Annotated in this window: 51 protein-coding genes (1 of these 51 running past the window's edge); 24 read left to right on the top strand and 27 right to left on the bottom strand. The window is 60.1% G+C overall.

The features are described 5' to 3' along the window. On the bottom strand, window positions 1-967 hold the 5' portion of the coding sequence (gene deoA / locus MUY21_RS15340; RefSeq protein WP_248411168.1) for a thymidine phosphorylase. The gene continues 341 nt to the left of window position 1, outside the view; the window shows 967 of its 1,308 coding nt (coding positions 1-967); it begins with the start codon at window positions 965-967; its stop codon lies beyond the left edge, outside the window. 92 nt (window positions 968-1,059) lie between these two features. On the opposite strand from deoA, the gene MUY21_RS15335 reads away from it, so the two are divergent. After that, window positions 1,060-1,566, top strand: coding sequence for a DUF1643 domain-containing protein (locus MUY21_RS15335; protein ID WP_248411209.1), 507 nt, complete (start codon window positions 1,060-1,062; stop codon window positions 1,564-1,566). A gap of 25 nt (window positions 1,567-1,591) precedes the next feature. Here the strand turns inward: MUY21_RS15335 and MUY21_RS15330 are convergent, their stop codons facing one another. Next, the gene (locus tag MUY21_RS15330) at window positions 1,592-2,896 is read right to left on the bottom strand and encodes a hypothetical protein (protein WP_248411167.1); all 1,305 of its coding nucleotides are present in this window, start codon (window positions 2,894-2,896) and stop codon (window positions 1,592-1,594) included. 164 nt (window positions 2,897-3,060) lie between these two features. On the opposite strand from MUY21_RS15330, the gene MUY21_RS15325 reads away from it, so the two are divergent. The 4 genes from MUY21_RS15325 to pnp all read left to right on the top strand — a co-directional run bounded on the left by MUY21_RS15325 (window position 3,061) and on the right by pnp (window position 7,020). After that, on the top strand, window positions 3,061-3,375 hold the full coding sequence (locus MUY21_RS15325) for a DUF5665 domain-containing protein (RefSeq protein WP_229836930.1): 315 nt from the start codon (window positions 3,061-3,063) through the stop codon (window positions 3,373-3,375). Window positions 3,376-3,532: 157 nt separating this feature from the next. Continuing rightward, a complete protein-coding gene (gene rpsO, locus MUY21_RS15320) occupies window positions 3,533-3,802 on the top strand; it encodes a 30S ribosomal protein S15 (RefSeq protein WP_191287470.1) in 270 nt (89 codons plus the stop codon). Between the two features lie 148 nt (window positions 3,803-3,950). After that, window positions 3,951-4,703 (top strand): sterol desaturase family protein, encoded by a 753-nt coding sequence (locus tag MUY21_RS15315; protein WP_248411166.1) that lies wholly within the window; start codon window positions 3,951-3,953, stop codon window positions 4,701-4,703. A 169-nt stretch (window positions 4,704-4,872) separates the two neighbouring features. After that, window positions 4,873-7,020 (top strand): polyribonucleotide nucleotidyltransferase, encoded by a 2,148-nt coding sequence (gene pnp, locus MUY21_RS15310; protein ID WP_248411165.1) that lies wholly within the window; start codon window positions 4,873-4,875, stop codon window positions 7,018-7,020. 118 nt (window positions 7,021-7,138) lie between these two features. Here pnp and MUY21_RS15305 read toward each other — a convergent pair whose 3' ends face one another. The 5 genes from MUY21_RS15305 to MUY21_RS15285 form a co-directional block, all read right to left on the bottom strand. After that, complete coding sequence (locus MUY21_RS15305) at window positions 7,139-7,678, bottom strand: VPLPA-CTERM sorting domain-containing protein (protein ID WP_248411164.1); 540 nt, start codon at window positions 7,676-7,678, stop codon at window positions 7,139-7,141. A gap of 238 nt (window positions 7,679-7,916) precedes the next feature. Next, window positions 7,917-9,179 (bottom strand): ABC transporter permease, encoded by a 1,263-nt coding sequence (locus MUY21_RS15300; RefSeq protein WP_248411163.1) that lies wholly within the window; start codon window positions 9,177-9,179, stop codon window positions 7,917-7,919. Then, complete coding sequence (locus MUY21_RS15295) at window positions 9,176-10,096, bottom strand: ABC transporter permease (protein WP_248411162.1); 921 nt, start codon at window positions 10,094-10,096, stop codon at window positions 9,176-9,178. The genes MUY21_RS15300 and MUY21_RS15295 overlap by 4 nt, the downstream gene beginning before the upstream one ends. Before the next feature lie 9 nt (window positions 10,097-10,105). Continuing rightward, window positions 10,106-11,218, bottom strand: a complete 1,113-nt coding sequence (locus MUY21_RS15290; protein WP_248411161.1) for an ABC transporter ATP-binding protein — start codon at window positions 11,216-11,218, stop codon at window positions 10,106-10,108. Window positions 11,219-11,341: 123 nt separating this feature from the next. Then, window positions 11,342-12,475 carry an extracellular solute-binding protein gene (locus MUY21_RS15285; RefSeq protein ID WP_248411160.1) on the bottom strand — a complete coding sequence of 378 codons (1,134 nt, stop codon included), beginning with the start codon at window positions 12,473-12,475 and terminating at the stop codon, window positions 11,342-11,344. A 457-nt stretch (window positions 12,476-12,932) separates the two neighbouring features. Between MUY21_RS15285 and MUY21_RS15280 the strand changes: the two genes are divergently transcribed. Next, window positions 12,933-14,462 carry an alkaline phosphatase family protein gene (locus MUY21_RS15280; RefSeq protein WP_248411159.1) on the top strand — a complete coding sequence of 510 codons (1,530 nt, stop codon included), beginning with the start codon at window positions 12,933-12,935 and terminating at the stop codon, window positions 14,460-14,462. On the opposite strand, the gene MUY21_RS15275 is transcribed toward MUY21_RS15280, so the two are convergent. The 6 genes from MUY21_RS15275 to MUY21_RS15250 form a co-directional block, all read right to left on the bottom strand. Next, a complete protein-coding gene (locus MUY21_RS15275; protein WP_248411158.1) occupies window positions 14,447-15,118 on the bottom strand; it encodes a haloacid dehalogenase type II in 672 nt (223 codons plus the stop codon). The genes MUY21_RS15280 and MUY21_RS15275 overlap by 16 nt on opposite strands. A 129-nt stretch (window positions 15,119-15,247) precedes the next feature. Further along, complete coding sequence (locus MUY21_RS15270; RefSeq protein WP_248411157.1) at window positions 15,248-15,553, bottom strand: DUF4387 family protein; 306 nt, start codon at window positions 15,551-15,553, stop codon at window positions 15,248-15,250. Next, window positions 15,550-16,899 (bottom strand): acyclic terpene utilization AtuA family protein, encoded by a 1,350-nt coding sequence (locus MUY21_RS15265; protein ID WP_248411156.1) that lies wholly within the window; start codon window positions 16,897-16,899, stop codon window positions 15,550-15,552. The genes MUY21_RS15270 and MUY21_RS15265 overlap by 4 nt, the downstream gene beginning before the upstream one ends. Further along, on the bottom strand, window positions 16,899-18,404 hold the full coding sequence (locus MUY21_RS15260; protein ID WP_248411155.1) for a tripartite tricarboxylate transporter permease: 1,506 nt from the start codon (window positions 18,402-18,404) through the stop codon (window positions 16,899-16,901). The genes MUY21_RS15265 and MUY21_RS15260 overlap by 1 nt, the downstream gene beginning before the upstream one ends. A 10-nt stretch (window positions 18,405-18,414) precedes the next feature. After that, on the bottom strand, window positions 18,415-18,855 hold the full coding sequence (locus tag MUY21_RS15255) for a tripartite tricarboxylate transporter TctB family protein (protein WP_248411154.1): 441 nt from the start codon (window positions 18,853-18,855) through the stop codon (window positions 18,415-18,417). After that, a complete protein-coding gene (locus tag MUY21_RS15250; RefSeq protein ID WP_248411153.1) occupies window positions 18,855-19,823 on the bottom strand; it encodes a tripartite tricarboxylate transporter substrate-binding protein in 969 nt (322 codons plus the stop codon). Before MUY21_RS15250 ends, MUY21_RS15255 begins: the two co-directional genes overlap by 1 nt. Before the next feature lie 101 nt (window positions 19,824-19,924). Here MUY21_RS15250 and MUY21_RS15245 point away from each other — a divergent pair, with 101 nt between their 5' ends. The 3 genes from MUY21_RS15245 to MUY21_RS15235 are packed head-to-tail and all read left to right on the top strand — an operon-like array spanning window position 19,925 to window position 22,979. Continuing rightward, the gene (locus MUY21_RS15245; RefSeq protein ID WP_248411152.1) at window positions 19,925-20,590 is read left to right on the top strand and encodes a response regulator transcription factor; all 666 of its coding nucleotides are present in this window, start codon (window positions 19,925-19,927) and stop codon (window positions 20,588-20,590) included. Then, window positions 20,587-21,960, top strand: coding sequence for a sensor histidine kinase (locus tag MUY21_RS15240; RefSeq protein ID WP_248411151.1), 1,374 nt, complete (start codon window positions 20,587-20,589; stop codon window positions 21,958-21,960). The genes MUY21_RS15245 and MUY21_RS15240 overlap by 4 nt, the downstream gene beginning before the upstream one ends. Then, on the top strand, window positions 21,930-22,979 hold the full coding sequence (locus MUY21_RS15235) for an extracellular solute-binding protein (protein WP_248411150.1): 1,050 nt from the start codon (window positions 21,930-21,932) through the stop codon (window positions 22,977-22,979). Before MUY21_RS15240 ends, MUY21_RS15235 begins: the two co-directional genes overlap by 31 nt. Window positions 22,980-23,026: 47 nt before the next feature. On the opposite strand, the gene ilvD is transcribed toward MUY21_RS15235, so the two are convergent. Continuing rightward, window positions 23,027-24,862: a dihydroxy-acid dehydratase gene (gene ilvD / locus MUY21_RS15230; RefSeq protein WP_248411149.1), complete on the bottom strand. Its 1,836-nt coding sequence runs from the start codon at window positions 24,860-24,862 to the stop codon at window positions 23,027-23,029. Window positions 24,863-25,017: 155 nt separating this feature from the next. On the opposite strand from ilvD, the gene MUY21_RS15225 reads away from it, so the two are divergent. The 10 genes from MUY21_RS15225 (at window position 25,018) to MUY21_RS15180 (ending at window position 36,852) form a co-directional block, all read left to right on the top strand. Then, complete coding sequence (locus MUY21_RS15225) at window positions 25,018-26,037, top strand: NAD-dependent epimerase/dehydratase family protein (RefSeq protein WP_248411148.1); 1,020 nt, start codon at window positions 25,018-25,020, stop codon at window positions 26,035-26,037. Window positions 26,038-26,180: 143 nt separating this feature from the next. Further along, window positions 26,181-27,461 carry a Vi polysaccharide biosynthesis UDP-N-acetylglucosamine C-6 dehydrogenase TviB gene (gene tviB / locus MUY21_RS15220; protein ID WP_248411147.1) on the top strand — a complete coding sequence of 427 codons (1,281 nt, stop codon included), beginning with the start codon at window positions 26,181-26,183 and terminating at the stop codon, window positions 27,459-27,461. Next, window positions 27,461-29,260, top strand: coding sequence for an ABC transporter ATP-binding protein (locus tag MUY21_RS15215; protein WP_248411146.1), 1,800 nt, complete (start codon window positions 27,461-27,463; stop codon window positions 29,258-29,260). The genes tviB and MUY21_RS15215 overlap by 1 nt, the downstream gene beginning before the upstream one ends. Beyond that, a complete protein-coding gene (locus tag MUY21_RS15210; RefSeq protein WP_248411145.1) occupies window positions 29,257-30,402 on the top strand; it encodes a glycosyltransferase in 1,146 nt (381 codons plus the stop codon). The genes MUY21_RS15215 and MUY21_RS15210 overlap by 4 nt, the downstream gene beginning before the upstream one ends. Continuing rightward, a complete protein-coding gene (locus tag MUY21_RS15205) occupies window positions 30,399-31,640 on the top strand; it encodes a glycosyltransferase (protein ID WP_248411144.1) in 1,242 nt (413 codons plus the stop codon). Before MUY21_RS15210 ends, MUY21_RS15205 begins: the two co-directional genes overlap by 4 nt. Then, entirely contained in the window at window positions 31,637-32,302 is a 666-nt protein-coding gene (locus tag MUY21_RS15200) for an HAD family hydrolase (RefSeq protein WP_248411143.1), read from the top strand. Before MUY21_RS15205 ends, MUY21_RS15200 begins: the two co-directional genes overlap by 4 nt. After that, window positions 32,280-33,098 carry a hypothetical protein gene (locus MUY21_RS15195; protein ID WP_248411142.1) on the top strand — a complete coding sequence of 273 codons (819 nt, stop codon included), beginning with the start codon at window positions 32,280-32,282 and terminating at the stop codon, window positions 33,096-33,098. Before MUY21_RS15200 ends, MUY21_RS15195 begins: the two co-directional genes overlap by 23 nt. Next, the gene (locus MUY21_RS15190) at window positions 33,095-34,177 is read left to right on the top strand and encodes an EpsG family protein (RefSeq protein WP_248411141.1); all 1,083 of its coding nucleotides are present in this window, start codon (window positions 33,095-33,097) and stop codon (window positions 34,175-34,177) included. Before MUY21_RS15195 ends, MUY21_RS15190 begins: the two co-directional genes overlap by 4 nt. After that, complete coding sequence (locus MUY21_RS15185) at window positions 34,174-35,316, top strand: glycosyltransferase family 4 protein (RefSeq protein WP_248411140.1); 1,143 nt, start codon at window positions 34,174-34,176, stop codon at window positions 35,314-35,316. The genes MUY21_RS15190 and MUY21_RS15185 overlap by 4 nt, the downstream gene beginning before the upstream one ends. A gap of 168 nt (window positions 35,317-35,484) precedes the next feature. Next, window positions 35,485-36,852, top strand: a complete 1,368-nt coding sequence (locus MUY21_RS15180) for a polysaccharide biosynthesis/export family protein (protein ID WP_248411139.1) — start codon at window positions 35,485-35,487, stop codon at window positions 36,850-36,852. Between the two features lie 17 nt (window positions 36,853-36,869). Here the strand turns inward: MUY21_RS15180 and MUY21_RS15175 are convergent, their stop codons facing one another. The 11 genes from MUY21_RS15175 to MUY21_RS15125 form a co-directional block, all read right to left on the bottom strand. Continuing rightward, a complete protein-coding gene (locus MUY21_RS15175) occupies window positions 36,870-38,801 on the bottom strand; it encodes a Wzz/FepE/Etk N-terminal domain-containing protein (protein WP_248411138.1) in 1,932 nt (643 codons plus the stop codon). A 42-nt stretch (window positions 38,802-38,843) separates the two neighbouring features. Beyond that, window positions 38,844-39,515: a sugar transferase gene (locus tag MUY21_RS15170; protein ID WP_248411137.1), complete on the bottom strand. Its 672-nt coding sequence runs from the start codon at window positions 39,513-39,515 to the stop codon at window positions 38,844-38,846. A 124-nt stretch (window positions 39,516-39,639) separates the two neighbouring features. Then, the gene (locus MUY21_RS15165; protein WP_248411136.1) at window positions 39,640-40,032 is read right to left on the bottom strand and encodes a hypothetical protein; all 393 of its coding nucleotides are present in this window, start codon (window positions 40,030-40,032) and stop codon (window positions 39,640-39,642) included. Continuing rightward, window positions 40,029-40,844, bottom strand: a complete 816-nt coding sequence (locus tag MUY21_RS15160; RefSeq protein ID WP_248411135.1) for a hypothetical protein — start codon at window positions 40,842-40,844, stop codon at window positions 40,029-40,031. The genes MUY21_RS15165 and MUY21_RS15160 overlap by 4 nt, the downstream gene beginning before the upstream one ends. Further along, window positions 40,844-41,110 (bottom strand): hypothetical protein, encoded by a 267-nt coding sequence (locus MUY21_RS15155; RefSeq protein ID WP_248411134.1) that lies wholly within the window; start codon window positions 41,108-41,110, stop codon window positions 40,844-40,846. Before MUY21_RS15155 ends, MUY21_RS15160 begins: the two co-directional genes overlap by 1 nt. 146 nt (window positions 41,111-41,256) lie before the next feature. Beyond that, a complete protein-coding gene (locus MUY21_RS15150; RefSeq protein ID WP_248411133.1) occupies window positions 41,257-42,207 on the bottom strand; it encodes a LysR family transcriptional regulator in 951 nt (316 codons plus the stop codon). Window positions 42,208-42,223: 16 nt separating this feature from the next. Beyond that, window positions 42,224-43,270 carry an oligopeptide/dipeptide ABC transporter ATP-binding protein gene (locus MUY21_RS15145; protein ID WP_248411132.1) on the bottom strand — a complete coding sequence of 349 codons (1,047 nt, stop codon included), beginning with the start codon at window positions 43,268-43,270 and terminating at the stop codon, window positions 42,224-42,226. Next, window positions 43,267-44,262 (bottom strand): ABC transporter ATP-binding protein, encoded by a 996-nt coding sequence (locus tag MUY21_RS15140; RefSeq protein WP_248411131.1) that lies wholly within the window; start codon window positions 44,260-44,262, stop codon window positions 43,267-43,269. Before MUY21_RS15140 ends, MUY21_RS15145 begins: the two co-directional genes overlap by 4 nt. Window positions 44,263-44,266: 4 nt before the next feature. Next, window positions 44,267-45,217 (bottom strand): ABC transporter permease, encoded by a 951-nt coding sequence (locus MUY21_RS15135; RefSeq protein ID WP_248411130.1) that lies wholly within the window; start codon window positions 45,215-45,217, stop codon window positions 44,267-44,269. After that, window positions 45,214-46,194, bottom strand: coding sequence for an ABC transporter permease (locus MUY21_RS15130; RefSeq protein WP_191287509.1), 981 nt, complete (start codon window positions 46,192-46,194; stop codon window positions 45,214-45,216). The genes MUY21_RS15135 and MUY21_RS15130 overlap by 4 nt, the downstream gene beginning before the upstream one ends. A gap of 130 nt (window positions 46,195-46,324) precedes the next feature. Further along, window positions 46,325-47,881, bottom strand: coding sequence for an ABC transporter substrate-binding protein (locus MUY21_RS15125; protein ID WP_248411129.1), 1,557 nt, complete (start codon window positions 47,879-47,881; stop codon window positions 46,325-46,327). A gap of 194 nt (window positions 47,882-48,075) precedes the next feature. On the opposite strand from MUY21_RS15125, the gene MUY21_RS15120 reads away from it, so the two are divergent. From MUY21_RS15120 to MUY21_RS15105, 4 genes are read left to right on the top strand one after another with little or no spacing between them, the layout of a single operon-like run. Beyond that, window positions 48,076-48,465 (top strand): hypothetical protein, encoded by a 390-nt coding sequence (locus MUY21_RS15120; RefSeq protein WP_248411128.1) that lies wholly within the window; start codon window positions 48,076-48,078, stop codon window positions 48,463-48,465. Then, the gene (locus tag MUY21_RS15115; protein WP_248411127.1) at window positions 48,462-49,067 is read left to right on the top strand and encodes a TetR/AcrR family transcriptional regulator; all 606 of its coding nucleotides are present in this window, start codon (window positions 48,462-48,464) and stop codon (window positions 49,065-49,067) included. The genes MUY21_RS15120 and MUY21_RS15115 overlap by 4 nt, the downstream gene beginning before the upstream one ends. Continuing rightward, the gene (locus MUY21_RS15110; RefSeq protein ID WP_248411126.1) at window positions 49,064-50,422 is read left to right on the top strand and encodes a hypothetical protein; all 1,359 of its coding nucleotides are present in this window, start codon (window positions 49,064-49,066) and stop codon (window positions 50,420-50,422) included. Before MUY21_RS15115 ends, MUY21_RS15110 begins: the two co-directional genes overlap by 4 nt. Continuing rightward, window positions 50,419-53,508: an efflux RND transporter permease subunit gene (locus MUY21_RS15105; protein WP_248411125.1), complete on the top strand. Its 3,090-nt coding sequence runs from the start codon at window positions 50,419-50,421 to the stop codon at window positions 53,506-53,508. Before MUY21_RS15110 ends, MUY21_RS15105 begins: the two co-directional genes overlap by 4 nt. Before the next feature lie 176 nt (window positions 53,509-53,684). Here MUY21_RS15105 and MUY21_RS15100 read toward each other — a convergent pair whose 3' ends face one another. Then, a complete protein-coding gene (locus tag MUY21_RS15100; RefSeq protein WP_248411124.1) occupies window positions 53,685-54,314 on the bottom strand; it encodes a sulfotransferase family 2 domain-containing protein in 630 nt (209 codons plus the stop codon). Window positions 54,315-54,322: 8 nt separating this feature from the next. Continuing rightward, window positions 54,323-56,473, bottom strand: coding sequence for a bifunctional glycosyltransferase/CDP-glycerol:glycerophosphate glycerophosphotransferase (locus tag MUY21_RS15095; protein ID WP_248411123.1), 2,151 nt, complete (start codon window positions 56,471-56,473; stop codon window positions 54,323-54,325). Window positions 56,474-57,115: 642 nt separating this feature from the next. Between MUY21_RS15095 and MUY21_RS15090 the strand changes: the two genes are divergently transcribed. Then, on the top strand, window positions 57,116-57,671 hold a 556-nt coding region (locus MUY21_RS15090), incomplete at its 3' end, for a hypothetical protein (RefSeq protein ID WP_248411122.1).

Here is a 57,671-nt window from a genome sequence, read left to right as displayed (position 1 = left end):
AATCCGCGGGGCCACCAAGGGCTGCGACCATCTTGCCAAACCTCTCGGCGGCGCGGCCATCTTCAAGCGCGCTCAGCGCCAAGTCGCGCGCGCGGTTTCGGTCATTCTCGATCCCCGCCGTGACAAGCATTTCGCCGCACAGGGCGATGACCACCTCGGTCAACCGCCCCTCGCGACGGGTACCGGTCAGAAATTCGACGGCATTCGTGACCTCGACCGCGTTTCCGGCTGCATCTGCCAAGGGTTGGTTCATATCGGTCAGCAGCGCATGGCACGGCAATCCGGCGGTCTGTGCGACACCGGTGATCGACAGCGCCAGTTCACGCGCCTTGTCGAAATCCGCCATGAACGCACCATTGCCGAACTTCACGTCCATCACCAGCGACCCAAGCCCGGCGGCCAGCTTCTTCGACAGGATCGAGGCGGTGATGAGCGGGATGCTCTCCACCGTCGCGGTCACATCGCGGATGCCGTAAAACCGCTTGTCGGCAGGCGCCAGATGCGTGGTCTGCCCGATGATGGCGCAGCCAATCTCCGCAACCACATTCGAGAACAGGTCGTTGTCCGGCGTCGCCACATAGCCCGGAATCGCTTCCATCTTGTCAAGCGTGCCGCCCGTATGCCCAAGCCCCCGGCCCGAGATCATCGGCACATAAGCCCCGCAGGCCGCCACGATCGGCGCCAGCATCAGGCTGACATTGTCGCCGACGCCCCCGGTTGAATGCTTGTCCACCACCGGGCCAGGCAAATGCGCCCAGTCAAACACATCCCCGCTGTCGCGCATTGCCATGGTCAGGGCCGCAGCTTCGTTCCTGTCCATGCCGTTCAGCAGCACGGCCATGGCAAAAGCCGCGATCTGGGCGTCACTTGCGCCGCCATCCGAAATGCCCTGCACCATTTCGGCAATCTCGTCCGTGTGCAAAGTCTGCCCGTCTCGTTTCTTGCGGATAATTTCGGCGATCAGCATGGGGTGCCCTTTCCTTATGGGACCAGTCTGTGATCAAACACGCGTTGGTGCAAGGGCTTGCCAATGGCGCCAACACCCTTCAAAACGCCGCCATGATTACGCGCGCGTTCCAGAAGGGCGATGCCCATTCCATTGCCGTCTATTCGGATTGCGAGAAATATCGCTATCAACTGACCCGCACCTGGGATCCGGCTGGGCGCAAGGCGTTGTTCATCATGCTCAACCCCTCAACCGCGACCGAGGTGCAGAACGACCCGACCGTCGAACGCTGCGAACGACGTGCGCGCACGCTTGGGTTTGGGGCGTTTCGTGTCACCAATATCTTTGCCTGGCGCGACACCGACCCGCGCAACATGCGTGCCGCCGCCGATCCGGTCGGAACAGCCAATGACGCGGCCATTGCCGACAGTTGCCCCTGGGCCGATCAGATCATTTGCGGGTGGGGCACCCATGGCGCACATTTGGACCGCGGTGCACAGGTTGAAACGCTGTTGCGCAAGACAGGCCGGCCCGTCTTTCATCTGGGCTTGACCAAGGATGGGCACCCAAAGCACCCGCTATACATCGCATATGCACAGCAGCCGCAGCCCTGGTTCTGAACCGGCGCGCGACAGGCTGCCACAATCACCCCAGCACGTTTGGAACAACCTCGACATAGACGTCGTGAACGCTGGCACCCGGCGCACCCCGCAAGACGGCGACGATCTCTCCGTTCACAGTCACGACGCCATCCTCGCCCGTGTCGGATGGTTGAACATCATATTCCAACGATTTCGGATCCTGTTCCGGGTCCAGTGACACCCGCAGGAAATCCTGACCGGGGACGAAATCCATCACCTCGGCAAAGTCATCCCCTGCCGCCGCGTCGGAGTAGATCCAGAACACGTCTTCACCATCGCCCCCGGTGGCAATATCGCTGCGGTCCATGATCAGCACGTCATCGCCCAATCCGCCGTCCAACCGATCCTGATCACCGTCGATGTGCCAGTCGAAATCATGGCGCTCGGCCCCGCCACGTTCCATCGCGTGGCCAAGGTGGTTGATCACGTCATTCCCCTCTCCGCCCGACAGCACATCGGCGCCGTGACCTCCGAAAATCGCATCATCACCCGCCCCGCCGATCAGAACATCATCGTCGGACTGGTCCGTATCCAAAGCGGCTTCATGCGCGCCCCCGAACAACTGATCGTCACCATCGCCGCCAAGCAACAGGTCGTCGCCCGATCCGCCATCCAGAAAACTGTCAAGACTGCGTGTCGCGTCCAGCGTGTCATCGCCACTGCCGCCGAACCCGGCCAACACGCCTTCGCCGGCAGAGATCAGATCGTCACCATCGCCGCCGAACAGGTAGGCCGCGCCGTCACCTGATGTCAGCGTGTCATCGCCATCACCGCCGTCGACCACGGCAACGGCATCCTGCCCTTCGTCGCGCAGAACAGGGGTGCCATGGAACTCGTCGATCACCCCTGTGCCTGTGCCATCGACACCATCGTCTGGCAGTTCCATCTGGTCAGCACCCTTCGTGAGCGACATGTCGTCCATATCCCCCAGAAAGTGCCCCATATCCTCGCGCCCATAGTGCTGGTCGGTTTCCGTTCCCAACAGCTGATCCAGCAGCGTGGCCTGAAGATGAGGGGAATCGCCATCGCCCAACCCGTCATTCGGGGCAAGGACTGTATCAGCCGAACCGATATCGGAACCGGGGATTACCTGATCGCCGGTGACGGGCAGCAGTACATCCTGCTCGTCCATAACACCGTCGGATTGTCCGTCACTGACCGCAATGAAATCCCCGGTGCCGGCAACAGCGTCGGGTTCGGTGCCAGCACCGGCCTGTTCTTCGTCTTCTTCGTCAGACGGACCCTCGGCGAAGCTCTCTGCCATGAAAGCGACGGGCAGCAGGCCCAGAAACAACAACGAAAACAACATTTAACGACTCGCTTCCCATAACAGCCCGAACAGGCGGGCTTCGCGGCACAACACCTTTCGACACGGAGCAGGTTGACACAGACAACCGCTTGCGATTGTAGGCAACTGGACGCAAACTCCTAGGAAATAGTAGTTACAAACTTAAATTAACGACTGGTTAACAAATGGTTAACACACCTGACGACCCGCGCACCGAGGCCAGAAAGAAGCTGGCAGAGCGCGAAAAAGCCTTGTCCTTCGAGGTGCGCGCCCTGCGCGCCGAGGTCGAGCGGATGAACAATCACCGATTTATCAAACTGCACGATTCCCTTTGGAAACTTGGCCTGTTTCAGCTTTATCGCGGCCTGGCCTTCGGCCTGGGATCAGTTCTTGGGGCATCCTTGCTGGTGTCGATTCTGGTGTATCTGCTGGCGTCCATCGACTTCATCCCTGTTTTGGGCGACTGGGCGCAGCAGATCATCGACGAGATGCAGCAATAGCCCATCCCACACTTGAAACGTTTTTTCCTTTGCGTTTTGCGGGGAATCTTCCTATACGCCTCCATCTGCTCGCCTCGTGTGGGCAGATCTCTCCACGGGCCTTGCTGGACGACATCCCGGCCTGCGCCATCAACCCTAACCTATGAAGGAGACCCCGATGTCGATTACGCCTGATGAAAAAGCCCGCCTGATCAAAGAGTTCGGCACCAAGGACGGCGACACCGGTTCGCCCGAAGTGCAGGTTGCAATCCTGTCCTCGCGCATCGCGACCCTGACCGAACACTTCAAAACCCACAAGAAAGACAACCACGGCCGCCGTGGTCTTCTGAAAATGGTTGCTCAGCGCCGGAAACTTCTGGACTACACCCGCGCGAAAGACGAGGCCCGTTATCAGGACCTGATCAATCGCCTGGGCCTGCGCCGCTAAGCCGCGCACCAGAAAATCGGACGAAGGGGCTGCTTTGCGGCCCCTTTTTTCTTTCTTGCGCGCATCGGCAACCGGTCACTTTACGTCAGGTCTTGCTTGATCCGACCCCCGCCGCCCCGTCAAGATCAGCGGATCAACGGAGGGTGAGATGAAAGCTACGCTGGCGATTCTGATCAACATGGGCAGTCTGCACCGGCTGTTTCCCTTCTGGCTTGTCGGCGTTTTTGCGCTGGTGTTCTGGTTCACGCCATGGCTGCTGCTGGCCGTTGCCTATGGCATCGTGGCACAGTTCTTTGTCGAATACGCGATGCACCGCTTTCTGCTGCACCGCGAACCGCCCACCGATCAAGGTGTCTTCAATGAACTTTATCGCAGCCATATCGGGCATCACGAATTTCCCGGCGACCCGGAGTTCTTTACCGGTGGCGACCACTGGTATCCGGTGCGGTTCGGTCTGATCTCGTTCGCGGTACACAGCCTGATCCTGTGGCCGTTTCTGGGGCTGGGGCCTGCGGTGCTGACAGCCTATGTCGCCCTGTTCGTCGGATCGGTCAGCGCGTTTGCGTTCTATGAATACTGCCACACGCTGGCGCATGTGAACGTGCCGAAAGGCTGGTTCGGACAGCGCGTCACCCGCAGCCACCTGGCGCATCACTTCCAGGATCACCAGGCCACCTATCATGTCAGTTTCGGCATGGGTTGGATCGACCGTCTGTTCGGGACAAAACACGATCCCGACACCGCCCGCGCCCGGTATGACCGCGACACGATCCTGTCGATGGGCATGGACCCCGAGGACCTGCGTCTGGTGACGGCACGCAAGGCGTTTGGCATCACCAAACTCCCACGGGGCAAGCTGACCCGGCGAGACGCCACCGAAAGCCCGAAGCCGTCGGCCTGAGCACAAACAATCCTGTTTCCAAACACCTGTTTTTCCGTTATGGACCGCCCATCTGAGACGTGACGCTTCGACCCCGGCGCATGACAAGGTAGAGGGGTCGGTGGCAATGGGGCCACCATGACAACGGAAGACCCGGAGGGCCGGGAGCGCTTCCAGCTAGGAAAACATGATGTTTGACGTAACTAAAAAATCGATGGAGTGGGGCGAAGAAACCCTCACTCTGGAAACGGGCAAGGTTGCCCGTCAGGCCGACGGATCGGTCATCGCCACGCTGGGCGAAACATCCGTGATGGCCAACGTAACCTTCGCGAAGGAACAGAAGCCCGGTCAGGACTTCTTCCCGCTGACGGTTCACTATAATGAAAAATACTATGCCGCTGGTAAAATCCCCGGTGGCTTCTTCAAGCGCGAAGCGCGTCCGACGGAAAAAGAGACGCTGACATCGCGTCTGATCGACCGTCCGATCCGCCCGCTGTTCGTGCCCGGCTTCAAAAACGAAGTTCTGGTGATCTGCACTGTACTGAGCCACGACCTTGTCAACGACCCCGACATCGTCGCGATGATCGCGGCGTCCGCTGCGCTGACCATTTCGGGCGCACCTTTCATGGGTCCGATTGCTGCCGCACGCGTGGGTTATGAGGATGGCGAATACATCCTGAACCCGACTTGCGACGACATGCACCAGCTGCGCAACAACCCCGACCAACGTCTGGACCTTGTTGTCGCCGGCACCAAAGACGCCGTGATGATGGTGGAATCGGAAGCTTACGAGCTGACCGAAGCCGAGATGCTGGGCGCCGTGAACTTCGCACACGAGCAAATTCAGCCGGTGATCGACCTGATCATCGACCTGGCCGAAGAAGCCGCGAAAGAGCCGTTCGACTTCCAGCCTGCCGATTACTCGGATCTCTACGAGGCCGTGAAAGCGGCTGGCGAGGATAAGATCCGCGCTGCCTATGGCCACACCGACAAGCAGGAACGCGTCGCAGCACTTTCTGCCGCCAAGGACGAGATCATCGCATCGCTATCCGAAGAACAGCAGGAAGACGAAAATCTCGGCTCCGCGCTGAAAAAGCTGGAAAGCGCCATCGTGCGTGGCGACGTGGTGAAAACCGGCAAACGCATCGACGGTCGCGCGCTGGACACCGTCCGCCCGATCGTATCGGAAGTGGGCGTCCTGCCCCGGACCCACGGTTCGGCCCTGTTCACCCGTGGCGAAACGCAAGGTCTGGTCGTGACCACCTTGGGCACCGGCGACGACGAGCAGATGATCGACGCGCTGACCGGCACCTACAAATCGAACTTCATGCTGCACTATAACTTCCCGCCCTATTCGGTCGGCGAAGTGGGCCGTTTTGGTTTCACGGGTCGTCGTGAAATCGGTCACGGGAAACTGGCTTGGCGTGCGCTGCAGGCGGTTCTGCCGACGCCGACAGACTTCCCCTACACCATCCGCGTCGTGTCCGAGATCACCGAGTCGAACGGCTCGTCCTCGATGGCGTCGGTCTGTGGTGGTTCGTTAGCCATGATGGACGCCGCTGTTCCGTTGAAAGCACCGGTCGCTGGTGTGGCGATGGGTCTGATCCTGGAAGACGACGGTTCGTATGCTGTTCTGACCGACATTCTGGGTGACGAAGATCATCTGGGCGACATGGACTTCAAAGTCGCAGGCACCGAAGACGGCATCACGTCCTTGCAGATGGACATCAAGGTCGCAGGCATCACGCCCGAGATCATGGAGAAAGCCCTGGCACAAGCCAAGGAAGGCCGTCTGCACATTCTGGGTGAAATGAACAAAGCCCTGTCTTCGGGCCGTGAAGAGTTCTCGGCACACGCGCCGCGCATCGAGACCATGAACATCCCCACCGACAAGATCCGTGAAGTGATCGGCTCGGGCGGTAAGGTGATCCGCGAGATCGTGGAAACCTCGGGTGCCAAGGTCGACATCAACGATGACGGCGTGATCAAGATCGCATCGCCCAACGGCGACGCCATCCAGAAGGCCTATGACATGATCCATTCGATCGTGGCAGAGCCGGAAGAAGGCGAGATTTACACCGGCAAGGTCGTGAAGATCGTCGATTTCGGCGCCTTCGTGAACTTCTTTGGCAAGCGCGACGGTCTGGTCCACGTGTCCCAGATCGAAAACCGCCGCCTGAACCACCCGTCGGACGTTCTGAAAGAAGGTCAGGACGTGAAGGTCAAACTTCTGGGTTTTGACGATCGCGGCAAGGTGCGCCTGTCGATGAAAGTCGTCGATCAGGAAACCGGTGAAGAAATCGTGCCGGAACAGAAGAAAAAAGACGAAGATGCGTGATTGATCGGTCCGGGCCGTCCCGGACCTTTTTCAGCACCAACAAAAAGCCCCGGTGAGACCACCGGGGCTTCTTTCTTAATACGCCAAACCATGGCGCCAAAATGTCAGATGTTGTCGGTCAGACCGTCGTCTTGCGCCGACGCATCAAGGCAAATCCGCCCAGAGCGGTCAGCAAAAGCACACCACCTGCCGGCACCGGCACGGGCGACACATCACCGGTCTGCGTCACATGACTCAGACGGCAATCGCTAGTGCAATTCGCCAGCAAGGAATTGGTCTGTGCATCCGTCCAGACCAGCTTGGTCAAATCCGCAATGTTCTGGAAGAAATAATGCGACACCGCATTTGTTCCACCCACGCCGAATTTCAAAATGAAATACCCCGGAGTGCGTGGCGCGACATCAACGAAATAGTTGCCCACATCGTCGCGCATGAAGCTGCCGCTATTATCCTTGGACTCTATTGAAAGAGAATTGACATCCACACCGGCGATTGAAGCCAGAGCAGCCAGTTCATCACCGTCGCCGGAATTGCCAAGTTGAGCCGACCCCAACAATGTATCGGGCGTATACGTCGCAGCATTCACTGCGCCCACCATACTGAAAATTGACAGTACGGAGGTAACCGCAACACCTTTTAATGTGTTAACAAGAGACATGGTCCCCCCTCCTAAATTTAAACACATTGATTGTATCACGCCACATTGCTGCCACAAATCGAAATCAGCTCCGGAAGGGCCGCGGGGCTCGCAAACACGCCATACAGCAACCCTGAGGGGTCATTCAGAACTCTGACTTCTACTTAATGATGACTTCTAACGCCCGCGCGACGCGGTCGTGTCTTTGCGCCCGGCAAGGGCGAATCGCGCCAAGACCCCCTAAGCCAGGGGCCCGCCGCTAGTCGCCACCCCCGATATTGGTAGGATCGAACACACCTCCGAAGCCCGAGTTGTCGGACGGTTCCTGATCTTCGGACGGTGCGGTTTCGTCGTCCCCCTGCAATGTGCCCGGTGCGAACACCCCGCCGAACCCGCTGTTGTTGGACGGTTTGGGCGCCGTTGTGGTGGCCCCTTCGGCGGCGTCCTTGGCTGCTTTCGCCTCAGCATCCCGCTTGCGCTGTTCACGCAGCTCCTGAATGCGCCGTTCGGTTTCAAGGCGTTTCTGTTCCTGCACGTTTGCGATGCACTGTTGGGGGCTATAGACCGTCGCCGTGCCGACCACCGCAATGGTCGCGATGGCAAACACCACCAGCGCCACCGCCGCCGCATTTCCCGTGAAGAACCCGGGCAGCTTGACGCCGCCCGTCACCTCGCCCACCGTGGCCCCTTCCCGACGCGCTTTGGCCAGCACCTCTTTTCGCTTGATATTGGCTTCGTTGAACAGGGCCGCAAACACCGTCAGCACAACGATCATAAACGCCAAGGCCGAGATCGCGGGCGTAATGCCGTAACGCACCTTTTGCGCCAGTTCGATGGTCAGGGTCGGGTATTCCCCGAAGGTGAAGGTGGTGGTGTTGTAGTTCTCGAACGACGCCAGAAACGCCAGCACCGCCGCCGACGCAATCGCAGGGCGCATGAAGGGCAGAAGGATCTTGCGAAACGCTTGGGCGTGGGTGGCGCCAAGGTCCAGCGCGGCCTCGGTCAGGGCCAGGTCATAGCGTTGCAAGCGCGCGACCAGCACCAACATGCAATAGCTGGCGATGAAGGTGGACTGACCGATGATGGTCAAAAACAACCCGTTCGACAGCACACTATCGGCACCCAGCCCCAGCATCCGGTTGATCCGGTCCCAAAACACCAGCGTCGAAATACCCAGCACCACGCCGGGGATCAGGATCGGTGCGATGATGACCGTGTAGTAGGTCGCGCGCAGCTTGGGCCAGATTTGCGTCAGCATCAGCGCGCCCGCCAGCCCCATCGACACCGACAAGATTATCGTGCCAATACCCACAAGGATCGAGTTCTTGATGCCGTTCAGGATACGTTCGTCCCGAAACAGGGCCGAGAACCATTCAAACGTCAGGCATTCCCACGGGGTCGCGCGCGGAAAGCTGGGCGAGTTGAAGGCGGTGATCGACATGATCACGAGCGGGCCAAGCAGATAGGCAAAGAAGATCGCCAGATAGACCCAGATCGAGATGCGGATGACGGGATTGTTCATTTGCCGATATCCCCCATGTTCACCTTGAACAGGCGCATCACGGCCAGAACCAGAAGGATACAAGTCACCAGAAGCACGATCGCATAGGCCGCCCCTTGCGGCCAATCCGAATTGTCATTGAATTGCTGATAAATCAGTTGCGTGAACCAAAGCGACGACGGCCCGCCCAGAATTTGCGGCGCGGCCAGCGCACCAGCAGACAGCATGAATACCATCGTGCAACCTGAACTGATCCCCGGCTTCGCATAGGGGATCACCACGCGCTTGTGAATGCGCCACCACGGGGCGCCAAGGTCGCGCGCGGCCTCGATCTGGTTATGATCCAGACTTTCGATCACGTTGTAGATCGGGAAGATCATCAGAAGGATATAGGCGTATCCAAGACCGGCATAGAGCGCGATATCGTTGCGGATGAAGTCAAACGGCGTGTCGAAAATCCCCAGCCCCACAAGCATCGTGTTCAGAACGCCGCTTTCCCCGAAGATGATGCGCAGCGCGAAGGCGCGCAGGATTTCGTTGATCCAATAGGGGATGATCAGCATCAGCGCGAGGATGCGGATGTGGTTGCCCTTGGTTTGCCCCAGATAATAGGCGATCGGATAACACAGGATCAGGTTGAAAATCGTGACACAGATTGCGGCGACAATGGTGCGAAAGAAGACCCGCAGATCGACCGCGTTATAGTCCTGACTGCCCCCTTCCGGCCCATAGATCAGGTATTTGTAGTTCTCAAGCGTATAGACATCTTTCGGCCCCCCGATCTCGGGCGGCGGCAGGTTCGGGCGGAACGAAAAGTCGAGCATCGACAGTTGCGGCAGGATGATCAGCCCGATGGTCCAGAACAAGACCAGTCCCAGCATCAACGACCCCATCAACGTGCCGTTCCGATTGAAAAACTCTTTCAGGAAACGCGGCATGACGACCCCCTATTCCGCCGCCAGTTCGCCGGCGGGAACGACAACCGCGTTGTCGACCTCATACTCCAGCGTCATGGCCTGCCCGGTATGGTCGTCAAAGGATTGACCGACATTCGGAATGGCGACCTTGATTTCCTTGCCGCCGTCGCCCTCCATGAAAATGTTGAAGGAATTGCCTTCGAACTCTTCATGCGTGACTTGTGCGGTGACGAAGTTTTCGCCCTTGGTGCCGGTCGGGGCAAGGTCCAGCGCCTCGGGCCGGATGAACATCATCGCATCATCCCCGACCTTCATCTTGCCAATATTCGCAGTCGAGATGCGAGAGCGCAGATCGCCTGACCGGTTGGTGCGGATCAGAGCCTCATTTCCGTTCACTTCAAGCACCTTGCCGCGAAAGACGTTGTTTTCGCCCACGAAGGACGCTGCGAAAGCGGTGGCCGGGTCGTTATAGATCGTCTTGCCGTCGCCGATCTGGTCAATCACACCGGCGCGCATCACGGCGATGTCGTCGGACATGGTCAGCGCCTCGCCCTGATCATGGGTGATATAGATAAAGGTGATCCCCACACGCTTTTGGATCTCGCGCAATTCGGTGCGCATATGCTGGCGCAGCTTCAGGTCCAGCGCCGACAGGGGCTCGTCCAGCAACAGCACATGCGGTTCGGCACACAGCGCGCGCGCAATGGCCACCCGCTGTCGCTGACCGCCCGACAATTCGCTGGGCAGTTTGTCACCCTGATCAGACAGCGCGATCATATCCAGCAGTTCGTCGGCGCGTTTGCGACGTTCCTTCGCCGAAGCCCCTTTGATCTCCATCGAAAAGGTGATGTTCTCCCAGACCTTCATCAGCGGGAACAACGCGAGGTTCTGAAAGATAAGGGCTGTCGGGCGTTTGTTCGGCCCGATGCCCTTCATGTTATTGCCCCCGATCAACACATTGCCTTCGCTGGGGTCCAGAAACCCGGACACGGCGCGCAGGATCGTGGTCTTGCCACAGCCCGACGGCCCCAGAAACGAAAAGAAGTCGCCCCCCTTGATGTGCACATTCGCATCGCGCACGGCGACGAAATCTCCAAAGCGGATCCACAGGTTTTCGAGATCGACGCCTACTCCGGCACTCATATGGCTTCTCCCCATGCACGGCTGGTCACACCCTTCTGGCGGGGCGCGGCTCCGTGTTTATCGTTTCAGTCTGGGTTGTTGCGGTCCCCCACCCACAGGCAGGGGACCGCAGGTCCAAGGCGATCAGGCGCTCTTGAACTTGTTGACGAACTCGGTCCGCACATCGGCATACCAGGGCGCTTCTGCAGGCCATGGGTTCAGATTGGCCAGGCTGTCACCCGGATAGGCTTCCGCGAAGTTCTTCTTGTAGGTGTCACCCGAATAGGTGTCTGCCCCAAGAACCGGCGAGTTGTACCCGTGGCTGTCAATTGCCTTGCCCGCAGGCTCTTGCCGATAGGCATAGTCGATAAAGGCATAGACCTGTTCGACATTCTCTGCCCCGATCGGCATCGACATGCCATCGACCCAGGCCATCGCCCCTTCGACCGGCGCCTGGTAATGCACCGGCTCGCCCGCAGATTTCAGCGCCAGAGGCGGGCCGTCCCATGTCTGACCCACGACGACACCTTCATTCAGAAGGCCGTTCTTCTGAGTGTCGGCATCGTTCCAGATCAGCTTGATGCGATCCTTGCGCGCCACGCACCAATCGGTGACCTGACCCCAGACCTTGCGCATCGTCTCTTCATCTTCATAGGCGGCCCAGATTGATCCCGGCTCCATCTCGCCCGACGCTTCCATGTAAAGGCCGGCCCCCAGCATCATCGAATGCGCGCGGCCCATCGTCTTGCCGGCGTTTTCTTCCGACCATACGTCACCGTAGCTTGGTGCGTCACCCGCAGGCAGCCACAGGTCGGTGCGATAGGCGATGCCTTCGGTGCCCCAGATATGCGGCAGCCAATGCGACCCGGCATCCCCGAAATTCCAAGCGTCCGTGCCGATCTTCGCCATCGCCGGGTTCACTGCGTCGACATTCACCTTCGACAGGTCAAATGGTTGCAAAAGCTCCAGTGGCCCCCATTGCAGCGACCGGTTGTTGGTCGGCGATATGATGTCGAAGCCCTGACCCTTCGTGGCCTTCATCTTGTTGATGATCTCTTCGTTGGATCCGATCCCGGTGTAGTTCACCTTAATTCCGGTTTCCGCCTCGAACCCGGCAATGAAGTCCGGTGGCAGGTAATCCGACCACATCAGGATGTTGACCTCGCCCGACGATGCCAATGCACGCTTGACATAAAGCGGCGTGGCCAGCGCGGCGGCGCCCATCGTTGTCGCCCCCTTCAGCACCGACCGGCGGCTGAATTTGGTATCCGTAGTCATGTTGTTCTCCCGTTGAAATTGTTTTTTCTTCTTTTGTGCCGACAGTGTTGGTCATTATCCCGACCTGAAATAGCGCCAGCTTACAACGCCTGATCAGTCCAGTTCGAACCAGTGACCCGCTGCACGGCTCTGGCGGCACCCGCTGCTTCACATGGCTTTGGTGGAACATCGTGCCCCCACTTTACGCCCTGACATCAGGGCGACATCCCCGATACGCGCGCAACATTCCAACAGAAAAGAATCGGTTATGTGACATACGCCCGGAGAAGACACGCAAAGTGTCCCGCGCCGGTGTGCCTGCTGTCAACATCCTGCCAATCAACTCTTTTTTGGCACATGCACCGTGACGAACCATCAACGGATCCGGAACACGTCGCAAAAAGCCCTTGCCGGAGCCTTGAATATCCCCAAACCTCACCCTGACCCCGACAGGTGCGGGCATAACAGAAAGATCCTTATGACACGGAACAGGAACGTCCTTTTCATCATCATCGACCAACTTCGCGCCGATTGCCTGCACGGCGCGCTGGCCGAACATGTCGAGCTGCCAAACCTGCGGGCGCTCATGGCTGCATCGGTGACCTTCAAGCGCCATTTTTCCGTGACCAATCCCTGCGGCCCGTCGCGCGCATCGATCCTGACGGGGCAATACGCGATGAACCACCGCTCGGTTCGCAATGGCACGCCCCTGCGCCATGACACCCCGACGCTCGCCAGTGAAATGCGCAAGGCAGGCTATCTGCCAATGCTGTTTGGATACACCGATACGTCGCATGACCCGCGCGTTCATGATCCCGGTGATCCCGCGATGCAGACCTATGAATTTCCAATGGACGGTTTTGCCGAACAGGTCGAGATGCGCCTTGAAATGTCCTATCCGTGGCGGTCGTATCTGCTGAACAAAGGCTATACTTTCGACAATTACTGGCAGCTGTATATCCCCGGGGGGGATGGCGCGCGGCTGAACGCCCCCGCGGTCTATAGGGCCGAGGACAGCGACACCGCCTTCTTGACCGACCGGTTTCTGGAGGCGATGCCGTCCTATGCGAACGAAAGCTGGTTCGCGCATCTGACCTATATCCGCCCTCATCCACCGCTGGTCGCGCCCGCGCCCTATAACGATATGTATGACCCTGCCGCGCTGCCCCGACCGACCTGCATCGGAGATCGCGAACAAGAAGCCGCGCGCCATCCCTTCTTTGGGCCTGCACTGGAAAACGCCACCGCCGCCAACATGGTCATCGGTTGCGCGAATGTGACCCCCTCGGACGACACCACCCAAACCCTGCGCGCGGTCTATCTGGGGCTGGCAACCGAGGTGGACCACCATATCGGCCGGGTGGTCAGCTTCCTGAAGGACAGCGGACAGTGGGACGACACCTTGCTGATCGTCACCGCCGATCATGGGGAAATGCTGGGCGACCACCACGCGTGGGGCAAACACTATGTCTATGACGCGGCCTATCACACGCCGCTGATCATCCACGCCCCGGGTGGCTTGGCCGGGCACGAGGTCAACCTCCCCACCGAATCCATTGACCTGACCCCGACCATCCTCGACTGGGTCGGGCAGACGGTTCCAAATTCAATGGACGGGCGATCGCTGCTGCCCTTCCTGACCGGTAACACCCCCGACGACTGGCGCAGCTATTCCTTCTCGGAACTCGACTTTGCCGAACCGGAGTCACCCACCCTTTGGCAAAAGCGGCTTGGCACGACCAACAGCAACTCCTGCCTCGGCATCCTGCGCGATGCGCGCTTTACCCTGGTCGAGTTTGCCGCCGACCTGCCTCCGCTCCTGTTTGACCATGCAAAACAGGGCGAGATGGAGAATGTCGCCGACAACCCCGCCTTCGCCGCAGAGTTGTCTCGCCTGACCCGCCTGATGCTGCGCCACCGAATGCAGAACATGGATCACACGCTGTCGCTGGACACGATCACCAATAACGGCCCCAAACGGCAATCCCGCCATCACCCCAAAACATAATCCGCCACGTCGGTCAGGGACCGCCCCCGCGCGTCCGGTATCACCCCCAACCGCTCCATCGGCTGGTCCTGGCGATTCAGCCAGATCGAGTGATATCCAAACCAGGTCGCGCCGCAGATATCCCAGCAATTGGACGACACGAACAGCATATCTTGGGCGTCGCAGCCAAACGCATCAGGCCCAAGCCGATAGACCTCGGGCGCAGTCTTGAACACCCGAACGCTGTCCGCACTCAACACATGATCAAAGAACCCGTCCAGCCCGGACGCCCGCAGCGCCGCCCCGATCATGCCCATGCTGCCATTGGTCAGAACGGCCATGGGTGCACCTGCCTCTTGCAAACGTGCCAACGCCGCCCGGTTTTCCGGAAAGGCGGTCAACACTTCATAGGCATCCATCAAAGCACGACGCGATCCTTCTGTCAGAACCACCCCCTGCGCCTCGCAGGCGTAGTCAAGCGCGTCGCCCGTCACATGCCAGAAATCCGCGAACCTGCCGCACATGCTGCGCAAACGCGTGTATTCGATCTGCTTGTCGCGCCAGGTGTTGGCAATCGCCACCCCCTTGTCGGGAAACATCGTTTCCGCCAGTGCGCCAACCGAATAGACATCCAGAAGCGTCCCATAGGCATCAAACGCAATCGCTTTGAACTTCATGCTCCCCCCCTCTCACACCGAAGACGTACCCGAATGAAATCACCCTGTGCTTCTTCTGGCCAGAAATATCCTGGGGTGAGCGGCAACGCCGCGAGGGGCAAGGCCCCTTACAGGCTCACAACGTGAGCCTTACCGATCAATCCGGACCTCACCCAACAAGACGGCGAAACTTGCGCCATGCATATCCCGATCCGCGCGCGTGCCCTGTACGGCGGGGCGCGGCAGGCTGAACTTCACCACATTCAACTCCGGCATATCAAACCGCTTTAACTGGGTGGGGTCTGTGCCGAACAGGCGGGCCACCGCGTCCGTGGCCAACCCGTTCGAGATTCGCTGATATGCTTCCTCTGTCCCGCAGAACACATCCAGCGTCAGCCAGAACGGCCCCGCGTTCTTCGACCGCACTTTGTCTGCGATGTCTTTCAAGGCCGTCATGCGCCAATCTCCTCAGTCGACAACCTGAAAGCGTCCATCGGGTCATTCAAAGCCAGCACATGGTTCAGGCAGAACTCATACACGGCGCCACGCGGCATTTCGGGGGGCGAGAACGGAAAGGCGAAGGTCGGCATTTCTTCCTGCTCGGTCAGCGGGTGGTGCAGAAGATAGGGGTTCAGCATCTTGGCAACCTCGCGCGACAGCGCCTCGGTTTCGGCGGTGACGATGCCCATTACGCCCAGTTCGCTGCCGGGCCTGGCGTTGCCGTCCAAAGGTCCGAGCGTGGCGTCGGCGCCAATAATCCGCAGCTCGATCTGGAAGTCTCCGCCCACACGCGCAGCCGCTTTGGCTGTGCACTTGGACTGAATATCATCGACCCAGGCCCGGATGTTCTCGACATAATGCGCATCGCGCACCAGCACCAGCGATACGGTCTGAAACCCCGCGCGCCGTGCGCCCTCCAGCTTGACGGTATAAGGCGCGGTCGCCACCCATTCACTGCCCATCACACGCACGCGGCGATCATCCAGCGCAGCGTAACGTGCCGCCGTCACGTCCAGATAGCCGCCGGGTTCATACAATCGGTACGGATCGCTGTTTTCATAAAGCATATGGGCCGACACGGTGCGGGGGGTCGCGCGGGCCTCCGCGCCCATCGGTGTGATGGTGAACCCGTCTGCGTCAAACTCAATCAGGATGGTGCCGGTGTTCGGGCTGGTCGTCGCCAGCGCCCCGCATTCGCCGATCTTGGCCCCATGCCACGCGCCGCCCGGATGGCAGCCCCGCGCCAGCGGCAGCGCGGATATGATGGCCGTGTCCGTGGTGCGCCCCGCGATCACGATATCGGCGCCCGTATCAAGCGCGGCCTGAATCTGTTCAGCCCCGGCCAGCGCCACGATATTGGTGCAGTCTCGAAGGATCTCGCCCGAGATTTCAGGCGCAGGGGTCAGGGGCGTGATCTGACCGGCGTCCAGCGCGCGGGCCATTGCCCCGCCATCCTGCCCGCTTTTCAACACCGCAAGCCTCAGGTGCTCACCCCGCTCTGCCGCAATCTCGCGGGTGATGTCGACCAGCCAGTCGACCGCGTCATCCGCCCCGCAGGTGCCGGCCGTCCCGATGACCAGCGGCACGTCTGCCTCGGCCCGTGCGGCCATCAGTTCGGCCCATTCCGCGCGGGTAGACCCGCGCGAGTATTTCGACGTGCCGGTGCCAAGGTAGTGAGGGCCCGAGTCGGTCGAGCCCCCATCAATCGCAATAATGTCCGGTTTTTCAGCGATCCCTCGGGCCAAGGCGTCGCGGTCATATCCCAGACCCAATGCCCCCGAGGGAATAAGCACTTTCACCATCAATCCGTGATCCTTTGCGGTTTTTTCAAGATGTTGCGCAGGAACATCGGGGCGACAAAGCCCACCACTGCAATGATCCACAAGGTGATCGAAATGCCGGACGAGAACAGGAAGGTCCAATCACCGCTCGACAACACCATGGCACGGCGCAACGCGTCCTCCATATGGCCACCCAGAAGGATGCCAAGGATGATCGGCACGGTCGGCACATCGAGCTTGCGCAGCACGTATCCAAGCACCCCGAAGCCCACCATCAGAAGCAGGTCGAAATAACTGCCCGACAGCGAATAGATGCCCACAAAGCTGATCATCGTGACACCGGGCAGAAGCACCCATGGCGGGACGGACAGCACCTTGACGAAGATCTTGACCATCGGAACGTTCATCAGAAGCAGCACAAAGTTGGCGATCAGAAGCGATGCGATCAGGCCCCAAACGACCTCGGGCCGTTCGGTGAACAGCATCGGGCCGGGGGTGATGTTGAGCGTCATCAGAAGCGCCAGAAGTACCGCCGTGGTGCCGGACCCCGGCACGCCCAGCGTCAGCATCGGCACCAACGCGCCCCCGGCGGCGGCGTTGTTGCCCGCCTCGGGTGCCGCGACCCCACGCGGTACGCCGGTGCCGAAGCCGCCCTTCTCGCCTGCGATGGATTTTTCGGACATATACGCCAGGAAGCTGCCCAGCGATGCACCCGCCCCCGGCAGAACGCCCGCGATGAAGCCAACAACCGACGACCGCAGCATCGTCCAACCGGATGCCATGATGTCCTTGACCGGGATCGTCACCTTTTCCAGCTTCACGCCGATGGACGTGTTCTTGCCGTGGCTTTCGATGAAGAAAAACACCTCGGCAATGGCGAACAGGCCGACGATGGCGACAAGGAAGTCGATGCCGTCAAACAGGTGCATGTTGCCCCCTGTCAGACGCGGCAGGCCGGAGTTGTTGTCCACCCCGATCATCGCGATGCCCAAGCCGATGCAGGACGCAATCGCCGCCTTGGCCTGGTTGTTCGAAGCCATGCCGCCCAGCGTGGCAAAGGCCAACAAATAGAGCGCGAAATACTCGGCGGGGCCGAACAGGAACGCCACCTGCGCCAGCATGGGCGCCAGCAGCATCAGACCGATGGTCGCCAGAAACGCACCAACGAAGGACGCAACACCGGACAGAACCAACGCATCGCCTGCGCGCCCCGCTTTTGCCATCGGATAGCCATCGAGCGTGGTCATCAGCGCGGGTTCGTCCCCTGGAATGTTCAGCAGGATCGAACTGATCCGCCCGCCATACATTGCGCCGTAGTAAACCGACGTCATCAAGACCAGCGCGGACGTCGCATCCAGCCCCATCGTGAACGTCAGCGGGATCAGGATCGCCACACCGTTCGACGGGCCAAGGCCCGGAAGCGCGCCGATGATTGTGCCGATGAAGCAGCCGATCACGGCCAGCATCAGCGTGTAAGGCGACAGCGCGATATCGAACCCGATCGCGAGATTTGAAAAGAGTTCCATGCGGGTATCCTTAGCCAGTCAGCGACTTGGGAAACGGGACAAGCCCCAAACCCAGCGCGAATTTGAAAATCAGGAACAAGCCGATGGACAGACCCACTCCGGCCAGCACGGCACGCCCGGCGCGCGGCTCGATCTGATAGCTCAGAATGGACGCTGTGATCGCCGTGGGGATCAGGAACCCCAGCGGTTTCAGCGCATAGGCATAGCCCACCAGCACCACAACCGCGAGCGCCAGAGAACCAAAGGTCGCCAGCACCGGCCATTCCGGGTCGGGGTCGGGCTTTACTGCCACGATCATCCCACACAAGGCCGCGACACATCCAACAAGGATCGGGAAGGTTTTCGGGCCAACCGGATCCGCCATGAAGCTGGTCTGGATCTGCATGGCGCTGGCAACATAAGCCAGCGCCACCAGGGTCACGACCGCTCCGAAGATACGGTCAGACGCCATTACTGGATCACCCCGATTTCTTTCGACAGGGCGCGGATCTCGGACACCACACCATCGACATAGGATTGGAAGTCGTTGCCAACCTTGGTGAAAGGCGCCAGGCCGTTTGCTGCCATCGCCTCTTTCCATTCGTCGCTGTCGGCCACCTGTTGCAGGCGATCAGCCCATTTTTGGAAATCATCGTCGCTGATGCCCTTGGGCACGTAAAGGCCACGCCAGTTCACAGCGACAACGTCGATGCCCTGCTCTTTCGCTGTCGGGATATCCTCGAACCCCGGCACGCGTTCTTCGGTCAGAACCGCGATGGCGCGCACGTCGCCGGATTTCAGGAAGCCCACGATTTCGGACATGTCGCCCGACATCGCCTGGGTGAAGCCGCCAACGGTCTGGGTGATCGCATCCGCGCCGCCGTCAACACCGATGTATTTCACCGCCTTCACATCCTCGACACCTGCGCGTTGCAGGATCATCAGGGGTTTCAGGTGGTCAAATCCGCCAACAGCCGATCCACCGGCAAAGGCGATCCCGCCCGGATCCGCCTTCACGGCTTCGATCAGGTCGTTCAGCGATTGATAGGGGCTGTCTGCGGCCACAACGATCACACCGGGGTCGGCCCCGATGGCCCCCACAAAGCGGACCTGATCCGCGGTCATGCCGGCATAGGCATTCTGTGCCAGCCGGGTCGAGGTCGCCGAGGACGCGGCGACGATCAGGTCGGCGTCGTCATTGCGCTCGCTGACCACGTGGTTATAGGCAAGCCCGCCACCGGCACCCGCCATGTTGGTCACTTGAATGGGCTTGTCCACAGCCCCGATGTCATACATGATCTTGCCGATCTGGCGACAGGTGAAGTCCCAGCCGCCGCCGGGGTTGGCCGGGGCAATACACTCGGCAGCCGTTGCAGCGGTGGTGGCACCAAGGCCCAGAATGGCACTGGTCGCCAGCGCCTTGAAAAGACGTTTCGTCATAGTTTCCTCCCATTTGACAGGGGCGTAACACCCGCCCATGCTCAGACCCAATCGCCTGAACCTGACACCAACCTGTCACGCAGCGGAAAAAAGGGCAATAAATGCGGTTCCTTCTGATCGAGGACAATCCCAAACTGGCGGGCGTTGTGGCCGAGCGTTTGCAACTGGACGGTCACGCCGTGGACCACGCCGCCACCCTGTCCGATGCCACAGACCTGACAGCTGTTGCGGATTACGATTTGATTTTGCTGGATATAATGCTGCCTGATGGGGATGGCCGCGACTTTCTGGAACGCCAGCGACAGGCGGAAAAACGCACCCCCGTGATTGTCATAACGGCACGTTCTGCGGTGTCGGATCGCGTCGGATTGCTGGATCTGGGGGCGGATGACTATATCGTCAAACCCTTCGATTTCTCCGAACTCGAAGCCCGTGTGCGCGCCGTACTGAGGCGTCAGGTCGGCGCGGCTGACAACGCGGTGACGTTTGGGGAAACCACGCTGGATTCGACCAAAGGAGAGCTGCGTTTTGGTGATCAGACTGTGCCGCTGCGCAATCGCGAGCTGCGGCTGCTTGAGGTGTTCTTTGCCGCCCCCGGACAGGTCTTTTCGAAAACCCATCTGATCGACCGGCTGTTTTCCCTGTCCGATGAGGCGTCGGAAAACGCGATCGAGGTTTATGTAGGCCGGTTGCGCAAACGGCTGGAGGGGTCGGGTACAAAGATCGAAACCGTGCGCGGCATGGGCTATCGGATGGTTGCGCGGTGAAAATTCTGGGGTCCATCCGCAGGCGGCTTTTCATCCAGCTTGCGCTTGTCGCGGCGGTCTTGTCGCTGGCCTTCTTTCTGGTCGTGCGTGGGGTGGCCGAGCGGGCCGCGGAAGGGACGCAGGACGACATCCTGTCTGCCTCGGCCACGGCCATAGCGGACAGTCTGCGCAGCGAAGATGGCCGCGTCACGCTTGACCTGCCCTATTCCGCGCTGTCGATGCTGGGGTCGATCAACGAGGATCGGGTGTTTTATCGTGTCGTGTCGGACGGCAGGACGTTGACCGGATATACCGACCTTCCGCAACCCAATGTGCCACCGCGCATCAGCACCCCCAGCGTCGAGACCCTGACCTATCGCGGTGACGAAATTCGCGCGGTGTCTGTCACCCGGCCCGTTGGCACCGGGGTCAATGCCGCGCAGGTCGTGGTGATGGTGGCACAGACGCGGCAGGGGTTGGCCGCGATTTCCCGCCAGATCACCGCGACGGCAACGGGCATCGGCGTCGGATTTTTCCTGCTGGCGACCGCGCTCAGCCTGTGGGCGGCCGGGTCGGCACTAGCCCCGATCACACGGATCACCGGGTCGGTTACACGCCGCGGACCGACCGATTTGCGCCCCGTGCAAGCCAACGCACCGGACGAACTTGTGCCGCTGATCAATGCGCTTAACTCCTTCATGGCCCGTCTGCGCGCGTCCCTGTCGCGCACCGAAGATTTCATTGCCGAGGCCGCCCACCGCGTCCGCACCCCGCTGGCCACCGTTCGCGCACAGGCTGAAATCACCCATCGCAAACTGAACAAACCCGAACACAAACAGGCCATTCGCGAGATGATCCGCGCCATTGACGAAAGCTCTCGCTCGGCCGGGCAGATGTTGGATCACGCGATGGTAACGTTTCGCGCCGACAGCCTTACGCAAGACGCGCTGGACCTGCGCGCGCTGATGGCCGAGACCTGCGACCGGCTTGCCCCGACGGCCGATCTGAAAGACATCACGATCCGGCGCGACCTTGGCCCCGACCCCGTGGCCTTCACCGGTGACGGCATCCTGTTGCAAGCAGCACTTCAGAACATTCTGGACAATGCGATCAAGTATTCGCCGGATGACAGCGACATCACCGCCCGCCTGACCTTGAACGACAGCATCACCCTGTCGATCACCGACCAGGGGCGCGGGTTCGGCGACACCAACCTGTCTGACCTGACCACGCGATATATGCGCGGCGCGAATGTCTGCGATATCGTCGGGTCGGGGCTTGGTCTGACCATCGCGGACGAGGTTGCCAAGGCACATGGCGGTCGGCTGGAGATTTCACCCAACACGAAAGGGGAAGGCGCATGTGTTTCGCTGATTTTCCCACGCGCTTGACGGCCATTCTGCTTGGACTGCTGCTGAGTGTCAGCGCGGCGCAGGGCTTCGAGATCGAAGATCGCCGCCTGTTCAAAGCAACGGACGAACGGACCCGGCTCAGCGTGATCTCGACCGCCGATCTTGACGTGTTCGAACCGATCATCCGCGCGTTTCAGGCCAGCCACTCGGATATATCGGTGGACTATGTGGTGACGGGCACGACCGACCTGATGCAGGCGCTGTATGATGAGGGCGCATCCTTCGACCTTGCCATTTCCTCGGCCATGGATTTGCAGACCAAACTGGCGAATGACGGCTTCGCCCAGACCCACACTCCAACAGCGGCTGCGACCCTTCCGACCTGGGCAAGCTGGCGCGACCAGTTGTTTGCCTTCACGCAGGAGCCGGCGGTGGTGGTGGTTTCGGACCGCTTTTTCCCGCCCGGTGAAGCACCGCAAAACCGGGATGAGCTGATTGCCCTTCTGCGCGCCAACCCGGAACGATTTCAGGGCAAGATCGGCACATATGACGTGCGACGGTCGGGGTTCGGGTATCTTATGGCCACGCAGGACAGCCGAAACTCGGACGCGTTCTGGCGGCTGATGGAGGTGATGGGGCGTCTGGATGCGAAACTGTATTGCTGTTCGGGCGACATGATCCGCGACGTGGCATCAGGCAAGCTGGCCTTGGCCTATAACGTGCTGGGCAGCTATGCGGTTGCCCAGCAGAAAACCACTGATGGGTTCCATGTCATCGAGATGAGCGACTACGTAAACGTCATGTCGCGCACAGCCTTGATCCCGCGCACCGCCAGGAATGCAGATGATGCCCGCATCATGCTGGATTTCCTGCTTGATCTGAGGACCCGCAAGGATCTGGTCGCCGCATCCGGCCTGCCCGCCATTGATCCCGCTGCCCTGCGCGCCAACCCGTCGCTGCGCCCAATCCGGTACGGGCCGGGCTTGCTGGTGTTTTTGGACAGTCTGAAACGGCAGAACTTTTTGCGAAACTGGGAAAACTCGCTGCTGCAAAATTGAAGAAGGCGGGGACTTGCCCCGCCCTCGCAACATCGTGTCGCCCCTGATCAGTCGATCATGCGCACCGCCCCCTTGGCGGCAGAGGAGGCCAGCATCGCATATGCCTTGAGCGCCTTGGACACTTTGCGTTTGCGCGGCTGGGCAGGGTGCCAGCCCTTTTCGTCCTGAGCGGCGCGACGGGCGGCAAGTTCGTCGTCGGACACGGCCAGATGGATGGTGCGGTTGGGGATGTCGATCTCGATCTTGTCGCCTTGTTGCACGAGCCCGATCGCACCGCCTTCGGCGGCTTCCGGCGAAACGTGCCCGATCGACAGGCCCGAGGTGCCACCCGAGAACCGCCCATCCGTCAAAAGCGCACAGGCTTTGCCCAGACCCTTCGATTTCAGATAGCTTGTTGGATACAGCATTTCCTGCATCCCCGGCCCGCCGCGCGGACCTTCGTAACGGATGACAACCACGTCGCCTTCCTTGACCTTGCCGGTCAGAATGTCACTGACCGCCGCATCCTGGCTTTCGCACACATGGGCGGTGCCGGTGAATCTCAGGATGCTTTCGTCCACACCCGCCGTTTTCACGATACAGCCATCCAGCGCGATGTTGCCAAACAATACGGCCAGACCACCATCTGCACTGAAGGCGTGGTCCCTGGACCGGATCACGCCGCCTTCGCGGTCGGTGTCCAGTTCCTTGTACCGGTTCGACTGGCTGAACGCCTGCGTCGTGCGCACACCACCCGGCGCGGCCTTGAACAGGCTTTCCGCCTCGGGGTTGTTGGCAACCTTGATGTCCCACTTGGCAATCGCCTCGGCCATCGTGGCAGAATGCACGGTGGAACAATCACCATGCAACAGCCCCGCGCGATGCAGCTCGCCAAGGATCGAGAAGATGCCACCGGCGCGGTGCACATCTTCCATGTGCACATTGGCGATGTTGGGTGCGACCTTGCACAGGCACGGTACCTTACGGCTCAGCCGGTCCATGTCCTTCATGGTGAAGTCCACTTCGCCCTCATGCGCGATGGCCAGCAGGTGCAGCACAGTGTTCGTTGACCCACCCATCGCAATGTCCAGCGACATGGCGTTCTCGAACGCATCAAACGTTGCGATCTCGCGCGGCAGAAGGCCCTTTTCCTCGTTCACATAGTGGCGTTTGGTGATTTCGACGATCTTGCGCCCGGCTTCCAGAAACAGGTTCTTGCGATCCGAGTGCGTGGCAAGGGTCGAGCCATTGCCGGGCAGCGCAAGGCCCAGCGCCTCGGCCAGACAGTTCATCGAGTTCGCCGTGAACATGCCCGAACACGACCCGCAGGTCGGGCAGGCGTTTTCCTCGATATGCTGGACCTGTTCGTCGGTATAGTGCTCATCCGCCGCGGCGACCATGGCGTCGACAAGGTCAATTTTCTTGACGTCCAGATCGGCAATGTCGATCTTGCCCGCTTCCATCGGGCCACCGGACACGAAGATCACCGGGATATTCAGGCGCATCGCGGCCATCAACATACCCGGGGTGATCTTGTCACAGTTCGAAATGCAGACCATGGCATCGGCGCAATGCGCGTTGACCATGTATTCGACGCTATCCGCGATCACCTCGCGCGAGGGCAGCGAATACAGCATCCCGTCATGACCCATCGCGATCCCGTCATCCACGGCGATGGTGTTGAATTCCTTGGCGACGCCGCCTGCAGCCTCGACCTCGCGGGCGACCATCTGGCCCAGATCCTTCAGGTGGACGTGACCCGGCACAAACTGCGTGAAGCTGTTCACAATGGCGATAATCGGCTTGCCGAAATCGTCGTCGGTCATGCCGGTCGCGCGCCACAGGCCACGTGCGCCGGCCATGTTGCGGCCATGGGTCGAAGTTCTGGAACGATAAGCAGGCATGCGGTCCCCACCTTGTCTGAAAATTGGAGTCAGAACGCGGATTACCATTCCATGCGCCCTGACGCCAGCGCGGATTGCCCGCTTTCATCGGGCTTGGCGTTGCCCGGCACCCACGCTAGAAGCGTTGAAAACGCTCTCCTGAAAGGCATGTTCCCATGGCATCGCGCAAAGTTCTGGTCACCGGGTCCGCCGGGTTTATCGGTTATCACCTGTCCAAACTTCTGCTGGCCGAGGGGTTCAGGGTGCATGGCTATGACGGGATGACCGATTACTATGACGTCACCCTGAAACAGCGCCGCCATCAGATGTTGCTGCAAGACCCCGGCTTTTCGATGACCGAGGGGATGCTGGAAGATCAGGCGCTGTTTGACACCGTGGCCGACGATTTCGCTCCCGACGTGATCGTGCATCTCGCCGCCCAAGCGGGCGTGCGCTACAGCCTGGAAAACCCCCGCGCCTATCTGGACAGCAATGTAATCGGCACCTTCAACGTGATGGAGGCCGCACGGCGTCACAAGGTCGATCACCTGCTGATGGCCTCGACCAGTTCGGTCTATGGCGCAAACACCGACATGCCGTTCTCCGAGACCGAGAAGGCCGATACCCAACTGACCATCTATGCCGCCACCAAGAAGGCCAATGAAAGCATGGCGCACAGCTATGCCCACCTGTGGGATCTGCCGACCACGATGTTTCGGTTCTTCACCGTCTATGGCCCGTGGGGGCGCCCCGATATGGCGTTGTTCAAGTTCACCAAGGGCATCCTTGATGGCACCCCCATCGACATCTACAACAACGGCGATATGTTCCGCGATTTCACCTATGTCGAGGATTTGGTGCGCGGCATCCGCCTGTTGATCGACGCCGTGCCCGTGCGCCCCGACAGCCCGGATGACATCGAGGCCGGCGACAGCCTGTCCCCCGCTGCCCCTTATCGCGTGGTGAACCTTGGCAACTCCGACAAGGTGCGCCTGTTGGATTTCGTTGATGCGATCGAGGATGCTTTGGGCCGGAAAGCACAGCGCAATTATATGGAGATGCAGATGGGCGATGTTCCGGCCACATGGGCGGATGCAACGCTTCTGCAACGTCTGACCGGCTATCGACCCGCCACTGATTTCCGCGATGGGGTGAACCGTTTCGTCGCGTGGTATCGGGACTATTACAAGGTCTGATGTCCTGCGTTTGCGGGGCAGGACAAGATGCCTTATTGTATTTTACCTCTCTAGGTTGAATTTTAACTTTCTTTTAACGGAAATTTACGCAATGCTACACCCGCAATGGTTGTGTTGTGGATGGATAACGGACGCATTAGGCGATGAAAGATTTTCCGGACCTGGGACAGATCGCGGTGATCGGGTTGGGCTATGTCGGCTTGCCACTGGCGGTCGAGTTCGGAAAGACACGGCCGGTCATCGGGTTTGACATCGACCCTCACCGCATCGGCGAGTTGCGCTCCGGCATGGATCGCACAGAGGAGGTCACCGCAGACGACCTTGCCAACGCCCGTCACCTGCGCTTTGCCAGCGACCCGGGCGATCTGGTGGCGGCCAACATCTTTATCGTGACCGTCCCGACCCCCATCGACGCCCATAACCGCCCCGACCTGACGCCTTTGCGCCGCGCCAGCGAAACCGTGGGCGGCGCATTGTCACAAGGCGATATCGTCATTTACGAGAGCACCGTCTATCCCGGCGCCACGGAAGAGGTCTGCGTGCCAATCCTCGAAGCGACCTCGGGCCTGACCTTCAATCGCGATTTTTTCGTGGGCTACAGCCCCGAGCGGATCAACCCCGGCGACCGCGACCACCGGCTGCCGACCATTGTAAAGGTCACGTCCGGCTCGACCCCCGAAGCCGCCGATCGCATCGACGCGCTGTATGCCGGTATCATCACGGCGGGCACTTACAAGGCCGAAAGCATCCGGGTGGCCGAAGCCGCCAAGGTGATCGAAAACACCCAGCGCGATTTGAACATCAGCCTGGTGAACGAGCTTGCGATCATCTTCAACCGTCTGGGCATCGACACCGGCGCTGTGCTGAAAGCGGCCGGCACGAAATGGAATTTCCTGCCCTTCCAGCCGGGGCTGGTCGGCGGTCACTGCATCGGCGTTGACCCCTATTACCTGACCCACAAGGCCGAGGAAATCGGCTATCACCCGCAGGTCATCCTGTCAGGCCGCCGGATCAATGACAGCATGGGCGCCTATGTCGCCGGGCAGATGATCAAGTCGATGATGCGCAAGGGGATCAACGTCGCGAAGTCGCGGGTATTGATCCTTGGGCTGACCTTCAAGGAAAACTGCCCCGATCTGCGCAACACGCGCGTTGTCGATATTATCGCCGAACTTCGGGATTATGGCGTCGAGGTGGACATCCACGACCCCTATGCCGACCCTGCGACCGCACGGGCGGAATACGGGATCGACTTGACCGACGCGCCGCTGGCACATCGCTATGACGGTGTGATGCTGGCCGTGCCGCACCGCGCCTATCTGGATCGCCCGACGGGATGGATCAATGGCTATGCCAAAAATCTGTCGGTGATCTATGACATCAAATCCGCCCTGCCGCGGGAAATGGCGGATCTGCGGCTGTGATGAGGCGGACCCTTGGCAAGCTCTGGTCGCTTCTGACCCCACGCGAACGGCGGCGCGGCACGCTGGTGCTGGGCCTTGCGCTGGTCATGGCGGTGTTCGAGGTGATCGGCGTCGCCTCGGTCTTTCCGTTCTTTCTGGCGCTGTCAGACCCTAGCCTTGTTCAGACGAACCCCTATTTGTCCGCCGCGTATCAATGGGGTGGGTTCACCAATCACCATGATTTCCTGCTGGCGCTGGCGCTTGTCACCTTCGCCCTACTTGTCAGCGGCGCGCTGATCCGCAGCGCGGGCGAATACGCCATGACGCGGTTCGTGCAGATGCGCCGCCACAGCCTTGGCACGCGGCTGATCACCCGTTACCTGCGCCAGCCCTATGCCTTCTTTCTGGGGCGTCATACCGGCGAGATGGCAAAAAACATCCTGTCCGAGGTCGAACAGGTCACGATGTTCGCCCTGGCCCCGGTGTTGCGGCTGACCACATCGCTTGTGACGCTTCTGGCGATGCTGGGCTTTCTGATCGTTATGGACCCGATCATCGCCGTCACCGCCATCGCTATTCTGGGTATCGCCTATGGCGCGATCTTCCTGACCATCCGCAGCCTTGTCACCCGCAACAGCGCCCGCCGCGTGGCCGCCGACGAGGCCCGATACACCATCGCGCGCGAGGCGCTGGGCGGCATCAAGGACATCCGCATTCTGGGGAAAGAGGATGCCTATATCCGTCACTTCCGCGCCCCGTCCATCGAGGTGTCGCGGATGCAGGCCGCGAACCTCGTGCTTGGCCAAGTGCCGAAATATCTGGTCGAGGCGATTGGCTTTGGCGGTATGTTGATTCTGTGTGTGGCACTTTTGGCGACCCTTGGCCCCAACGCCAGCACCGCCGCGATCCTGCCGAAACTGGGTGTCTATGCTTTTGCAGGCTACCGGATGCTGCCTTCGGTGCAGGGCATCTATCGCGCGATGGTCGAGCTGCGCTTCGGCGCGGGCGCGGTGGATGTGCTGTTTGACGACATGCGAGTCTTGCCGGATGGTCGACCTAATGCGGGCGAGGTGCAGCCGATGCGCCTGACCTCGGCACTAGAGGTAAGCAATGTCAGCTACTCCCATGACGGCTCTGCGCGCAGCATTTCGGATCTGTCCCTGACCATCCCGGCAGGGGCGTCGGTCGGCATTGTTGGCGGCACCGGGGCGGGGAAAACAACACTGATCGACCTGCTTTTGGGTCTGCTGACCCCACAATCCGGGAAGATTAGGGTCGATGGCACGCCGATTTCCCCTGTGAATGTGAAGGGTTGGCAGGCGTCCATCGGCTATGTGCCGCAGTCGATATTTCTGGCCGATACCAGCATCGCCGAGAACATCGCCCTTGGCACGCCCCGCGACCAGATCGACATGGGCCGCATCGCGGAATGCGCCCGCATGGCGCAACTGGATCACTTTGTCGAAACACACCTGCCCGATGGTTATGACACGACCATCGGCGAAAGCGGTGTGCGTCTGTCCGGCGGGCAACGCCAACGGATCGGCATTGCCCGCGCCCTGTATCACGACCCCGACATTCTGGTGTTTGACGAGGCGACAAGCGCGCTGGACACGCAAACCGAACGCGAGGTGATGAAGGCGATTGCAGGGCTTCAGGGGCAGAAAACCATCGTGATGATCGCCCATCGCATCTCGACTGTCGAAGCCTGTGATCAGATTATTGTGCTGGAACAGGGTCACATAGCGGCAAGCGGCACCTATGCGCAGTTGATCGCCCAGCATGACGGATTTCGCGCCTTGGCGGGGGTGGCGGCATGAAGCATATGCCCATCACACAGCCGGACACCGCATCTGCGCCGAAACTGGCGTTCGTTCTGCCCGATCTGCGGGGCGGCGGGGCGGAGCGGGTGATGCTGACCCTTGCGACCGAGCTTGCCCAGTTCGGATATGCCCCGCATCTGATCCTTGCGCGTGCCGAGGGCGCATTGATGGCCGACGCCCAGCGCGCGGGGCTTCCCATCACCGACCTGAAGGCCGACCGCTTGCGCGGTGTCGCCGCCCCGTTGCGCGATTGGCTGCGCCAGAACCAACCCGCGGCCCTGGTCCCTGCCATGTGGCCCCTGACCAGCATCGCGGTCTGGGCCGCGCGCGGGACCGGGGTGCCGGTCATCACCACCGACCACGCCACCCTGTCGGACCAATACGCGCGGAAAGGCCCGCTGCACCGGCTCGCGCTGCGGACCAGCATCCGCGCGACATATCCGAAGGCGCGGGCCAATGTCTCGGTCTCGGCTGGGTCGGCGCGCGATCTTGAGCGGTTGGGGCGGCTACCGGCCCATCGCGTCAAGGTCGTCCATAATCCCGTTGCCATGCCCGACCCCAAGCCGGGCACCGCCGTCTGGCCGGCGCAGGCGCGGCATCGCATCTTGGCTGTTGGCTCCCTGCGCTGGCAGAAAGATTTCGCGACCCTGCTGCGCGCCTTCCGCCTGCTTCTGGATCAGGGCTGCGATGCTGAACTTGTCATCCTTGGCGACGGCCCCGACCGCGCGGCGTTGGTGGCATTGGTTCAATCGCTGGGCTTGACCCGCCGGGTGACGATGCCGGGTTTCACACCACATACCGGCGCCTATTACGCAAGCGCCGACCTGTTCGCGCTCAGTTCGCGCAGCGAAGGCTTTGCCAATGTGATCGTCGAGGCGTTGTCCCACGGCCTGCCCGTGGTCGCGACCGACTGTCCGCATGGTCCGTCCGAAATTCTGGACTCCAGCGACATCGGCAGTTTGGTTCCTGTCGGGGACGCCGCCGCGCTGGCTGCCACGATCAGCGCCGCCTTGCACGCGCCACGCAACCCCGACGCCGCGCGCAGACGCGCATCTGATTTCCGGCCGGGCGTCGCGGCGGTCAAGTTCCTCTCACTCCTCCCGCAACCCCATCTATCAAAGCCAATGAGGCCCGCATGAGCGCCACCCGTTCGATCTTTGTCACCAATAACGGTCTGTCTGACCATATCGGCACCGCGCAGGTTCTGCCCTATCTGGAAGGCCTCGCAGCGCGCGGGCATCAGATCGCCTGTCTGTCGGTGGAACACCCCGCCCGGCGGGACGTCTTTGCCACCAAAGTCGCGCCACGCCTGAAACGCGCGGGGATCGAGCACAGCCCGATCCTGCGCCGCACCCTGCCGCTGGCAGGCAAGCTGGAACGCTTCGCCATGCCGGGGCTGATGCAGAGCCGTCTGGAACGGCTGGTCGAGACCTTTCAGCCCGACCTGATCCATTGTCGCAGCTATATGCCCTTGGGCGCCGTGCTGCCCGTCAGCCAGCGGCATGGCTTGCCCTTTGTGTTTGATATGCGCGGCTTCTGGGTGGATGAACGCTGCGAGGCGGGTCTCTGGCAAGGGCCAATGGGCCGCAGCATCGCCCGCCACTTCCGCAAGCTCGAGGCCCGCGCGATCAGCGGGGCCAGCGCGATTGTCGCTCTGACCCAAGACGCAAAATCGGTTGTCGCGACGCGCCGCCCGTCCGCCGGATCGGTGACAAGCGTCATTCCCTGCAGCGTCGATCAGACCCGGTTCCGGCCCAACCGCGCGTTGCGGACCAGCACGCGGCTGGCGCTGGGATACTCAGCGAAGGACGTGGTGCTGGTGCATCTTGGGTCAGCCGGGCCGCTCTACCAGATGGGCACCACCTATCGCCTGCTGGCCGCACTTCAGGCGCAGGACATGCAGGCGCGGCTGCTGCTGGTTGGCGATCATTCCGTCGATCAGCATGTGCGGGCAGCCCGCAGTTATGGCGTCACGCTGGACCCGGCGCACCTGATGTGCAAACGCGTGTCGCATGATGACGTGCCCGCCCTTCTGAACGCGGCTGATATCGGCCTGTCGTTCCGCATCGCAAGCAAGTCCAGCCTTGGCGTTTCGGCCACCAAGACGGGCGAATATCTGTCCTGCGGTCTGCCGGTGATCAGCAACGCAGGGATCGGAGATATCAACGACATCCTGCCCGACCGCCGCTTCGGTCTGGTGCTGGCTCATCACGACACGCCCGCCATTGAACACGCCGCGCGCACCATCGCATCTGCACCCTTTGCGCCCCGCGCCGTGATCCGTGCGCATGCCGCTGGCCGTTTCTCGCTGGATCGGGCCTGTGACCAGTATGATGCGCTTTACCGCATGTTTCACGCCGAAAGACAGGCCGCATGACCGCTGCCCCGCGCATTCTGGCCGTCGATGTGTGCGGTACGCTTTATGACACGAACACCACTGCAGGGCTGGTGATGTTTCACCACGCCCGGCGCGGTCACCGCTGGCGCCACGCGGCTTTGACAGCAATCTCGCGGCGCGGGGTGTTGCGGGCCGGGTTGGTTGCGGTCGCGAAGCTCACGCGGTTCGACGTGCATCGGGCGCTTGTTCTGATCAGCCTGCGCAACGAGACCCTGACGTCGCTGCAGGCGTCGGCCAAAGGCTATGTCACCGATCATCTGCCTGCGACGGTCATTCCCGCCGCTCACACCCGCATGGCCCGGATGCGCGCCGCCGGGTGGCAGCCTGTGCTGGTGTCCAACGCCCTGTCTCCGGTGATCGGCGAAATCGCCCGCCAGCTCGACCTGCCCTTCATCGCCTCGGACCCCGCCCAGCGCGCAGGACGATTGACAGGGCGTCTGGCGCGCGATCTGACCGGGCAGAAACGCAAGGCGGTCGAGGCATATCTGAACCGCCCGCTGGACGCGGTCGCGTTCGCGGTGATCACCGACAACCGGTCAGACCGTGATCTGGTGGCTGCCGCTAACCCGGCGATTCTGGTTGCTGCGCGAAGCCCCCGCAAATGGATGAGGAACTGGGATGCCGAGATTCTGTGTCACTGACCCCCGCCACCTGATCCTGCTTGTGCCGTTTGGCTATGCGTTCACCTCGCGCTATCACTGGCCGCGCGATTTCGTGGTCAACGCCCTGACCGCATGGGTGCCGGGCGTGATCCTTGTCGCGCTTTTGGGTGATCTGGGCGCGGGTCCGGCTGTGCTGACCTATCTTCTGGGCTACGCGGTCTTTATCAGCCTTTACGAGCTAGGCTATCTGGCCAATGACACGATCGGATTGCGCCATGATCCAACCCCGCGCCGCAGGGTCGATGTGGTCATGTCGCCCGCCATCATCCTTGTCTTCGGCACGGTTCGGCTGGGCGTGGCATTGGCCGCAATCCTTGCGCTGGGTGTCGGCGGTGCGGGGCTTTACTGGGCCGCCCTCGCGGCACTGGGGGTCACGCTGATCGCCCACAACACCCTGCGCGCGACCGAAATGAAGTTCTTCACGTTTCTGCAACTCTCGCTCTTCCGGTTCGCGCTTCCGGTGCTGCCCGTTCTGGTCGTGGCCGGGGATGTGGTCGGTATGCTGATCTGCTTTGCCACCGGGCTTTTGCTGTTCACGCTGCCCCGGTTCCTGACCTATCTGGACGCCAAAGGGCGGTTGTCCCTGCCCGAGCGCAAGGCCCGCGCTTATCACCTGAAGACCCATCTTGCCGTCTTGCCACTTGTCACGCTGTTGTCGATCGCCACGCACGAGGTTGCCCCGATCGCCTGCCTTCTATGGGGCGTGTTCGTCCAGCTTGTCTATGTCGCCCGCGCCCGTGTGCCAGCGCATCCAGGGGGGGCCACATCCTTGTGATCTATGTCGCTCTGTTCCTGGCGCTGATCCTGCTGCGCCTGGTGCTGGCCCGGCAGCCCCGCCTGCGCGATCAGACCTATCCGATCATTCTGGCCGCCCTGTTCCTGTTCGTCGCCTTCCGGCTGGAGGTCGGCTGCGACTGGAACGGTTATTACCGCCATTTCCTGATGCAGCTCGACCTAGACCTTGCCGATGCTCTTGCCCAGCGCGAGCCGCTCTGGTGGGCATTGGTCCAGGGGGTGGGCGCTGTGGGGTTGGGCTATCCATGGCTGAATGTTGCAGCGGCGGTGATCTTTTTTGCAGGCGTGCACATGCTGGCGCGTCAACAGGTGGACAGGCTGGGTTTTCTGATCCTGCTGTATCCGGTGTTGATCCTGAACATGCCGATGTCGGGGATCCGGCAGGCCGCTGCCATCGGAATAATGTGCGTGGGGTTTGCACTGTTCCGCAACGGACATACGATACGCTTTGCGCTGGCCACGCTGGTCGCCACAGGCTTTCACAGCAGCGCAGGCGTATTCCTGTTGCTGGCGCCGCTTGCCGGGCAGGGCAGGATCCGGGCGCGCCTGCTCGCGGCGCTGTTGCTGGCCGTGCCGGGTGCATTCCTTCTGGCCACGGGCGACAGCGCCCAACTTGCGCTTTCACGCTATGTCGATACCGGGGTGGATGCCCATGGCGCACTGTATCGCGCCGCGCTTCTGGCACTCAGCGGCGGGCTGTTTCTGATCGCCCTGCGCCCCGCCTGGCGCGTGCGAATTCCCGGCGATCACCGGATGATGGTGCTGGCGTCCCTGATGATGCTGGCAACCCTGCCACTGATCGCGCTGTCCAGTGTGATCGCCGACCGGATCGGCTATTTCCTGGTGCCGCTTCAGGCAATGATGCTGGCCCGCATCCCGTTTCTGGGCCTTGGTGCAACGGGCGCGATCCTGGCCATTGCGCCCTATGTCGTGCTGCTGGTGATGCTGGTGGTCTGGACCGTTTATTCGGCCCATTTCCACTACTGCTATCTGCCCTACGACACGTGGCTTTTTGGCCTTCCCGAAATCTATCAACTGCCGACCGGAGGTGGCGCATGAGAGTGCTGTTGACCGTCAACGCCGCGTGGAACGCCCTGAATTTCCGCCGCCCGGTGATCGAGGCCTTGCTGCATCAAGGCCATCACGTCACCATCCTCGCCCCGCTGGATGACGCTGCACCAGCATTGCGCCACATGGGGTGTCAGGTGATCGACCTGCAGATGGACATTCAAGGACTATCCCCCCGGCAGGATGCCAGGCTGATCCGTCGGTTCGGACATCACTTTGCGGCGCTCGGACCGGACATCATCCTGAGCTACACGGTCAAGAACAACATTTTCGGTGCCGTCGCGGCGAAAAGGCTGGGGATCCCCTTTCTGCCGAATGTTTCGGGTCTGGGAACGGGGTTTTTGTCGGGTGGCGCGCTTAGGTTGGTGGTCGAGACCCTGTATCGCCACGCGTTCCGCGGATTGCCTATCCTGTTCTTCCAGAACCCGGACGACCGCGACCTGTTCGTCATTCGGCGACTGATTGCTCCGGGGCAGGCCCGCCTGTTGCCCGGTTCGGGTGTCGATCCGGACCATTTTCGCCCCTGCCCCCTGCCGGCCCTCAACGATACGGTGTTCCTGATGATCTCGCGACTTTTGCGCGATAAGGGAGTGCTGGAATATGTCGAAGCCGCCCGCCGGATCAAAGCCACCCGTCCGGACCTGCGCTTTCAGATCCTTGGCCCGGTCGATGCGGCAAACCGCTCGGCCCTGGGGGCCAATGCGCTGCAAGGCTGGATGGCCGACGGGGTGATCGAACATCTGGGCAAACATGACGATGTGCGCCCCTTCATCGCACAGGCGGATTGCGTCGTGTTGCCATCCTATCGCGAAGGCGCCCCGCGCACGTTGCTGGAGGCCGCCAGCATGGCCCGACCACTGATCGCAACGGACGTGCCCGGCTGCCGCCATGTGGTGGAGGACAGGATCACGGGCCTGCTTTGCGCCCCGCGCGATGCGGGCAGTCTGCACGCCTCGTTCGAAGAGTTCGCCAACAAGCCACCCGGCACCCGCGCGCAAATGGGTCGGGCTGGACGGGACAAGGTGCTGCGCGAATATGACCAGAAAATCGTGGTCGACCGCTACCTTGCCGCAATGGCCGAGCTTGTGCCGCACAAGACGGCAGCACGGGACACGCGCCTGCGCGCCTAGCGCGGCGATCACGCCGCAATTCGGCAACACACCCGCGCCGATCAGGCATCCGAACAAACAACCTATGGTATTTCACTTACTTCACTTTGCAATTTTGATATGAGTTAATCAACACGCCACCCCGCCCGCCAATGCGCGGTGAAACGGGGCGGCCGGACGGAGGACCATATGCACCACAACAGCCTGCGCGCGCTTCTTCTTGGCACCTGCCTGGCCCTGTCCGGTTGCGGCGTCACCTATCACAGCCCGACCGTGCAGTCGCAGGCCGCCGGGCTGGATGTCAGCGTCGTGGAAATCACCGCAAGCTCGGTGAAACAGGCCAACAGCGCACCCTATGTGCCGCTGAGCCTGCCGGATGCCTTTCACGCGATTGCGGGCGGGACCGGCCTGCGTGGTGCGGGCGCGGTCCCGGACATGCCGGAGGGCCCCACAGGGTCACGCGAACAGATCGCCACCCGGCTGCCTGCCCCCGTCACACCGCAACGCTATGAAATTGGGGTCGGCGACGTGCTGCTGCTGGTCACGAAAAGCGGGGCCAGCACGATCGAGGAGTTGGGCGGCCTGCTGACTGCCCAGACGCAGCGACAAGGGTTCACCGTTCGCGACAACGGAATGATCGCGCTGCCTGATATCGGGCAGGTCAAAATGGCAGGCAAAACGCTCGAAGCCGCCGAGGACGCTGTGTTTCAGGCCCTTGTGGCGAAGAACATCGACCCTGCCTTCAGCCTTGAGATCGCCGAATTCAACTCCCGGCACGTGGCCATCGGCGGCAAGGTCGGCCGCGCGGGTCTTGTGCCCCTGACCCTGAAACCCCTGCGTCTGGGCGATGCGCTGGCGCAGGCCGGAGGCGTCGTCGCCAGTGACACGGGCGCAACAGCGATACGCCTTTACCGGGATGGCACCTTGTATCAGATGCCAGCTTCGGCCCTGCGGTCCGATGCCAGGGTCCGTGACCTGACCCTGTTGCCGGGCGATGCGATCTATGTGGACGAAACCTATGACCTTGACCGGGCGCTGGCCTTTTATGAGACACAGATCGCCGCAATCGGCCTGAAGCGCAGCGCCCGCCTGCACGCCCTGTCCGAGCTCAGGGCCGAAATGTCCGTGCAGCGCGACACGCTTGAAGAACGGCGCACCAATTTCACCAGCCGCCGCGAGCTGGACGCCGAGCCGCGCGATTATGTCTATCTGACGGGCGAGGTGGCCCGGCAGGGGCGCGTGGCGCTGCCCTATGGGCGACAGGCCAGCCTGGCGGATGTGCTGTATGATGAAGGTGGATTTGACACCAGAACCGGCGATCCGGCGCAGATCTATGTGATCCGGCCCGGCACCGATGCGGACGACACAAAAGTCACGGCCTGGCATCTGGACGCGACCAATGTGATCAACATCACGTTGGCAACGCGGATGCAGATGCGCCCGAACGACATCGTCTTTATCGAGGAACAGCCGATCACCAAATGGTCGCGCGCCTTCGAACAGGCTTTCCCGATCCTGATCAACAAATCCGTCAATGGCGACAGCGGTGTGCCCTGAACCTTGTGCAAACGGTCCTAGGTCGTGCCGTAATACCCTTTGTCATAAGTGGCATAGGCGGCATACGTCCCGCCATGTCCATATCGCGCCAATTCCTCGGTTCTGACCTGTGACAGGACAAGCCCGGTGATTTTGGCGTTTACCATCGCAAATTGCCGCAATGCTTCGGCCACCTGCGGGCGGGTCGTCTTGTTCCAGCCAACCGTGAACAGAACCGCATCCGCATGACGGGCCATCACCCGCGCATCGGGCACCACCAGAGCCGGAGGGCTGTCGATGACAACTGCGTCGTACCCGGCGCGCGCTGCGCCGATCAGTTGTTCGAACCGGCGCGAGGCGAACAGGTCTGCGGCGCTGGTGCGTGAGGCCTCTCCGAACAGGACATCGGCGTCCAATCCGGGCACGTGCTGAACAGCATCCGACAGCGCCACATCCCCTGTGAGAACGGACATGATCCCATGTTTGGACGGGCCGGGCACATAATGCCGAAGTGTGCAGCGTCTAATATCCCCTTCGATCAGAAGGACGCGCTTGCCCAACCCCGCCAGGCTGTGGGTCAGGGCAACCGCCTGTGTGGTCTTCCCCTCGTCCGGCACCGCCGATGCGACAAGGATCACCTGCGGTGGCTGGTCGATGTCAGACATCAGCAGCGATGTGCGCAGATTGCGCATGGCCTCGACCGCCGCCGCGGTGGGATGATCCGTCAGAAACGGGATCAATGCGCCCCGATCCGTGACCGGGAGGTGCGGAACCTGCCCCAGAACCGGTCGGCCTGTCGCCTCTTCCAGTTCTTCAACCGAACGGAATCCCGCATGGACAAACTGCCGCCACAAAACATGGACCGATGCCAGCAACATTCCAACAACCGCACAAACCGCCATGATGAGCCCCTTGCGCGGAGATAGGTATGTACCCGGTGCGGCGGGTGACAACACCCGCGCATCCGCCTGTTGCAGACCGCGAATGGCGCTGGCCTCTTTCAGACGCGCAAGCAGCGTTTCATAGAGCACGCGGGTTGCCTGTGCGTCCCGCTCCAGTTCCTGCAGCGTCGTTACGTCGGCACTTTGGACCTCGACCGCCGTTTCAAGGTCGGCAATCGAGTTCTGCAACGCGGCCTTCTGCAGCGCCAACCGTTCCGTGTCGCTGGCCCGCTCTGCCCGAAGGGTCACGTCCTGCAATCGCGCACGGGCGTCTTTCAGGCGGGCGTTCAGAATGGCAAGCTCTTCGGTCGACGTCAGATCCATGCGCGCGCGCGCCTGCGCCACCGCCGCTTCGCGCGCCGTCAGGTCCTGTCGCAGATCACCCACACGGTCGGATAACCACCGCACCGCGTCATCCGCTGCCTGAAACTTCGCATCAACCTGATCCTGAAGGTAAAGCGAGGACAGCGCATTCGCCATATTGGCTGCTTTGACCCGATCTTCCGACCGCACCGTGACTGAAAAAATGCGGGTGTTACGCTGAACATGCGCTGAAATGGCATCCTGCACCGCGCTGACCACCTGTGCGACCTGTTCAGGGCCATCCGTCACCGCCGCCGCCGGAAGGATCGGCAGCCCCGGATTGAGGGCCGGATTGAACTCGGGGTCGCGGGACAGGTCCAACGCCTCGACCAGTTTCTGCACAAGGCCACGGGATTGAATGATGTGTAGCTGCGTGTTCATGTCCGACAGATCATGCGCCACCGGATTTGCGGGAAGATCACCTGAGATCACCGGGTCTTGCGATTGCGTCATCACCAAAAGCGCCGTGGCGGCATATTTCGGCCGCGCAATGCCAAACCCATAGACCGCGCCGATGATCAGCCCCAGAAGACCCAACAGGGCAATCGTCCGGCGCCCCCGCCACAGCGCCTGCCCGACGCGAACAAGATCCAGATCACCATGCGCTGTCTGATCGTCGCGTGTCGCGGGGCCATAAGCACCCGCGAACCCCTGCCTTATATTCATCCAAGGCCTCCTGACTGATGTAGGAACATGATCAGATTCACCCTAGCGTCCCGTTCGGCTGATCACTGTGACCAGCGTCCGCCAGACGATCCACATCTCGAACCGGAAGCTGCGATTGGCGATATAATGAAGATCTGCCTCGACCTTTCGGGCGGTGGCCGCGATACCTTCGACATAGCCGATCTCGGTCTGGGCGAAGCCGCTGATCCCCGGCAACACCACGTGACGCTCTTTGTATCCGGGCACATCATTCAGGAAGGTAACAGCGTGGTCGTAACAGTCGGGGCGCGGGCCAATCAGGCTCATCTCGCCACGCAAAACGTTGATGATCTGGGGCAATTCATCAAGTCGGCTCTGCCGCAGGGCCGCGCCAAGCCCGGTGATCCGATCGTCTTCAAGGGGATCATTCGCCCGGCGCCGTCGTGAAGATGGCGTCATCGTGCGAAACTTGTAGGCCATGAAGGGAATGCAGTTGCACCCCATGCGGGGCTGCATGAACAAGACCGGCCCCGGATTATAGGCGCTGTTCAAGATCAACAGGATCACCCCAACGGCAATCAGGATCGGCAGCAGCAGAAGGCAGAACAGCACATCAAACGCCCGCTTGCCAATGGCAAACCCCCGAGGGGTGAGGACGGAGGCATTCGCCGGCACATCATCTACCCGCTCCGATCCGTCGGTGGTCATGCCAAAGTGATGCGCTATCTGCCTCATGGTTGCATTCACCTAAAAATGATTCATCTTTAGGTTGCTAACATGAATTGGCCAGCCTGCAAAGCGATTTGAGATCCGTGTCTGGCGAACCACCTGCCCGTCAGGTGCGGGCAGGCGGCAGGTTTCAGTCTTCGGTCGGAATTGGCGACAACCCAAGAAGCGGAATGGCCAGCCCGGCCTCAAGCCCGATCACCGCGACAAGACGGTCCACGCCAACTTCGGGAAAGCTGTCGGTCGAGGCAGGGGACCAGATCCGAAGTACCGATTGCGCCTGTGTTGCCCCGGCAATGTCCGCGTCCGGTGCATGAGCCGGGGCGGCCAGAGGGGCCGCAGCCAGCTGCGGAAACCGCACCCCGGCCAGAAGTGACGCCAACGCGTATCGTTCACCGGCCCCATCTTCCCATGTCGCAGCGCCGAACGTCTGCACATCGGCCGGTGAGTTTCCAACGCAAAGCGCGAATTGATTGGCTTGGGACATCAAATGTTCGGGGCAGGCAATCGTGATCCGGATGCTCATAGCGTTACCCCCGTTTTTGCCGCCATCCACGCCTCCAGCAGTGCGATCTGCGATTCGTCAGGCTGCGTCGCGGACGTGGTCCAGACCTGCAAACCGAACAGACGAAACGCCCCCGGAATGCTGGCCGTGACAGCCCCCAGCCCGACCCGCAGCGGTTGTGCGGCGATCGACTGCTGTGCCAACGCCTGCGGGGCGTCGATGACGATTTCGCCGTCCAACCGAACGATCACGTCGCCATCACTGGCCTGAAGCGTCACGACGTGTTTGTCGTGGTGTCCCCAAACTGTCGGCGAAGCCACATTCGTGGCAGACACACCCTGTGCGGACATCCGGCTGTAATACTGCAATCGGTCAATATTGGGGCGCACCCCGACCGACATTCCGTTCGTGCTGCTCTGGCTGATTTCCGCGATGTTCACCCTTGCAGTGCCCGAGGTCGACATCATTTGATACCCCAGCACCATCGTCACCGGGTTGGCCACATCGAAAACGGCCGCAGTTTTCAGGGCGTCATCTACCCCGTCGGTTTCGAGCCAGTGTAAACTGCCATCGGTGCGATAGGTCGGGCGCGCGGCGCTGACGGCCTGGCCCAGATCATGTCCATTCCCGGACATATCCTGCCACCGCCCGATCGGCTGATTATTGGCCGTGACGGAAATCGTGCCCGCAAAATCCTGAAACAACCCGGACCGCTGAGACGGATCGAAGAACACCGAAGGCGACAACGAGGCGGGCGAAAAAGGCGCAGGTACGGCGTTGGTTGCGGTCCGGCGCAGGGCAAGCGCCGGAATGTCATATCCCAACCCCATCATCAGACAAGCACGAAGGCGTGGATACCGGCGGCGGTCGTTCCGGTCGCAAACACCCGCGCGACCCCGACCGGCAAGATGGCATTGTCACCGACCGTGACCACGCGGTCCTCTCCGGCAACCGACCTGAACGCAATCGCACCGCCGGTTTCGGCATAAAGCGCAACCGCGACATGGACCAAATCCGTGGCATCAGACGGCGTCACTGGCGCCATATCGGTTGCAGGCCCGCGCAGGGAAAGCGAACGGTTCTCGAAGGGGTTTGACATCATATGCTCCTGACAGTTTGGCACCATGCGCTGCGCCAGATCGAGCAGATCGCCAGCGACAGCAATTCGTCAGAGTCCTATGAAGATGGGGTTGAGACCGTCTGACACGCCCGCTCCGGGCGGTGACGTTCTGTTAACCAATGGAATTAAAGAGGGGCACCACGTTTGGGCCGCTGGCGTTGCCGCGACCGCTGGTCCTGCAGCAGATGCGTCCACAGGTCGTGCAAGGTTCCCTTGTTGTTCTTCGGATCGCGGTAGACGCGGATTTCCAGATCTGTGGCCAGACGCTCTTCGACGATGGCAAGCCGACCCTCGGCAAGTTCGGTCTTGCACAGGCTCAGCGGCAACCATCCCATCCCAAAGCCTTCAAGGATCATCGCCTTCACACTGTTGGCCAGCGCGTTCTGATTCACGATCAGGACCTTTTGCGGGGTGACGGCCTGTACCAGTACGAAATCCTGCACCGCCCGCAACGCCGACACGGCCCCATAGGACAAAAGCGGTATCGCCTCTTTGCTGCCGGTCTTGAACCGAAACTCCGGCCCGCCGCCCGGCTTGGTGCGTGACACCGGTACGAAACGATCTGTCGACAGGGTCAGATATTCGAAGTTGGCGACCTCCAACGGCCCCAGAAACTCCATCGACGGGTGCCAATAGGTCAGGATCACATCACAATAGCTTTGCTGAAGTGCACTGACGAACTGGTCCGCCGCCCAAGAGGTCGAGTTCAGGTCCGTATCCACCCCACCCTTTTGCACCAAAGGCGCGATCAGGGATTTGTAATGCGTCATGTAAAGCGATTGCGAGGTGGCGAAACGAATGATGTTTTCGTTCGCGGCGTCGATGGTCTGGCACCGCTCGATCGTTTCTTCATAGGTGCGCAGCATGATCCGTGCCTGCGACAGAAAAACCTCGCCCGCAGGGGTCAGGGCAAGCGGCAAGGTCTCGCGGTTGATCAGACGCACGCCGATCTCGTTCTCCAACGCGCGGATGCGGCGTGAAAAGGCCGGCTGGCTCACATTCCGTTCTTCGGCCGCGCGCGAGAAATTCTTGCACGCCACCAAAGCCTCGAAATCTCTGAGCCAGATAATATCCAAAAAACGCGGGTCCGTATCAGGCGCCGATCACATCCCGATCCAACCGATCCTCTTCGACGGCGTGGCAGGCCACAAGACTGCCGTCGGGCTGGTGAATGGCTTTCGGCTTTTCACTTCTGCATCTGTTATTCGCAAATGCGCAGCGACTTTGAAAGGGACAACCTTGCGGCATGTTGATCGGCGTCGGGATCTCGCCCTTCAGGCGGATGTGGTTCGGTCGATCATCCTTCAACTGCGGCACCGCGGACAACAAAGCCCGAGTATAGGGGTGTTTCGGGTGCGAGAACAGGGTGGCCGTGTCGGCAATCTCGCAAACCGATCCCAGATACAGCACCGCAACACGGGTGCCGAAATGTTCGACCACACTCAGGTCATGGGTGATGAACAGATAGGTCAGGCCCCGGCTTTCCTTGGCCTCCAGCATCAGGTTCAGAACCTGCGCCTGAATGGACACGTCCAGCGCGCTGATCGGTTCATCGGCGATGATGAACTCGGGGTCCACGGTCAACGCACGGGCAATCGCAATCCGCTGCCGCTGACCACCCGAGAACTCGTGCGGATAGCGTTTGGCCCAACTTGGGTCGACGCCGACGGACATCATCACCTCGGTCACCTTGTCACGCACCTCTGCCGTGGAAAACGAAGGATAGTGATGGCGCACCGGCTCCTCCAGCGCCTGCCGGATGGTCATGCGCGGGTTGAGCGAGGCATAGGGGTTCTGAAAGATCATCTGGATCTTTTTGCGCAACGGCTGCATCTCGGATCGGGATTTGTCGTCAATCCGGTTTCCGTCGTAATGGATTTCTCCGCTGGTCGGGGTCAACAGCCCCGCCACCAGACGCGCCACCGTGGACTTGCCGCAGCCGCTTTCCCCCACCACGCAAAGCGCCTCGCCCCGGTTCACGTCCATGGTGACATTGTTCACCGCGTGAACGGCACGTGTTTCCCGTCTGATGCGCCCATCACGGAACTTGAGCGTCTCCAGAAAACCGTGATCCAGATCGAACCGCTTTTCCAATCCCTTGATCTCGACCAAAGGGGTCTGAGCATTCATGTCCTTCATGCTTTCTGCTCCTGTTGCTCACCTTCAGCCTGCAGCCGCTGCACCTCGTGACACGCCACTTGCACTTGGCCATATTGAGCGATCTCGGGCAGGCGGGTGCGGCACAGATCGGTGGCGTATTCGCACCGGGGATTGAATGGGCATCCGGGCGGAATGTTGGTCAAGGACGGCATGTTGCCGGGGATCTGGCGCAGCTTCTGGCCGGGCAGAGTCTGTTGCGGCAACGCATTGATCAGACCCTGGGTATAGGGATGCTGCGGATCGTTGATGATCTCGCGCGTGCGGCCCGCTTCGATGATCCGGCCGGCATACATAACCAACGTCCGCTCGGTCATCTGGCTGACCACGCCAAGATCATGGGTGATCAGGATCAGCCCTACCTTGTTCGACTGGCACAGCTCCAACAGCAGCTCCATGATGTCAGCCTGAATGGTCACATCCAGCGCCGTGGTCGGTTCATCCGCGATGATCAGTTGCGGGTCCAGTAGCAGCGCGATGGCAATGATGATCCGCTGGCGCATCCCGCCCGACAATTCGTGCGGATACTGGTCCAGCCGTTCCTCGGGCGAGGGAATATAAACCTCGCGCAGTTTGACGATGGCGATCTGACGCGCCTCTTCCCGGCTCAGCTTGCGGTGAGCCAACAAAGTTTCGATCATCTGCTGGCCAATGGTCAGAACCGGGTTCAGCGTCACCATCGGATCCTGAAAGATCATCGCCATCTTGTCGCCGCGCAGCTCGCGCAGGCGCTTGTCGCTCATCTTCACGACATCTTCACCGTCGAACAGAATCTCACCACGATCCACGTAGCCGGGGCGGCTGATCAGGTTCATCAGTGAAAAGCCGGTGATCGACTTCCCGGCGCCGCTTTCGCCGACGATGCCCAGACGCTCGCCCTTGGCGACATCGAACGAAATACCGTTCAACGCTGTCACGGTTTCATCACGCATGGCGAATTTGACGGTCAGGTCGCGCACAGAAAGCAAGGACATCGCGTTACCCCTTATAGAGTTTCGGGTTCAGGACATCGCGCATCCAATCGCCCAACAGGTTGATCACCAGCACAAGCACAACCAAAACAACACCCGGGATCACCGTGATCCACCAGCTGCCCGAGAAGATATAGTCGAACCCTGACGAAATCAGCGACCCAAGCGAGGGCTGGCTGGGCGGCATGCCCAGACCCAGAAAGCTCAGCGATGCTTCCGAGATGATCGCGTTGGCCACCTGCACCGTCGATATGACAAAGATCGGAGACAGAGAGTTCGGCAGGATATGCCGCACCATGATCCGCATGGGGCCAAAGCCCAGCACACGGGCGCTGTCCACATATTCCTTCTTCTTCTCGGCCAGAACCGTGGCACGCACCGTGCGCGCGTATTGCGGCCACTCGGCCACGCCAATCACGGCGATCAGGAAAAAGACGGCGTATTGGTTGAAGGTTTCAGATCCGAACATCGCCTGTGTGACGGCCAGAAAGATAATCGCAACCATCAGCGTCGAGAACGACAGCTGAATATCCGCCATCCGCATCAACAGGTTGTCCAGACGCCCGCCGATATAGCCTGCAAGCAAGCCAATGCTGATGCCAAGAAAGGCCTGTAGCGCCACAGCGCATACACCAATCAGAAGTGACAAACGTGTGCCATACAGAATGGTAGACCACAGGTCGCGCCCCTGATCGTCGGTGCCCAATACGAACTCGGGCAAGGCGCCGTCGATCCACGCAGGCGGGTATTCCGAATTCATGATGTTGATCTGCGCCGGGTCATAGGGATCATACGGCGCAATCAACGGGGCAAAGAAGGCCGCAATCGCGATCAGCGCAAAGATGATCAGGCTGACCACCGCAACCGGGTTGCGCCGAAAGCTGTAGCCCATGTTGGAATTGACGATCTTCGACCAGCGCGAAGGCTCGGCGCGGGGGGTGACGGTTTCGGTGCTCATGCGCCCATCCTCGCCAGGTTCACGGTCGGGTTCACCAAGCCATAGATCAGATCAACGATGGTGTTTGTCACGACGAAGATGAAGCCAACCACGATCAGATAGGCCACGATCAGCGGGGTATCGACCCGGTTCACCGCCTCAAGGAACATGAAGCCCATGCCCGGCCACTGAAACACGGTTTCCGTCAGGATCGTATAGGCCACCATCGTGCCGATCTGCACCCCGCCCACGGTGATCACCGGCAGCAGCGTGTTTTTCAGCGCATGCACGAAATAGATCCGCCATGGCCGGATACCCTTGGCGACGGCATATTTCACATATTCGGATTGCAGCACTTCCATCATCTCGGCCCGGATCAGGCGGACAAAAAGCGGCAACATGATCGAGGCCAGAGCGATCGACGGCAGAATGATGTGCATCCATCCATCCGCGGTGGCAAAGTTTGTTTCCCAATAGCCCCAGACATGCACCACATCACCACGTCCGAAGGACGGAAACCAGCCATAGGTGACCGAAAAGACGAAGATCATCAGGATGGCGGTCAGAAAAACCGGGATCGAGATACCGACGATCGACAGACCCATGATGACACGGCTCAGGATCGTGTCGGGTTTGATCGCGGTATAGACGCCTAGCGGGATGGACAGACCGATGATGATGATCGTTGCACCCAGCACAAGCTCAAGCGTGGCAGGCAGTTTTTTCATGATCACGTCAAGCGCGGGTTCCTTGAAGAAGTAGGATGTGCCCAGATCGCCCTGCAAAGCGTTTCCGGCAAAGCGCAGATACTGTTTCAGGAAACTGTCGTTCAACCCCAGCTCATCCCGCAATTGTTGGCGCACTTCCTCGGACACCGACTGACCGACCAACTCGCGCAGAGGGTCGCCCAGATTGCCCTGGATGGCGAACGCGATGAGCGAGATGACGAACATCACCGCAATCGCCTGAAAAACTCGCTTCACGAGATAGGCAAACATCTTAGCTACCTTATTCGATTAGGTGGCGTTGCGCCCTTCCCCAGCCGCCGACAGGGATTGTCAGCATGGAAATGCGCAACAACATGGCAAACCGGGCCGACGACATGCGCCAGCCCGGTTGCAGTTTCATTTATTCGACGACCAGGTCACCGAAATACGGGAAGTTCAGCGCGTTCACGATCTCGCCCGAGTTCATGCCCGACTTCGAACCCCAAGCCAGGTTCTGCCAGTGCAGCGGGATGAAGGCCGCCTCTTCATACAGGATACCTTCCAGCTTGGTCAGCATCTCTGCACGCTTCGCCTGGTCGGTTTCGGTATTCGAAGCGTTCATCAGCGCATCGGCTTCCTCGTTGCAATAGTTGCCCGAGTTATACTGACCGTTGCCGGTGGCTTCGTCCGGGCAAGCCGTCAGGAACTGGTGGAAGTTCGCGGAATCTTCCGTGTCCGCATGCCAGCCAATCATCATCATGTCAGCCGCACGTTCGTCGAACTTGGGCCAGTATTGCGCTTTCGGCATGGTTTGCAGGTCAACCTTGATGTTGATCTGCGACAGCATCGATGCAACAGCCTGTGCGATCTTGTCGTCATTCACATAGCGGTTGTTCGGCGCCATCATGGTGATCGAGAACCCGTCGGCATAACCGGCCTCTTCCATCAGAGCCTTGGCTTTTTCCACGTCAAAACGCGGGGCAAGGGCTTCGTCATATCCCAGATAACCGGCAGGGCTGGCCTGTCCGGCCACGGTGCCGAAGCCGCGCATGATGCGATCCACGATACCTGCGTTGTTCACCGCATAGTCGATGGCCAGACGCACTTTCGGATCCTTGAAGGCTTCGACCCGCTCCTGATTCATCTGGAAGGTGATGATCCGGGTGCCCGGCATGGTGATCAGGTCGACACCTTCAGCATCGGCCACACGTTGCAGATCGGTCGGCGGCACGGGAGCGATGAAATCAACATCACCCGACAGAAGCGCGGCCACGCGGGTCGGGTCTTCTTTGATCGGGGTCAGGATGATCTTGTCCACGTTGCCTTTGCTGTCCGTGTCCCAATAATCCGCGAAACGATCGAACACGACTTTCACGCCCTGCTCGCGCTCGCTGACAACAAAGGGACCTGTGCCCGACACGTTACGCGACGCGAAGCTGTCGCCATGCTTGACGATTTCCGACTTGTCTTTGCCGTCATCCGTTTCGCCGGTGTAGAACGCGCTGTCCATCGGGAAGATGTAGGTCGCGGTGTGCAGCACCAGCGGATACGGCGCCGAGGTTTTCAGGTCGAACGTCATGTCGTCGATGACTTCAATATCCGTGAAAGGTGCAAAGATACCCTTGAAATCGTCGCTGACTTTCAGGCGGTCAAAGGTCCAATCCACGTCGTTCGCGGTCAACATGTTGCCCGAATGGAACTTCACGCCGCTTTTCAGCTTGAAACGCATGGTGGTGTCGTCGATCTGTTCCCAGCTTTCGGCAAGGCGCGGTTCGAACTGAAGATCCTGCGTCCAGCGCACCAGCGGGTCAAAGACCATGTGCGACAGTTGCAGCGTGCCGCCCGACAGTTGTTCATGCGGGTCCAGCGATACCGGATCGGCGTCATAGGCAACGCGCACGGTATTTTCGGCAAAAGCTGCCGACGCCATTGTCGCCACGACGGCCGCAGCCGTCAGGCTTCTGACAAATTTCGTCATTGAGATACTCCCCTGTGTTTGTGACCGAGACGCTAGCGCCAGCCCGGCCACCTGCGCAAATGCCGATAACGAATAGCCGATGCAGGGAACGCATCGGTGGTTACTTTCCGGCCGCATCAGCAATGCGTGTTCGGTATTGAAACGCCCGCGGTAAGGGTATAGTTATAGCTCTATAACCTCATGGGATTCATCCGATGTCCAGCTTCACGTGGCAAAAAGCCGTCGCAACAGTCGCCCTGCTATTCGGTATCCTGACCATCTTTTCCGGTGGCAATGTGCTGTTTGGCCCGACCGAAGCGCGTACGGCGGCAGGGGATTACGTCCCCTTCGTGGTCTGGTTCAACTTTCTGGCCGGGTTTGCCTATGTCATTGCAGCCGTTGGTTTGTGGCTGAACAAGGCGTGGGCGATCTGGCTCGCGTCGCTGATTGCAATGGCAACAGGTGTTGTCATTCTGGCATTTGCGGTCACCGTTATCGGTGGCTCAGCATTTGAAATGCGTACGGTCGGGGCGCTTGCCCTGCGGTTCCTGTTTTGGACCGTCATTGCACTGGCTTTGCGGGGCAGGACCGGGCAGGCAGGATGAAACGCAAATCCACCGACAACCGAAAGGCCGAGATCCTGTCGGCAACTTTTGATCTGGCATTCGAAGTCGGGCCGGATCACGTGACAACCGGTGGGATCGCCAAGCAGCTTGGCCTGACCCAACCGGCGATCTACAAACACTTCCCCAAGAAAGAGGACATTTGGAACGCAGTCGCGGACAAAGTGTGTTCACAAATCAGGCAGAATGCCCAAATCGGCAAGACCGTGGATATCCCGCCCGCAGACCGGCTGCGGCGCATGATCATGGCGCATCTGCATCTGATCACCCAATACCCTGCCCTTCCCGAAATCATGGTCACACGTGACCCGACGGGGCGCCTGACCGACACTCGCCAACGCCTTCTGACTGCAATGTTCGAGTTTCGCGATACCCTGATTTCCTGCTGTGAAGAGCTTCGCGCCACCGGCCAAATGCGCCCTGATTTGCAGCCGGAAGACGGCGCAACCCTTCTGGTCGGCCTGATCCAAAGCCTTGTTTTGCGCCTGATCCTGACCCGAGACACCAGCCATCTGGTGACCGAAGGCGAACGGCTTCTGAACCTGCAACTGTCCCTGTTTGAATGCGAAAGACACCAGCCATGAGACCCGGTCTGAAACTGATCTTGATCACCTTGCCCCTTGCGCTGATCGGCGTCGCCATACTTGCCTATGTCATCTCGACCCGCACCCCGCCGGATCGCCACGAACTGTCCGAACGCGCCAGCCCTGTGCGGGTGATTACGGCAGAAAGCTATCAGGTCGCCCCGGCGCTCGTCGGGTTTGGCGTGGTGGCCCCCGCCCGCACCTATCAGGCGATCGCCGAAGTCGGCGGGACCGTCGATTTCGTCAATCCCTTGCTGCGCGACGGTCAGATCCTGCCCGCCGGATCGGTGCTGTTGCGCCTGTCGCCCGTCGACTTCAACCTGGCCATCGCGCAGGCCAAGGCCAATATTCGCGCCGCCGAGGCACGTTTGGCCGAGCTTGACGTTTCCGAAGCCAACCAACGCGCCGCCCTGAAAATCGAACTTGAGGCGCTGGAGCTGAAAGCAGCCGAAGTGGAGCGCGCCAACACGCTGTTCGCGGCTGGCACGATGACCCAAACCGCCCGCGATGCCATTCGGGCCGCCCATCTGGCGCAACGTCAAAAAGTGCAGGGGATCGAAAGCACGCTTGCGCTTCTGCCCACGCAGCGTGCTGCGCAAACCGAACAGATCGCGCTGTATCAGGCCAACCTTGCCACCGCCGAACTGAATTTGGACCGCAGTGAAATGACGCTGCCTTTTGCCGCTCGTGTGGCCAGCCACTCGGTCGAGGTCGGACAGTTCCTGAACAAAGGCCAATCTGCCGCAACGCTGGATGGGGTCGATCAGGCCGAAGTGGTTGTTCAGGCCGCGATGAGCGATTTCCGAAATCTGGTTCTGAACCGGCCAAACGGGCCGACCACCCTGCCGATGGACCCGGCCATGCTGACGGATACCCTGCACGAACTGCGATTGAAGGCCACGGTCAGGCTTCGGCTGGGTGACGAGGTGCTGACATGGCCCGCCATTGTTGACCGGATCAGCGACGGAATTGACCCTAAAACCGGCACAGTAGGCGTGGTTGTGCAGATCAATGATGCTTATGGACAGGCCGGAAACGGGAACCGCCCGCCGCTGACCAAAGGTATGTTCGTTGACGTGGTCCTGCGCGCCGAACCGATCACCGGCATTGTCTTGCCGCGCGATGCCCTGCGGGACGGTCACGTCTTTGTCGCCGATGCAGACAACAGGCTGCGGCGCATCCGCGCCGAACCGAAGCTCCTGCAGGGTGATATCGCACTGTTTGCTGATGTCATCGAGCAGGGCAGCCGGATTGTCCTGACCCCGCCGGTTCCGACCATCGACGGCGCACTTCTGGATCCGCACCCGGACACACAGATCATGGACCAACTGTTGGCCGAGGATGCAGCCCAATGATCCGTTTCTTCGCGGCGCATCCGACCATCGCCAATCTTCTGATGATCCTGTTTCTGGCGGCTGGTCTGTTCGTCGCCCCGACGCTTTTGCGCGAAACCTTCCCCCGCGCCCAACCCAGCGAGGTCGAAATCAGCGTGCTCTATCCCGGCGCCCGGCCCGAGGAAGTGGAAACCGCGATTTGCGAGCGGGTCGAAAACGCAATGAACGCCGTGACCGGCATCGAACGCCAATCCTGCGAGGCCCGCGAAAACTCGGCCCGTGCGGTTGTTACCATGCGCGAGGGTGACGATTTCCAGACCTTTGTGGCCGACATCAAATCTGAAATCGACGCGATCACCGATTTTCCGGACCGGGCCGAAGCCCCGACGGTTCGGGCGCTTGGCCTGACTGATTTCGTGGCGTCCGTGGCCATCACCGGGCCAACCTCTCGCACCGATCTGAAGGATTATGCCGAACAGACCCGAACCGCCATGCTGCGGTGGGGTGGCATCCCCAAGGTGGATATTCGCGGCTTCTCGACCCGAGAGCTGCAGGTCAACCTGCGACCTGCCGACCTTCAGAAATTCGGCGTCTCGGTCGCTGACATCGCACGCGCCATACAGGCCAGTAGCCTGGATTTGCCCTCTGGCAGCATTGAAGCGAGGACCGAAACCCTTTTGATCCGCGTCGCGGAAGAGCGACGCGACACCAAGGCGCTGTCCGACCTGATCATCAGATCATCGGCACAGGGCGGGCAGGTTCGGCTGGGCGATATTGCCGATATCACCGAAGGCTTTGCGCTGGATGACGACGTCATCCTTTTTGACGGGCAACCCGCCGCCATCCTCGACATTACCAAAACCCGCGCCGAAGACAGCCTGCGCACGATGGACGCGCTGAAGGCGTTTCTGGACGCCGAACGCGCCCAGGCCCCGCCCGGCGTCACGCTTGAGATCACCACTGACGGCGTGTCGGTCGTGCGCGACCGGCTGACCTTGGTGGTGGTCAACGGTGTGCAGGGCCTGGCGCTGGTGTTCCTTGTCCTGTGGCTGTTTTTCGGGTTCCGCTTTTCGTTCTGGGTCGCCATGGGCCTGCCGGTATCTTTCATGGGCGGCGTCGCCCTGATGGGGCTGGTTGGCTATTCGTTGAACCTGATGACCACGCTGGGCCTGCTGATCGTGATCGGGTTGTTGATGGACGACGCCATCGTGATCGCCGAGAACATCGCCCGCCTGCGCGAAAAGGGACGCAGCGCATTGGACGCGGCCGTGGAAGGTGCCACGCAGGTGTTTCCCAACGTGCTGGCCTCGTTCGGAACGACAGCAATGATCTTCGGCTCGCTTGCCTTTCTGTCCGGTGACCTTGGCGCCGTCTTGCGCGTTGTGCCGGTCGTGATGCTGTTCGTCCTGTCCGTGTCGCTGGTTGAGGCCTTCCTGATCCTGCCACATCACCTGATCCACAGCCTCGAGGTCGCAAATCACGACACCGGCCTGCGTGCCCGCGTTGAACGGGCGGTTGACTGGACACGCCAACGATTGGTCGGTCCGGTCGTCGACCTGACCATTCGCTGGCGCTATGCGGTGGCCGGGATCAGCCTGACGGTCCTTCTGATTTCTGCCAGTATGCTGGCGGGAGGTTTCCTGAAATTCACCGCCTTTCCCGAACTGGACGGCGACACCATCGTCGCACGCGTGCTGCTGCCACAGGGCACGCCACTTTCGCGCACCGAACAGGTCGTTGCACAGCTCGAGGCAGGGCTGGAACATGTGAACGCCACCCTGACCCCTGACCAACCCGATCAGGCAACGCTTATCCGCCATGTCAGCGTCTATTACGGGCTGAACCGGGATGCGTTTGAAACGGGCGCGCACGTGGTTACGCTCAGCGTCGATCTGCTGCCCTCGGCGGAACGGATCAGCACACCGGACGAGATCATGGCCCTGTGGCGTGACACGGTTGGCCCGGTCCCGGATGTGATCAGCCTGAAATACGCTGAAAGCACGATCGGCCCCGCCGGGATCGCCATCGACATGCGCCTGAAAGGCGACGATCTGGTGGCGCTCAAGTCAGCGTCGATCGAATTGCAGGATTGGCTGTGGCAGTATCAGGGCGTCACCTCGATCCTTGATGACCTGCGTCCCGGCAAACGCGAACTGCGCATCACGCTGAAGGATGCCGCAGGGCCGATGGGGATTACCGCGGCCATGGTCGCCGATCAGTTGCGGTCGGCCTATCTGGGCACCACTGTCAGCGAGATGCAGATCGCCGGGAATCTTGTTGAACTCGTCGCCCAGTTTGGCCCGCCTGAGCGTGGTGATCGCGTTGTTTTCGACCATTTCAACGTAACGCGCGCGGATGGGTCCTATGTGCCACTATCGGTTGTTGCCGAGGTCGAGATCGGACAGGGTTATAGCCGGATCAACCGCGAGAACGGCATTCGCACGGTGACGGTGCAAGGGTCCATCGACACCCGCATCGCCAACGCCAACGCTATTGTCAGCGATACGATGGCGCGGTTCGTGCCGGATTTCCTGCAACGCCACCCAGCCATCACACTGGACATCGAAGGCCAGAACGCCGAGGCCGGCAAGACGCAGCAATCCATGTTGAAAGGGTTCATCATCGGGCTGCTGGGCGTGTTCCTTCTGCTCAGCTTTCTGTTCCGATCCTATATCGAACCGATCGTCGTGATGCTGGTGATCCCGCTGTCTCTGCCCGGCGCGATCTTCGGACATATGGCAATGGGTCTGGATTTCTCGATGCCCAGCATGCTGGGTTTCGTGGCGCTGGCAGGGGTCGTCGTCAACAACTCCATCCTCTTGGTGGATTTCATAAAACATGAGCACGAGGACGTCGCGAATGTTTCCCAAGCCGCGGCCCGGGCGGCAAGGGCACGGTTTCGAGCCATCTTTCTGACCACAACAACCACCACAGCCGGCCTGTTGCCGATCCTGACCGAAACCAACCTGCAAGCGCAAATTCTGATCCCCTTGGTGGCCAGCCTGGTCTTCGGCCTGCTCAGCGCAAGTCTTGTGGTCCTGTTCGTGCTGCCAGCCGTCTATGCGATCCTGGACGATCTGCACCTGAGCACGTTGGCGAAGTCATAAAGCTCTGCAGAGAGAGTCCTAGACCTCGCGTCATGCGCGTTCGCAATGTCGCTGGCGTGGGACAATACCGACACCCGGCATCTCAGGTCAGAACCTTGCATTACAAGCAGACACGCCATTGCCGGATCGAATAGCCAGAAAACCGCCTCACGTGCGATCCTTGCTGTAAATCAAGGCTAAAAGATTTTCAGCAAAAGCTCCTGATGGCTCTCGCGAGGATCATACCCGAATTTTTTGAAATCATCACGATAGAACTCGGCCGCGCGCGCGCGGGTCTTCCTGGTCCAACGCACAGGTTCCTTGGCCTTGCTTTTGTTCGCGTGGATGGATGCACCCTGAAGATCAAGGTCAAGATGCTCAGCGGCGGCGGCAAGGGGGTGTTCAAGCCCCTCTTCCAGTTTGAAAACCTCTACACCGGGGCGAATGAAGTCCACCTGTGGTCGGAAATGGTTATCCATCAGGTAAGGATTTTCGGGATAGTTATCCATCGCTTTGTTCAACCAATCATCAAACGTCCGCTTCGCAAACCCGCGCTTGCGCCGATAGAAGTATTCGCTGACCAATCGCGTGAAGGGGTGCCGAACCACTGCAAAACTGTAGTCGTAAAACTCCGCGGGTATCACCTTTTCATAAATGTCGGCGTTCATATGTTGAAAAGTCGCCTTGCAATACCCGTTGAATCGCGAGCCGTAGAGCAGTGCAACTTTGGCTCCCGCATCTTTCAGGGCTTTTTCGATCGACGTCCCACCGGTTTTCGGCACATGCACAAAATGAACGAGCTTATCCGCGTTTCGTATAAGTGGCATTTGATCCCTTAACCTGCGTTATTGAAAACCACATCGCATACACGAACAGACGCGTTTCCATCTTCCCAAGGGCAGAACTTTTCGTGAAAGGCGTCAAGTGATTTTCGAGCAACCGTTGACTCATAAGTTCTGCGCCTCAGCGCCTCGGTCAATTGGTCCAAATCGTCACAGTATACGCCCGGATGTTCCTCCGAGATGTCGAAGTACATCCCTCGCGCCTGCTCATAAAGTGCCTTGTCATATCCCAGAACCACAATCGGGCGCTTCAGCACAGCGAAGTCGAACATGATCGAAGAATAGTCAGTGATCAGAAGATCCGTAGCCAGAAGAACGTCGTTGGTGCTGTCATGTGCGCTAAGGTCGACAATCCGCGGATCTTTTGCCCAGGCACTGCTGGCGGAAAGGAAGTAGTGATCCCGAATGGCAAGCACGCAATCTTCGTCAAGACCCTTCATGATCGCCGTGACGATCTGCTCTTTGTTTGGCTGCCCAGCAGCCTCGACACGTGGGTATTCCGGTCGGAACGTGGGCGCGTAAAGCACCACTCGTTTGTCGCTTGGAAGGCCCAGCTTCTTGCGGAACTCGGCCTGGTTGACATCACGCTGGGCAACCAGACGGTCATTTCGCGGATACCCAGTCTCGATCATTTTGTAATTATATGGGAACCCCAACCGCCACACCCGCGAGGAATATGGGTTGGAAGAAATCACGTAATCCCATCGCAAGCAACGCCGGGCAAATGCCATCGGGTCCTCGAAGGCCTTCGGATCTTTCGTCAGGATATCCAGTCCCATGTATTTCAACGGTGTGCCGTGCTTGGTTTGCACGTGGATCGAGCCCTGCCGTTTCACCAGGAAATCCGGGAAATTCGCGTTGTTGATCAGATAACCGGCACGGGCCAGGTGATAGAAATAACGCAGGCTGTTCTGCCTGACGTGCTCGGCGTGACCTTCTGTTTCCCTAAGATCCTTGCCCGGTTGCACCACCCAGACATGCCGGTAATCACCCCCGGCGGTGTTTTGAAGATGCTTGAAAATGGCGTAAGGATTGCACGCGATCTTCTTACCCCAGTAAGATTCGTAAACAACAAGGTTGCGATCAATCGGCAACCTCAGAAAAACATGCCGATATAGCTGAAGGTTTACAGCCTCCAGCACGCGGCGGGCAAATGCTGGCGCCTGCCTTACACCCAGCCTGATACGCAACAGGGATTTTGCGCGGAGAATGTGCCGCAGGTAGTAACCCCCACGATACCCCAGCGCGAGGTCGGACCGCGCCACTTCGGGGCGGCTAAAGTTCTCGGTCGGCTTGCAAACTTGCCTGATCCGCTCCGCAAATTGCGGCTTGCTCACATCGGGAAGCCGTTGGGAATCCAGAACATGCATCAGGCTTCTGAATCTTCTCAGCTTCAAACTGTCGGCATAGGTCTTCCAGAGCACCGGATCGACGCGAAGTGCTTCAAACAGCTCGTCCCAACGGTCAAAAATTTCGAAATGTGTGTCATTCTGGGTTCGCAAGATAGATCCGTCGCGCTGGCGATAGAGAACGATAACCTCAGGCGAGGTCGCAACCGTGTCCGCATACATCAAAGCAAGATAGTTCCACGCGATATCTTCGTATTTACCGACTGGAAAGGTCAGGCCGGTGCGTTGCAGAAATTCGCGCTTGTATAGCTTGTTCCATGCGACATTCAGATTCTCGAAAAGTGCGATCTTTTCCTTCGGTGTCGTGTGAACCCCCGCAGACAAGGCGTTGGTCATTGTGTTCGGAACCGCGCGCCCGTCAACATAAAGCCTGCTGTGGTTCAGGATGGCGAGATCCGGATCGGTGGCGATGGCTTGCTGCATCAGTGCATGCGCCTCAGGCGTAAACAAGTCATCACCATCCAGATAGGCGATGTAGTCGCCGGACGCATTTTCCGTCCCAAGATTGCGCACCGCCCCCAGCCCGCAGTTTTCGGGGCAGGTGATCATCCTGATGTTCGTCTGATTTTGTGCCATTTCTTCAATCAGACGCGGCGTTTCATCGGTCGAACAGTCGTTGACGACGATGATCTCGTGAAAGGGGGGGGACTGGTCAACCGCCGACTGAATGGCCTGCTGGATGAAGTTCTCGACATTATAGGCCGCTATGATAACGGAAATACGCTTTGAAGACATCGCAACTCGGCTTTTACCAGGGACAAGTTGACTGGGTTACTCTCACAACCGATGAACCAGGTAAAGCGCCGAACAGGCGTTTGTGCATTTCATCGCGCGATGCGAGCGATCCGGTTACGGGCCTTTACTATTGATAGCGCGTCAAGGTTTTCGCCCGATGATCCCAATTCGATACAGCCTTGCCACTCTGCGGTTCGCGTAGCTTCCGACGCAAGCGGTCTGTAGCTTTGATCCGCTGAAAGCATTTCAAATCGATAGAGGCATCGGAGCTTTAAAGCCCAGCGAAGAAGCTCGCATTGGACCTTCAAAAACCATAACACGTTAAACCGAATGCCAGACAATGGGACATGCTCTGCTACTTCAACAGGGAAGAAATGTTCGCGAAGCTTCTCCACCTCACCTTCGGATAAAGATAAGCGTCGTTTGAAACCGCTCAAACGGAGTGTTTCGCGCTGATAATGCCCATTGTTGATGGTGGACATTGTGAGGTGGACCATGAGGGCAAAGACGGACGGCAACACACGGTTATGAGTGGTAGGTGCAACCTGATTGACCTTTCTATTTATCCGCTAGACCACACATGCAATCATTGATAGATGAGTTCATTCCCGCTTAAGCTGATCAAATTGTAACGGAAAAAAAATGCGTCGCAATCTGGACGATATACGAGTCGGTTTCGTTATCTCTCACCCCTTTCACTACCTGATTTACCAGCCTCTGATACGGGCAATCAAAAACCCATTAGTCGTTGTAGAAACAAGAAAAAGCACACCTTTTGGTTTCTCTCGGGATTTCTTCGAGTCACTTGATTGTCCACATGTTGTGGTTGACGAGTCGAGTCTGAGCGTGATCGATCAGCAGGTTGACGTCATTTTCGTCATGACGCCAAAGCATTTGAACGCAAGGTTCCGACATGCACGCACCGTCGTTGTGCAATATGGCATGGCGAAAGAGTACTACAACTATGGACTGTGGCGCACGAGCGCCGATCTCAACATGATGTATGGACCTTACTCTACCAAGATGGTGGAGGGGCACGCGGTCGCGCGTTCCGTCGGCAATCTCAGGCTCGATGGCTACACGCCCTCAAAAACAGGTGGTGAGGGTTTGCTGTATTTGCCAACTTATGGCGAACTTTCCACGCTTGAACGGTTTGCGGGTTTGCTGCCTCAGCTCAACTCGGCAATTCCGATTTCGA

The organism is Aliiroseovarius sp. S2029 (assembly GCF_023195575.1).
Taxonomy (GTDB): Bacteria; Pseudomonadota; Alphaproteobacteria; order Rhodobacterales; family Rhodobacteraceae; genus Aliiroseovarius; species Aliiroseovarius zhejiangensis.
The sequence above is the reverse complement of the archived record's forward strand: the minus strand, read 5'-3'. Positions and strand labels throughout refer to the sequence as shown.

Excerpts from the sequence above, each read along its gene's own strand:
- pnp (WP_248411165.1), top strand. The coding sequence starts at position 4,873 with ATGTTTGACGTAACTAAAAAATCGATGGAGTGGGGCGAAGAAACCCTC.
- MUY21_RS15175 (WP_248411138.1), bottom strand. The coding sequence starts at position 38,801 with ATGAATATAAGGCAGGGGTTCGCGGGTGCTTATGGCCCCGCGACACGC.
- MUY21_RS15115 (WP_248411127.1), top strand. The coding sequence starts at position 48,462 with ATGAAACGCAAATCCACCGACAACCGAAAGGCCGAGATCCTGTCGGCA.
- MUY21_RS15275 (WP_248411158.1), bottom strand. The coding sequence starts at position 15,118 with ATGAAGTTCAAAGCGATTGCGTTTGATGCCTATGGGACGCTTCTGGAT.
- ilvD (WP_248411149.1), bottom strand. The coding sequence starts at position 24,862 with ATGCCTGCTTATCGTTCCAGAACTTCGACCCATGGCCGCAACATGGCC.
- MUY21_RS15200 (WP_248411143.1), top strand. The coding sequence starts at position 31,637 with ATGACCGCTGCCCCGCGCATTCTGGCCGTCGATGTGTGCGGTACGCTT.
- MUY21_RS15270 (WP_248411157.1), bottom strand. The coding sequence starts at position 15,553 with ATGACGGCCTTGAAAGACATCGCAGACAAAGTGCGGTCGAAGAACGCG.
- MUY21_RS15235 (WP_248411150.1), top strand. The coding sequence starts at position 21,930 with ATGTGTTTCGCTGATTTTCCCACGCGCTTGACGGCCATTCTGCTTGGA.
- MUY21_RS15110 (WP_248411126.1), top strand. The coding sequence starts at position 49,064 with ATGAGACCCGGTCTGAAACTGATCTTGATCACCTTGCCCCTTGCGCTG.
- MUY21_RS15255 (WP_248411154.1), bottom strand. The coding sequence starts at position 18,855 with ATGGCGTCTGACCGTATCTTCGGAGCGGTCGTGACCCTGGTGGCGCTG.
- MUY21_RS15290 (WP_248411161.1), bottom strand. The coding sequence starts at position 11,218 with ATGAGTGCCGGAGTAGGCGTCGATCTCGAAAACCTGTGGATCCGCTTT.
- MUY21_RS15330 (WP_248411167.1), bottom strand. The coding sequence starts at position 2,896 with ATGTTGTTTTCGTTGTTGTTTCTGGGCCTGCTGCCCGTCGCTTTCATG.
- MUY21_RS15180 (WP_248411139.1), top strand. The coding sequence starts at position 35,485 with ATGCACCACAACAGCCTGCGCGCGCTTCTTCTTGGCACCTGCCTGGCC.
- MUY21_RS15120 (WP_248411128.1), top strand. The coding sequence starts at position 48,076 with ATGTCCAGCTTCACGTGGCAAAAAGCCGTCGCAACAGTCGCCCTGCTA.
- MUY21_RS15305 (WP_248411164.1), bottom strand. The coding sequence starts at position 7,678 with ATGTCTCTTGTTAACACATTAAAAGGTGTTGCGGTTACCTCCGTACTG.
- MUY21_RS15130 (WP_191287509.1), bottom strand. The coding sequence starts at position 46,194 with ATGTTTGCCTATCTCGTGAAGCGAGTTTTTCAGGCGATTGCGGTGATG.
- MUY21_RS15100 (WP_248411124.1), bottom strand. The coding sequence starts at position 54,314 with ATGCCACTTATACGAAACGCGGATAAGCTCGTTCATTTTGTGCATGTG.
- rpsO (WP_191287470.1), top strand. The coding sequence starts at position 3,533 with ATGTCGATTACGCCTGATGAAAAAGCCCGCCTGATCAAAGAGTTCGGC.
- MUY21_RS15170 (WP_248411137.1), bottom strand. The coding sequence starts at position 39,515 with ATGAGGCAGATAGCGCATCACTTTGGCATGACCACCGACGGATCGGAG.
- MUY21_RS15155 (WP_248411134.1), bottom strand. The coding sequence starts at position 41,110 with ATGTCAAACCCCTTCGAGAACCGTTCGCTTTCCCTGCGCGGGCCTGCA.
- MUY21_RS15280 (WP_248411159.1), top strand. The coding sequence starts at position 12,933 with ATGACACGGAACAGGAACGTCCTTTTCATCATCATCGACCAACTTCGC.
- MUY21_RS15095 (WP_248411123.1), bottom strand. The coding sequence starts at position 56,473 with ATGTCTTCAAAGCGTATTTCCGTTATCATAGCGGCCTATAATGTCGAG.
- MUY21_RS15285 (WP_248411160.1), bottom strand. The coding sequence starts at position 12,475 with ATGACTACGGATACCAAATTCAGCCGCCGGTCGGTGCTGAAGGGGGCG.
- MUY21_RS15300 (WP_248411163.1), bottom strand. The coding sequence starts at position 9,179 with ATGAACAATCCCGTCATCCGCATCTCGATCTGGGTCTATCTGGCGATC.
- MUY21_RS15260 (WP_248411155.1), bottom strand. The coding sequence starts at position 18,404 with ATGGAACTCTTTTCAAATCTCGCGATCGGGTTCGATATCGCGCTGTCG.
- MUY21_RS15205 (WP_248411144.1), top strand. The coding sequence starts at position 30,399 with ATGAGCGCCACCCGTTCGATCTTTGTCACCAATAACGGTCTGTCTGAC.
- MUY21_RS15250 (WP_248411153.1), bottom strand. The coding sequence starts at position 19,823 with ATGACGAAACGTCTTTTCAAGGCGCTGGCGACCAGTGCCATTCTGGGC.
- tviB (WP_248411147.1), top strand. The coding sequence starts at position 26,181 with ATGAAAGATTTTCCGGACCTGGGACAGATCGCGGTGATCGGGTTGGGC.
- MUY21_RS15135 (WP_248411130.1), bottom strand. The coding sequence starts at position 45,217 with ATGAGCACCGAAACCGTCACCCCCCGCGCCGAGCCTTCGCGCTGGTCG.
- MUY21_RS15145 (WP_248411132.1), bottom strand. The coding sequence starts at position 43,270 with ATGAAGGACATGAATGCTCAGACCCCTTTGGTCGAGATCAAGGGATTG.
- MUY21_RS15325 (WP_229836930.1), top strand. The coding sequence starts at position 3,061 with ATGGTTAACACACCTGACGACCCGCGCACCGAGGCCAGAAAGAAGCTG.
- MUY21_RS15160 (WP_248411135.1), bottom strand. The coding sequence starts at position 40,844 with ATGATGGGGTTGGGATATGACATTCCGGCGCTTGCCCTGCGCCGGACC.
- MUY21_RS15245 (WP_248411152.1), top strand. The coding sequence starts at position 19,925 with ATGCGGTTCCTTCTGATCGAGGACAATCCCAAACTGGCGGGCGTTGTG.
- MUY21_RS15315 (WP_248411166.1), top strand. The coding sequence starts at position 3,951 with ATGAAAGCTACGCTGGCGATTCTGATCAACATGGGCAGTCTGCACCGG.
- MUY21_RS15195 (WP_248411142.1), top strand. The coding sequence starts at position 32,280 with ATGCCGAGATTCTGTGTCACTGACCCCCGCCACCTGATCCTGCTTGTG.
- MUY21_RS15105 (WP_248411125.1), top strand. The coding sequence starts at position 50,419 with ATGATCCGTTTCTTCGCGGCGCATCCGACCATCGCCAATCTTCTGATG.
- MUY21_RS15295 (WP_248411162.1), bottom strand. The coding sequence starts at position 10,096 with ATGCCGCGTTTCCTGAAAGAGTTTTTCAATCGGAACGGCACGTTGATG.
- MUY21_RS15215 (WP_248411146.1), top strand. The coding sequence starts at position 27,461 with ATGAGGCGGACCCTTGGCAAGCTCTGGTCGCTTCTGACCCCACGCGAA.
- MUY21_RS15225 (WP_248411148.1), top strand. The coding sequence starts at position 25,018 with ATGGCATCGCGCAAAGTTCTGGTCACCGGGTCCGCCGGGTTTATCGGT.
- MUY21_RS15165 (WP_248411136.1), bottom strand. The coding sequence starts at position 40,032 with ATGAGCATCCGGATCACGATTGCCTGCCCCGAACATTTGATGTCCCAA.
- MUY21_RS15335 (WP_248411209.1), top strand. The coding sequence starts at position 1,060 with ATGATTACGCGCGCGTTCCAGAAGGGCGATGCCCATTCCATTGCCGTC.
- MUY21_RS15140 (WP_248411131.1), bottom strand. The coding sequence starts at position 44,262 with ATGTCCTTGCTTTCTGTGCGCGACCTGACCGTCAAATTCGCCATGCGT.
- MUY21_RS15185 (WP_248411140.1), top strand. The coding sequence starts at position 34,174 with ATGAGAGTGCTGTTGACCGTCAACGCCGCGTGGAACGCCCTGAATTTC.
- MUY21_RS15265 (WP_248411156.1), bottom strand. The coding sequence starts at position 16,899 with ATGGTGAAAGTGCTTATTCCCTCGGGGGCATTGGGTCTGGGATATGAC.
- MUY21_RS15210 (WP_248411145.1), top strand. The coding sequence starts at position 29,257 with ATGAAGCATATGCCCATCACACAGCCGGACACCGCATCTGCGCCGAAA.
- MUY21_RS15125 (WP_248411129.1), bottom strand. The coding sequence starts at position 47,881 with ATGACGAAATTTGTCAGAAGCCTGACGGCTGCGGCCGTCGTGGCGACA.